Annotated in this window: 36 protein-coding genes and 1 tRNA gene; 9 read left to right on the top strand and 28 right to left on the bottom strand. The window is 60.7% G+C overall.

Annotated features, from left to right (window positions below; genetic code table 11):
• Positions 1-97 precede the first annotated feature (97 nt).
• Positions 98-1,684 (bottom strand): DNA methyltransferase, encoded by a 1,587-nt coding sequence (locus DRB17_RS17260; RefSeq protein WP_114583481.1) that lies wholly within the window; start codon positions 1,682-1,684, stop codon positions 98-100.
• A gap of 219 nt (positions 1,685-1,903) precedes the next feature.
• On the opposite strand from DRB17_RS17260, the gene DRB17_RS17255 reads away from it, so the two are divergent.
• Positions 1,904-1,978: transfer RNA gene (locus DRB17_RS17255), tRNA-Val, on the top strand.
• Between the two features lie 157 nt (positions 1,979-2,135).
• Here DRB17_RS17255 and DRB17_RS17250 read toward each other — a convergent pair.
• From DRB17_RS17250 to DRB17_RS17210, 9 genes are all read right to left on the bottom strand, one after another.
• Positions 2,136-3,011 carry an NAD(P)-dependent oxidoreductase gene (locus DRB17_RS17250; protein ID WP_241503880.1) on the bottom strand — a complete coding sequence of 292 codons (876 nt, stop codon included), beginning with the start codon at positions 3,009-3,011 and terminating at the stop codon, positions 2,136-2,138.
• Positions 3,012-3,145: 134 nt separating this feature from the next.
• The gene (locus DRB17_RS17245; RefSeq protein WP_338322703.1) at positions 3,146-4,231 is read right to left on the bottom strand and encodes an ABC transporter ATP-binding protein; all 1,086 of its coding nucleotides are present in this window, start codon (positions 4,229-4,231) and stop codon (positions 3,146-3,148) included.
• A gap of 257 nt (positions 4,232-4,488) precedes the next feature.
• Complete coding sequence (locus tag DRB17_RS17240) at positions 4,489-5,016, bottom strand: RidA family protein (RefSeq protein WP_206607930.1); 528 nt, start codon at positions 5,014-5,016, stop codon at positions 4,489-4,491.
• A gap of 158 nt (positions 5,017-5,174) precedes the next feature.
• A complete protein-coding gene (locus DRB17_RS17235; RefSeq protein ID WP_114583477.1) occupies positions 5,175-7,550 on the bottom strand; it encodes a xanthine dehydrogenase family protein molybdopterin-binding subunit in 2,376 nt (791 codons plus the stop codon).
• An 18-nt stretch (positions 7,551-7,568) separates the two neighbouring features.
• Positions 7,569-8,069: a (2Fe-2S)-binding protein gene (locus tag DRB17_RS17230; RefSeq protein ID WP_114583476.1), complete on the bottom strand. Its 501-nt coding sequence runs from the start codon at positions 8,067-8,069 to the stop codon at positions 7,569-7,571.
• Positions 8,066-8,959, bottom strand: coding sequence for an FAD binding domain-containing protein (locus DRB17_RS17225; protein ID WP_114583475.1), 894 nt, complete (start codon positions 8,957-8,959; stop codon positions 8,066-8,068). The genes DRB17_RS17230 and DRB17_RS17225 overlap by 4 nt, the downstream gene beginning before the upstream one ends.
• Before the next feature lie 47 nt (positions 8,960-9,006).
• Positions 9,007-9,909 (bottom strand): carbohydrate ABC transporter permease, encoded by a 903-nt coding sequence (locus DRB17_RS17220; protein WP_114583474.1) that lies wholly within the window; start codon positions 9,907-9,909, stop codon positions 9,007-9,009.
• Positions 9,899-10,840, bottom strand: a complete 942-nt coding sequence (locus tag DRB17_RS17215; RefSeq protein WP_114583473.1) for a carbohydrate ABC transporter permease — start codon at positions 10,838-10,840, stop codon at positions 9,899-9,901. The genes DRB17_RS17220 and DRB17_RS17215 overlap by 11 nt, the downstream gene beginning before the upstream one ends.
• A gap of 13 nt (positions 10,841-10,853) precedes the next feature.
• A complete protein-coding gene (locus DRB17_RS17210) occupies positions 10,854-12,188 on the bottom strand; it encodes an ABC transporter substrate-binding protein (protein WP_114583472.1) in 1,335 nt (444 codons plus the stop codon).
• A 225-nt stretch (positions 12,189-12,413) separates the two neighbouring features.
• On the opposite strand from DRB17_RS17210, the gene DRB17_RS17205 reads away from it, so the two are divergent.
• On the top strand, positions 12,414-13,001 hold the full coding sequence (locus tag DRB17_RS17205) for a helix-turn-helix domain-containing protein (RefSeq protein WP_147274942.1): 588 nt from the start codon (positions 12,414-12,416) through the stop codon (positions 12,999-13,001).
• Positions 13,002-13,906: 905 nt separating this feature from the next.
• Here DRB17_RS17205 and DRB17_RS17200 read toward each other — a convergent pair.
• From DRB17_RS17200 to DRB17_RS17155, 11 genes are all read right to left on the bottom strand, one after another.
• The gene (locus tag DRB17_RS17200) at positions 13,907-15,700 is read right to left on the bottom strand and encodes a TniQ family protein (RefSeq protein ID WP_114583470.1); all 1,794 of its coding nucleotides are present in this window, start codon (positions 15,698-15,700) and stop codon (positions 13,907-13,909) included.
• 11 nt (positions 15,701-15,711) lie between these two features.
• Positions 15,712-16,623 carry a TniB family NTP-binding protein gene (locus tag DRB17_RS17195; RefSeq protein WP_114583469.1) on the bottom strand — a complete coding sequence of 304 codons (912 nt, stop codon included), beginning with the start codon at positions 16,621-16,623 and terminating at the stop codon, positions 15,712-15,714.
• Positions 16,624-16,648: 25 nt separating this feature from the next.
• The gene (locus DRB17_RS17190) at positions 16,649-18,565 is read right to left on the bottom strand and encodes a Mu transposase C-terminal domain-containing protein (RefSeq protein WP_114583468.1); all 1,917 of its coding nucleotides are present in this window, start codon (positions 18,563-18,565) and stop codon (positions 16,649-16,651) included.
• Complete coding sequence (locus DRB17_RS17185) at positions 18,565-19,233, bottom strand: TnsA endonuclease N-terminal domain-containing protein (protein ID WP_161958878.1); 669 nt, start codon at positions 19,231-19,233, stop codon at positions 18,565-18,567. The genes DRB17_RS17190 and DRB17_RS17185 overlap by 1 nt, the downstream gene beginning before the upstream one ends.
• A gap of 308 nt (positions 19,234-19,541) precedes the next feature.
• Entirely contained in the window at positions 19,542-19,727 is a 186-nt protein-coding gene (locus DRB17_RS20020) for a hypothetical protein (RefSeq protein ID WP_147274941.1), read from the bottom strand.
• A gap of 440 nt (positions 19,728-20,167) precedes the next feature.
• Entirely contained in the window at positions 20,168-22,750 is a 2,583-nt protein-coding gene (locus DRB17_RS17180; protein WP_114583466.1) for a hypothetical protein, read from the bottom strand.
• The gene (locus DRB17_RS17175; RefSeq protein ID WP_114583465.1) at positions 22,747-24,339 is read right to left on the bottom strand and encodes a DUF2357 domain-containing protein; all 1,593 of its coding nucleotides are present in this window, start codon (positions 24,337-24,339) and stop codon (positions 22,747-22,749) included. Before DRB17_RS17175 ends, DRB17_RS17180 begins: the two co-directional genes overlap by 4 nt.
• A 9-nt stretch (positions 24,340-24,348) precedes the next feature.
• Positions 24,349-26,523: an McrB family protein gene (locus DRB17_RS17170; protein WP_114583464.1), complete on the bottom strand. Its 2,175-nt coding sequence runs from the start codon at positions 26,521-26,523 to the stop codon at positions 24,349-24,351.
• A 29-nt stretch (positions 26,524-26,552) separates the two neighbouring features.
• Positions 26,553-28,238, bottom strand: a complete 1,686-nt coding sequence (locus DRB17_RS17165) for a hypothetical protein (RefSeq protein WP_147274940.1) — start codon at positions 28,236-28,238, stop codon at positions 26,553-26,555.
• Positions 28,207-31,593 carry an AAA domain-containing protein gene (locus DRB17_RS17160; RefSeq protein ID WP_161958877.1) on the bottom strand — a complete coding sequence of 1,129 codons (3,387 nt, stop codon included), beginning with the start codon at positions 31,591-31,593 and terminating at the stop codon, positions 28,207-28,209. The genes DRB17_RS17165 and DRB17_RS17160 overlap by 32 nt, the downstream gene beginning before the upstream one ends.
• A gap of 624 nt (positions 31,594-32,217) precedes the next feature.
• A complete protein-coding gene (locus DRB17_RS17155; protein ID WP_114583461.1) occupies positions 32,218-32,946 on the bottom strand; it encodes an IS110 family RNA-guided transposase in 729 nt (242 codons plus the stop codon).
• Between the two features lie 134 nt (positions 32,947-33,080).
• On the opposite strand from DRB17_RS17155, the gene DRB17_RS17150 reads away from it, so the two are divergent.
• Entirely contained in the window at positions 33,081-34,253 is a 1,173-nt protein-coding gene (locus DRB17_RS17150) for a Fic family protein (RefSeq protein ID WP_114583460.1), read from the top strand.
• Positions 34,254-34,443: 190 nt separating this feature from the next.
• Here DRB17_RS17150 and DRB17_RS17145 read toward each other — a convergent pair whose 3' ends face one another.
• From DRB17_RS17145 to DRB17_RS20265, 4 genes are all read right to left on the bottom strand, one after another.
• Positions 34,444-34,974: a PIN domain-containing protein gene (locus DRB17_RS17145; RefSeq protein ID WP_114583459.1), complete on the bottom strand. Its 531-nt coding sequence runs from the start codon at positions 34,972-34,974 to the stop codon at positions 34,444-34,446.
• On the bottom strand, positions 34,974-35,225 hold the full coding sequence (locus DRB17_RS21015; protein WP_114583458.1) for a type II toxin-antitoxin system Phd/YefM family antitoxin: 252 nt from the start codon (positions 35,223-35,225) through the stop codon (positions 34,974-34,976). Before DRB17_RS21015 ends, DRB17_RS17145 begins: the two co-directional genes overlap by 1 nt.
• 324 nt (positions 35,226-35,549) lie before the next feature.
• Positions 35,550-35,864, bottom strand: a complete 315-nt coding sequence (locus DRB17_RS17135) for a hypothetical protein (protein ID WP_147274939.1) — start codon at positions 35,862-35,864, stop codon at positions 35,550-35,552.
• 11 nt (positions 35,865-35,875) lie between these two features.
• Positions 35,876-36,049: a hypothetical protein gene (locus DRB17_RS20265; RefSeq protein ID WP_153242382.1), complete on the bottom strand. Its 174-nt coding sequence runs from the start codon at positions 36,047-36,049 to the stop codon at positions 35,876-35,878.
• 437 nt (positions 36,050-36,486) lie between these two features.
• Here DRB17_RS20265 and DRB17_RS20885 point away from each other — a divergent pair, with 437 nt between their 5' ends.
• Positions 36,487-36,621 carry a hypothetical protein gene (locus DRB17_RS20885; RefSeq protein WP_277738582.1) on the top strand — a complete coding sequence of 45 codons (135 nt, stop codon included), beginning with the start codon at positions 36,487-36,489 and terminating at the stop codon, positions 36,619-36,621.
• Entirely contained in the window at positions 36,618-37,004 is a 387-nt protein-coding gene (locus DRB17_RS17130; RefSeq protein ID WP_114583456.1) for a hypothetical protein, read from the top strand. Before DRB17_RS20885 ends, DRB17_RS17130 begins: the two co-directional genes overlap by 4 nt.
• Here DRB17_RS17130 and DRB17_RS20260 read toward each other — a convergent pair.
• Positions 36,973-37,143 (bottom strand): hypothetical protein, encoded by a 171-nt coding sequence (locus DRB17_RS20260; protein WP_153242381.1) that lies wholly within the window; start codon positions 37,141-37,143, stop codon positions 36,973-36,975. The two genes, DRB17_RS17130 and DRB17_RS20260, sit on opposite strands and share 32 nt — an antisense overlap.
• A 544-nt stretch (positions 37,144-37,687) precedes the next feature.
• Positions 37,688-38,935 (bottom strand): uracil-DNA glycosylase family protein, encoded by a 1,248-nt coding sequence (locus DRB17_RS17125; protein ID WP_161958876.1) that lies wholly within the window; start codon positions 38,933-38,935, stop codon positions 37,688-37,690.
• Positions 38,936-39,455: 520 nt separating this feature from the next.
• Here DRB17_RS17125 and DRB17_RS17115 point away from each other — a divergent pair.
• The 4 genes from DRB17_RS17115 (at position 39,456) to DRB17_RS17105 (ending at position 45,826) form a co-directional block, all read left to right on the top strand.
• Positions 39,456-42,203 carry a type I restriction endonuclease subunit R gene (locus DRB17_RS17115; protein ID WP_114583453.1) on the top strand — a complete coding sequence of 916 codons (2,748 nt, stop codon included), beginning with the start codon at positions 39,456-39,458 and terminating at the stop codon, positions 42,201-42,203.
• Positions 42,200-43,681, top strand: coding sequence for a restriction endonuclease subunit S (locus DRB17_RS17110; protein ID WP_114583452.1), 1,482 nt, complete (start codon positions 42,200-42,202; stop codon positions 43,679-43,681). Before DRB17_RS17115 ends, DRB17_RS17110 begins: the two co-directional genes overlap by 4 nt.
• 129 nt (positions 43,682-43,810) lie before the next feature.
• Positions 43,811-44,284, top strand: a complete 474-nt coding sequence (locus DRB17_RS20015) for a hypothetical protein (RefSeq protein WP_147274938.1) — start codon at positions 43,811-43,813, stop codon at positions 44,282-44,284.
• Between the two features lie 54 nt (positions 44,285-44,338).
• Positions 44,339-45,826, top strand: coding sequence for a type I restriction-modification system subunit M (locus DRB17_RS17105; protein WP_114583451.1), 1,488 nt, complete (start codon positions 44,339-44,341; stop codon positions 45,824-45,826).
• Positions 45,827-45,835: 9 nt separating this feature from the next.
• On the opposite strand, the gene DRB17_RS17100 is transcribed toward DRB17_RS17105, so the two are convergent.
• A complete protein-coding gene (locus DRB17_RS17100) occupies positions 45,836-47,239 on the bottom strand; it encodes a hypothetical protein (RefSeq protein WP_147274937.1) in 1,404 nt (467 codons plus the stop codon).
• Positions 47,240-47,639: the final 400 nt, after the last annotated feature.

The following is a 47,639-nucleotide window of genomic DNA, read 5'->3' as shown; positions in this document are numbered from 1 at the left end:
TCCACCACCGCCGGGAATGCAACGCCCTCGATCCCAGCCCGCGCTCAGACATCGCCGCCCGAAAATCCAACGGTTGAGCGCGCCTCGGCCGGGTTTTTCAGCGTCCTGCTAAGTCTATGTTACCGGAAAGTCGATCACAGTAAACAGACCTGAGACGCGATACGTAGTCTTCGCCAAGGTAGGCTATCATTCTCTTGTTACCAAGGAACGGCGGGTTGCCGATGATCGCATCCGCCTCCGGCCACTTCGGCTCGCTACCGTCAGGCGCGAGGATCGCGTCTCGGCACTCGATGGTGTCGAGCGGCTTCAGCACTGGGCTCATGGACACGTTGAAGCCGTTCCGCCGCATCCACTGAATCTCACCGATCCAGATGGTCACCCGCGCGAGTTCGGCGGCGAACGGGTTCAGCTCAATGCCCTTCACCTGACGGGGGCCGACCGAGGGGAACTCGCGGTTTAGTCCGAAGGTCTCCGCGTCCAGCCCTGCCTTGTGTTCGAGGTCCTTCAGAGCCTGGAGAGATAGGTACAGGAAGTTCCCCGAGCCACAAGCCGGGTCCAACACTCGGACTTCCCGCAGCTCATCTAGAAACTCCCTGTATGCCTCCTCAGCGTCGTTCAGGAGCTTGGTGCGCTGGCCCTTGTTCTTCGCCTTTTCCGCCTTCTCGGTCAGCTCCCTGATCTTCTCCCGCGTCTTCTCCCACTGCTCCCGCCAAGGCCGGACTACGACAGGCTCCACCAGCATCATGATCTTGTCGCGGTCAGTGTAATGGGCGCCTAGCTGGCTACGCTTGTCCGGGTCCAGGCCGCGCTCGAACAGGGTGCCGAAGATGCTCGGATCGATCTCTGACCAGTCGCGCTTCGCGGCCTTCAGCGTCAGCTCGATCTCATCCTTGTGGAGCGGGATGGCCTCAGCGTCATCGAACAGGCTGCCGTTAAACCATGCCACCTTCTCGAAGCCGATGCGTCCACCGCCCTTCATGGCCTCGAAGAGATCGGACGCGAGCCGCTCGAACTCGCTGGGGTCTGCGAGCGCGTGTTCCAGCATCCGCCGGAACATCTCGTTGGGCAGCAGGTTCACGTCCTCCGCGAACATGCAGAAGACCAGCCGGTTGACGTAGTGGGCCACCTGCTGGGCTTCGTAGCCGCGCTGACGGAGCCGCTTGGCTAGCTCTGCGAACTCTGCCGCCGCTTCCTCGGTGAGCCCCTGCCGCGTTTGCGACGGACGGAGCTTCTCGGGGTCGGACAGGACCCACTTCAGCTTCTGCCGGACATTGGCGTCCCGTAGGTCCTCCAGCGCGAACTCATGGACCTTGGAGACGCTGTTGGTCCAGTTCGTGTGGACCCGGAAGCGTTCCATGTCGGAGACCACCAGGAGGGGCGGGTTCTCCAGCGCGAGGGCGTACTGCTGGAGCTGCGAGAAGGCTGCGGTCAGGTCCTTTCTCTTACCCTTGAACTCCCAGGCGAAGTGACCGCGCTTCCAAACATCTGCCCAGCCGTCGCTGCCGGTGGTCTTCGTGGCGCCGCGCTCGAAGCAGTACCAGGAGCCGTCAGGGTCGGCCTGAGCTGGTGTGGGCTCGTCCAGGAGCCGACAGAGGTCCACGAAGTACTCCTGGGCTGCCGACCGCTCCTTCAGCGAGGAGGCCTTCCACTTCGCGATGAACTCGTCTGGGGTGATCTCAGGCATGGTCCACGGATTCTGGTTGATTCCCCCTGCCCTTTAGCACGGCTAAGTACGCTGATGGTAGGCAAGCGAAGGCCGCTAAGGTGTGGTCTACGGTTCGGTCAGGCCTTCCAGGCGGTCACACTGTGGTCCCACCGCGCTGTGACCAGGGTTGCTAAAGCCGGTGTGCCCTGTATGCTGCCCCCACATAACCGCCTGAAACTGCCGGGTCTTTCGGGCCCGGGGCGCGTAGCTCAGCGGGAGAGCGCCTCGTTCACACCGAGGAGGTCCCTGGTTCAATCCCAGGCGCGCCCACCATCCGATCCGCCGAACGATGTGCAGGCTCTACTCCGAATACAGGCCGCCAGGGCTGTTGCTGCGGGTGCACATGCAATCCTCCGCAAAGTGTGGACTGAACCCTTGCGGCGGGAACGGATCGCGGCAACCCTTACACGTAGATGTGACGAGGCCCAACCTACGCATGAATCGCGTTATAGACGCGATAAAGTGCTTGGGTACCCTCTTCGCCAAAGCCGTCACTCACGAGCCGATCGTAAAGCGAACGGGCGAGTTCCAGACCGGGTAGATCGAGCCCCATGCGCGCAGCTTCTTCCAACGCGATCGTCATATCCTTGACGAAGTGATGGACGAAGAATCCCGGCGCGAAATCCTCGCGGATCATCTTCCGCCCCAGCCCATTGAGCAGGAAGCTCGATGCGGCGCCGGTGCCGATGACGTCGAGCACCACATCAGGGTCGAGCCCCGCCCTGCGTGCATAGGTGATGCTCTCCGCAACAGCGAGCATGGTCGAAGCGATCGCGATCTGATTGGCCATCTTGGTGTGCTGCCCCGCACCTGCGGCACCCATATGCGCGATATTGGCCCCCATCGTACGCAGCACAGGTGACGCCTGTTCGAATGCCATCCCGTCACCGCCCACCATGATCGCAAGCTTTGCTTCGCGCGCACCGACGTCGCCACCAGACACGGGCGCATCCAGCGCGGTCACCCCACGTTCCGAAGCGGCCTCGGCGATACGCTCCGCAAGCGCCGGGCTTGATGTCGTCATGTCAATGAGCACCGATCCGGGCCGGGCTTTGTCAAGAATTCCGCCGGCCTCGAAATAGACCGCCTCAACATCGGCGGGGTAGCCCACCATGGTGATGACGATGTCGCTGGCCGCCGCAACTGCGCCAGGGTTATCGTGCAAGACGGCGCCCCGCTCAACCAACGTCTTGGCCTTGGACCGGGTACGGTTGTATACATGAAGCTCATGGCCCGCGGCGAGGGTATGCCCCGCCATGTGCTGCCCCATGATCCCGAGCCCGATGAAACCGACTTTCGGCTGCACTCCGCTTCCGGACGACATAACACAATCCTTTCCGTCATCGAGGATATTCTGCCACGCAAGCATCGCTCAGTGGCGAAGGCGGCGGGCGGTCGATCGTCACTTCCGAATGGCGAGGCGGGACACCTCACCGCTCTCTAATTGATGCGCTGCCCATCAGTATTGAAAAGATGAACTTTATCCAGATCGGGCACCACGCTAACGGCATCGTCGTAGCCAAATGCAACACGATCGCGAAATGCCCCTATGATTTGTTGGCCGCCGACCTTGAGCACGATGTGCGTTTCCGAGCCGGTTGGCTCAATCAATTCGACCTTGGCGGAAACCCCATCATCAGAGAGCGCCAGATGCTCAGGGCGTATCCCATAAACTGCCGGCATGTCCTCCACAGGCAGATCCGCGTTCGCGACGGGCAGCATGACATCATCGAGAGTTCTAAATCCGGATCTCGTAAGCGTACCCTCAACGAAATTCATGGACGGAGATCCTATAAAACCAGCGACAAAGCGCGTCTTTGGGCTGTCGTAGAGTTCGAGAGGCGAGCCGATCTGTTCGATGACCCCAGAGCGCATAACCACAATCTTGTCCGCCATGGTCATGGCTTCGATCTGGTCATGGGTCACGTAAACTATCGTGCTGCCAAGCCGACGATGCAGGTCTTTAATCTCTGAGCGCATTTGAACGCGCAATTTCGCGTCAAGGTTAGACAAGGGCTCATCGAAGAGAAAAACCTTCGGGTCGCGAACAATTGCGCGCCCCATTGCGACTCTTTGCCGTTGTCCACCCGAAAGCTGCTTGGGATAACGATCAAGGAACTCCTGAAGACCGAGAATCTTGGCCGCCTCGTCGACCTTTTTGCTGATCTCCGTCTTGGACAGCCTCGCCAAGCGCAGAGAGAATTCCATGTTCTTGGCAACTGTCATATGAGGATATAGCGCATAGTTTTGGAAAACCATGGCAATATCTCGTTCCTTTGACGGAAGGTCATTTACGACTATATTGTCGATTGAAATATCCCCGGCATCTATACTTTCCAAACCAGCAATCATGCGCAACAGCGTGGATTTCCCACAGCCGGAAGGGCCGACCAGTATGACGAACTCTCCATCCTCGATTTCAACGGACAAGTCTTTCAGGGTTTCCACTCGGTTGTAATATTTCTTGACATTCCTAATCGAGACGCTCGCCATTTCTGCCACCTTCCATGCATCGACAAAATCCACAGGAGACTATATTCCCAGTTCCTGTGGTCGCGGGAATCGACTCATTAACCGTCAGTGCATTGTCCTCTACATCACAGAACAGCGCAGAACAGATAACCTGAGCTGAGAGTGGACACGCCCGGCTGGACTCCAACAGGATCGGTTGATACCAATCGAGCCCAGCACTGGTGGCTGCAGGCATTCGCTCAGGCTATCCTTCTTGTCCGCGGATACCGTCAGGCAGGGGCTGACGCGTCCATGCGATGAGATTGGACGACTTAATCCGGGATGCCAGCGATAACTTCGATCTCGACAATGTACCCTGGCGCCAGCTTGGCTACCTGGAAGGTTGACCGGGCCGGCTCTTTCCCTTTCGGGAAAAATTCCCGGTACACGACATTGAATTCGTCGAAGTCGTTACGGTCCATCAGGAAGCAGGTTGTCTTCAGCACCATATCCATTGACGTGCCCGAAGCTTCCAACACAGCTTTGATGTTCTCAAGCACCTTGCGCGTCTGCGGCTTGATGCCCCCCTCCACGGGCTCCCCCGTGGCCTCGTCCTGGGCCAGTTGACCCGATAGGAAGACCAGGTTTCCGAACTTGATGGCATGCGGATAAGGCAGGCCCCAATCGACGACCCCTTCCGCATTGATGACTGTACGCTGGTTAGAACTACTCATAGCCTGTCCTTTCTCTGCTTTCCATGGATGGGCCCGCAGGCGCGGAACCCCCTCGTACCCGACTGCAAGCACGACGCGCCTGCCGCCGTTGTCGAGTGACGGCGACAGTGGGCGACGCGCATCCATCGGGCAGAAATCGGCATGTCGGCGGCCAAACGGGGGCTACCCCGGGGTGGGCGACCGCATCTTCCGTCGAGCAAGGCTGAAAGTGCCGTAGCCTTCTAGCGACCTCTCAGCAGCACGGTGGACCCACACGTGCAAACCACCGCCCGATGACTGACCACTTACCCTGAACGGCTTGCCCGAAGGACGCCGAGCAGCCGGGACGGGGTGAACGGCAGTTGCTCCAACCGGCCGCCGCTGCGCGCCACTGCATCCTGCACCGCGAGCGCGACACTTGCGACAGCGCCCTGCACAGGTCCTTCGGCCATTCCTTTTATACCTTGGGGTGTGTTCGGGTTCGGCGTCTCAAGATGCTCGACCTCGATCATCGGTACGGTATCCATCGTCGGCATCAGGTAGTCCGCAAGGGTGGCACTCACGTTCATTCCCTGCTCGTCATAGCGGGTCTCTTCCAGCAACACCTGCCCTATCCCCATCGAGACGCCGCCATGGACCTGACCGTCCACGATCATCGGGTTGATCAGGGTTCCGGCGTCCTCGTGCACTCGGTACTTGACGATCGTGACCCCGCCGGTTTCGGCGTCGACCTCCACTTGGCACAGGTGCGTCGCATTGGAGAACGTCATGAACGGGGGGTCATAGGTCCGATGCGCCTCCAACCCAGGCAGCATGCCGTCAGGCAGGCTGGTCGGGTCGTTGTAGGCGATCCGCGCGATCTCGCGAACCGGAACCGACACCCCAACGTCACTTCGGGTGACGACCTCGTCGTTGACGATTTTCAGGCTCTCCGCCGGCCTCTGCAACAGGTGCGCCCCTATTCCGAGCACCTTCTCCCGCAGATCCATGGCCGCCAGGTAGGCCACCCCGTGCCCCGCGGCGGCACCACGCGAGCCTCTGCTCCCCATGCCATAGGGCGCGATGTACGTATCGCCGAGCCTGACGTCGACGTTCGCAGGACTGCTGCCGAGCGCATCTGCGACCACCTGCGCGAGCGACGTTTCGTAGCCTTGGCCCGTCCCCACGATACCGGCCGTCACGTTGATCGCTCCGGTCGGCTCCAGCTTGACGGTCGCAGCCTCGTGGCCGCTGCCGTCATCTCCGGACGCTTTGTACCAGGCAGAGCCGTAAGTGGTGGGCTCGACCACGCTCGCGATACCGACACCGATCAATCGGCCCTTCTCGGCGGCGTCCGCCTGCTCACGCCGGAAGGCATCGATATCGAACTTGGCCAGCGTCTCGTCGAACCCCTCACGCAGGGTCAGAGCCTCATACGGATAACCGGGCGCCGACTGGTAAGGCTGATCGTCGAGCGAGAGCATGTTCTTGCGGCGGAGTTCAAAAGGATCCAGGCCGAGTTCCTCGGCGACACGGTGCATCATGCCGTCCGATGCCCACGTCACGATTGCCATAGGCGCGCGTAGGGTGCCTGCAGGGCACTTGTTCGTTATCGCGACGTTGACCGTATACTCGTAGTTGTCGATCTTGTACGCCCCAAGCAGGAGCCAACCAATGACGTTGATGATGTAGCTTGGCGGGTAGAATGCGTAAGCGCCGAAATCCGCCCATAGATTTGCGCGTACCCCAAGGACGGTGCCGTCGTTGAGCACCGCAACCTCGACGGACACGGCGTCATCGCGGGCGTGGTTGGACGCGGTCAGGTTTTCCAGCCGGTCCTCCACCCACTTGATCGGCCGTTTCAGCCGCATCGCCATGGCCGCGACCGTGAACTCTTCGCGGAAGAGCGGCAGCTTCAGTCCGAATCCGCCGCCGACATCGGGGGATACGACCCTCACCTGGTTCTCGGAAAGGCCAAGCCGGTCGGCCAGCGTCGTTCGCAGGATGTGCGCGGTTTGCGCCGCGCCGTAATAGGTCAGTTCCTCTCGGCCTTCGTCCCACGTCGCGACGACCGAACGGGTCTCTATCGGCACATGCGTAAGGCGCTGCGAGCGGAACTCAGCCTTTACGACCCGGTCGGCGCGAGCAAAAGCCCCATCGATATCGCCATAGCGGTGCGTCTCACGTGTGTGCAGGTTGGACGGAATCTTTTCGTCCACCAGTGGCACGCCGGGGTCGGACGCATGATGCATATCGAGGACCGGCGGTAGGGCATCCCAGTCCACCTCGACCAGATCCACGCCATCCTCGGCGACGTAGCGATCCACGGCCACGACGCACGCCACCGGGTCACCGGCGAAGCGGGCCTTGTCCACCGGCAAGGCGTCCATCTCCATTGGCGCGGCGCCCTCCTGTTGGCAGACGAACGGAGAAGTGAACTCAGCCAGTTCACGGCCCGTGATCACCGCAACCACACCAGGCAATTTCAGCGCGGCTTCCGTGTCGATCGATCTTATCCTGGCATGGGCATGCGGGCTTCGCACGAATGCCGCGTGCAACATACCAGGCACCGAGATGTCGTCGGTGAAACGGCCCTTGCCGATGACGAACCGGCGGTCCTCCTTGCGGGGAAGCCTTTGCCCTATGAACGGCTGCTCCGCGACCGAAGCCGCCACGTCCGCGCTTTCTTCCGCTTTGCTCACAGCGCGCTCCCTTTCATCTCATGATTCGCTGAGTTCGGCGGCCGCCTGGCACACCGCGCGCACGATGTTTGTGTAGCCGGTGCAGCGGCAGAGCGTCCCGGAAAGGTGCTCGCGCACCTCATCTTCGCTGACTGGTCCCGCGCTCGGATCGCGCTCCTCGAGGTAGGCAATGGTGCTGATGATGAAGCCGGGCGTGCAGAAGCCACACTGCAGCGCGTGTTGCTCGTGGAAGGCGCGCTGCACCGGATGCAGGGATCCATCCGGGCCGGAAACCCCTTCGATGGTGGTGATCGCTCGGCCGTCCGCCTGCACTGCCAGCATAAGGCAGGACCGCGCCGGCCGCCCTTCGACCAACACTGTACAGGCCCCGCAGACCCCGTGCTCACAGCCCACGTGGGTGCCGGTCAGCGATAGGTCCTCGCGGAGAAAGTCGCAAAGCAGCTTTCGATCCGGCACTGAGGCGGTAATGGTTTCTCCATTTACCGTCACCTGAATTGTTCTGGGCTTGGGTGCGGTCATTGGGTTTCTCCTTGCTCCGTCGGCGCTGCCGCAGCCGCCCGCTGGCCGGCGAGCGTCAGGGTTCGCCGGATGAGGGCCCTTGCTATGTCGCGCCGGTCGTCCACTCCCGCGCGTCCGTCGTCCATTGGATCGAACTCCGCGGCGACCGCTTCGGCGATCCAGTTCGTCGTCCGCTCACCAACCGGTTCCCCGACCAGCTTTTCGGCCTCTGTAGAGCGGAATGGCCGATCCGACACCCCGCAAAGCCCGATCCGGGCGGACTCGTAACGGCCATCCTTGATGCCGACCACGGCCGCCACGCCGACGATGCAGAAATCGCCGTTCCGGCGTGAGAACTCGGCGAAAGCCGTTCCGGTGCCGGCGCTGAGTAGCGGGAAAGTTATGCGAGTGAGGATCTCATCTTCATCGAGCTCGGTCTGCAGGGCGGAATGGAAGAACTCTGCCGCCGGCACGCTTCGCTGGCCGCGCAGGCTCTGCGTCGTCATTTCCGCGTCGAGCACCACGGAAGCCAGCGGGAGTTCCGCGGTTGGGTCGGCAAGCGACAGGGAGCCGCCGATCGTTCCGCGCTCCCGGATCGGGATATGACCTATGTGTGCGGCTGCCTCGCTTAGCAAGGGCATCACTCGGCGGACAACCGGACTGGTCTCGATCGTGCGGTGCGTGGTCATCGGCCCGACGGCCAAATGGGACTCGGAAACATCCACACCGGTCAGACCCTCGATCCGTCGCAGATCGACCAGATGGTCGGGGCGGCTGACGCGTAGGCTCAACATCGGCATCAGACTTTGCCCACCGGCGGTCAACTCGACATCGCCATCGAGTTCCGCGAGCAATCGCATCGCTGACTCGAGGTCGGACGGATCGTGGTAGATGAAGGGCGCAGGTTTCATGGTGTGTCGTCTCCTCGCTTAACGCGACCGCCGGCGGTGCTCACCGGTCACTTTGTTGCTCCCTCGGCAAGTCCCCGGATCATGTACCGCCAGACGGGGATGATCACTAACAACGTCGGCAACACGCCGATCATGATCCCCGCACAGGTCAGCCCTAATGAAACGTCCGGGTTTACTGACACACTCGCCATCGAAACCGGCATTGTCCGAACGCTTTGATTGGTGGCGAGGAGTAGGCCGAAGAGGAATTCGCAATACGCCAGCATAAACGCGAACAACCCGGCGCCGACCACCGACGGCGCCGCGACCGGCACCACGATCCGAACGAGAATCTGCAGCGGGTTGAGACCGTCCAGTTGCGCCGCCTCCTCGATCGCGCGATCGATCTGGCGAAAAGCAACGCACAGGATCAGAATTATGAACGGCAAGGTCAGCCCGACATACATAATGACCAGTGATGTCAACGTGTTCGTCAGATTGAACTGCTGCATCAGCTCGTAGTAAGGAATAGCTACCGCGACCAACGGAATGAGGCGGGTGCCGAGGATGAAGTTGAGGGCCGCGGTCTTGCCCGGAATGCGCATCTTCACCAGCGCATATGCAGCCGGCGCCCCCAGCAATAAATTGAACAGCATCACCAGCAGCGCGACCACGGTGCTGTGCAGCATCGCCCTTGGCAGGAACCGGATCTCCTGGCTGACCATGCTCATCGTTCTTTGGCCGGCCTCGACTTCGTACTGCGAGGGCAGCTTGCCGGTCAGGATGTAGAGGTAGTTGTCGATATTGAATCCACTCGTGAACCAGCGGGCCGGCTGAGAGAGGATCGCTTTATCCGGCGTGATGCTGGCCAGCAACGTCACAAGAAACGGTGTCAGGACGAATGTCAGCAGGATGGCAAGCCACAGGTAGCGAGCCGCCGCCTCGACGCGTTGTTGCCCATTAATCGACATCACTGAGCGCACCCTTCGGCAGCATCCGCAGCAACCCCACGATGAATACGATCGAAACCAGGGCCATCATCGTGGCAAGGGCCGCACCTTGGCCGATGTTCAACTGGGTGAACGAGATCGACCATGTAAAGTAGCTGATAACGGATGTCGCCGTACCCGGGCCGCCGGCCGTCATTGTGTAGACGATATCGTAGGCGGTTAATCCCATAAGCGTGTTGTAGAGGGCGACAATGATCACCGCAGTGCGGATATACGGGAACGTCACATACCGAAACAGCTGCCAACTGTTTGCGCCGTCCAGACGAGCCGCCTCGTACTGTTCCTCTGGAATATTCTGAAGTGCGGCCAAGATCAGGATGATCGACAGCGGCAGCAACGACCACGTCTGCGCGATGCTTGCCGCGAGAAGCGCCAGACTGGGCTCACCCAACCAATAGACGTACTCGTCGATGACACCAATGGCATGCAATATCGTGTTAATCGCGCCGTAGTTATTGTTAAACATCCAGCGCCAGATGACACCGGCAATAACGCCCGGAACTGCCCAAGGAAGCAGAACCAAAGGCTTCACCAATGAACTGCCGCGGAATGAAGAGTTCAAGACTGACGCGGAAATGACAGCCATCAAAGTCGTCAATACCACAGTTATCGTGGTAAACTTCAGTGTGACCAACCACGCCGTAAAGAAGGCATTGCTTTCGATCACCGCAATATAGTTATCCAGACCGATAAATTTTGACGGAAGCAGCGGAGATGTCTGCTGGAAGCTAGAATATACTGCTCGCGAGAGCGGTACTATTGATAGCGCACCGATCACCAGCACCGCGGGCAGGAGCATCATCCCACCCCAGCGGCGTTCGTAGTCGACGCCGGAGCCGGCGCGCGAAACGCGCGCCGGCCGCCGGCGGGCATGGCCGAGTGACACACTCATACGACCCACCGTATTACTGATACCGCTCTTTCAGTTCTCGAGCCTTGTCGGCCGAGGCCTTCATCGACTCAGCCACAGTCGTCTCACCGGCGAAGATTTTGGACAGCTCCCGCAACATGAAGTCGCCCCAAATTCCGGTCCACTTCGCCTCGTTCTTGGTCTGGGCAAGCTTCTGCTGCTCTTTCAGCGTCTCAACATCCACCCAAGTAGAGAACGCGTCGATGACTTCGGGGTCGTCGAACAAGGGCAACACACCGAAGCCGAGCCCACGATTGATCGCCCACTTCTTCGGGATGGTGAAGGTACCGTCCGGGGCCCCGCCCATCGACTCGATGAAGTTGCCGGCCGCGGCGGTTACCGCGTCACCGCGGGCCTCGGCCATCGAGGTGATACTATAAAAGCGGACATAGCCCAGCGTCGCACGTGTGGAACCCGGCATCATTGCCAACTTGAACTGTCCGGCCAGGGGTTGGCCCGTGTTGTTCATGGCGGCAAGATTGTAGTTGTACATGCAGGTAAAAACGTGCTGGCCGCTGTTCATTGCCCTAACAGCGTCGTTCTCCGTCGGTGAGGTGGCCGCAAGGCCTTGCTCAATGGTATCGGCCATAAATTGCGCCTGTTGGAAGGCCGGGCTGTCCGGATCCTCAAAGATGGGATTCAGGTCAGCGTCAAAAACCTCACCGCCACGCGACATCGACATGGCTATGAATTCGTCCAGGCTGCTCGGATTGATCTGCGAGAACTCCCACAAGATCGGTCTACGCAAGCCCTTCCCCTGCATTGACACGGACATTTCCATCACTTCGTCCCAACTTGTCGGAGCACGGTCCACTCCGTACTCCTTCGCGACAGTCGGGTTCCAGATGAAGGAGGCAATATCCGCGTAGTAAGGCAACCCGTAAGGCTCACCATTATAAGTCATGCCGCTGAGAGCGTACGGAATGATCTTGTCGCGATATTTCTCGAAATCCAGATATTTTGAAATCGGTACGACCCAATCTGCCCCGACAAACTCGGCGAGCCAGGAACTGTTATTGTAAAGGACATCCGTCGGCGTATTCGTAGCCAGCCGCTGGACCATGGTCGCCTTGTAGTGGTCCCAAGGGTAGTCTTGCAGCGTCACCGTCATGCCCGGATTGGCTGCTTCCCACGCTCTGATGTTCGACTCCACCTCGTCGACCGCGTAGGTCCAGACGGCAAAATCCAGATTCACATCCGTGCTGGCCAAGGCGCGGGAGCCGTGACCACCATACGCAGCGAGTAGACCACCAGCCCCGAGCAGGCCCATGCTGTGCATAAATGCGCGCCGGGAGACACCCAGCGCAGTAAAAGAATTTTTTGTAGGCATTGCCAAAGCCCCTCCATTTCGACCGCGTGCGAACTAGGATGCGAGGGGGTGAACCTCCCTCAGTGGCCTTTTCAACGAAAATTCGCTGAAGCAATCTGCGTTGTGGCCATCTTCTTGAAGAAACCGTATGGACCCCGAATCGGGTTGTCAATATATTGCAGATGGATTCATTCAAATGCACCACGCCCTCTCGTATGGACGTTTGACCGGAAAGGCTCATCGGCTGTGACAGAACGAAGCTTTGGCCCATCAGGCAATAGTGACGATCTGATCAATGAGGTCGGATCGATCCTCTCCCGCGAACGCAAGCATCGCGGAATGACCATCGCGGAGCTCGCACGCAAAGCAGGCATTTCGAGCGGCCTGCTTAGCCAGCTCGAGCGCGGGAAGGGAAATCCCTCTATCGAGACACTTTCGCAGCTTTCGCGAACGCTAGCGATTCCTATCGGCACGTTTTTTGAAACGGTCAATGCGCCGTCCGGTGAGGTGATACACCCTCACACCCGGCGATGCTTGGTGCTCGCAGACAGCGGCATGACGTATCAGCTGCTCGTACCCGACCTGCAAGGCTCGCTCTCGATGCTCTACATCGAGCTACCGCCCGCCTTCTCGAACGCCGATGCGCCTTTCAGCCACCACGGCGAGGAGGTCGTATTCGTGCTATCCGGATCGATAGAGATTCATCTCGGCGATCGGAAAAGCCTGCTTGGCCCCGGAGACTCGATTCGATTCTCCTCGACGGTCGATCACTGGTATAAGACCTTCGACGAGCGCGTTGTGGTTATCACCGCCCAGACCCCGCCATCGTTCTGATGGCTATTGGGTAAATCATGCTTCATTCCACCTAACGGCCTCGCCCGTCAGTCTTTAAGTAGATCAAACTCTATCTGCCGGGCTCCGGTGTTCCGCCGCATTCAGACACGCTGGTGGATGCGTTCTGTGAGTAGCCCTTCGAACCGACCGGTTCAGAGGGCTTTGCAGTCATTTAAGGCATTTTCGGCGCGCCACGAGGCAAACTTCCGTGCCGTTGTCAGTCAGCCACTTGTTCACACGTCGGAAAATTCATTGCGATACGACTACGCAACCTTCCCACTTCAGGCAGGTTCTGCTCACCAGCATGCGGTTGCCGCATCCCGGGGAGCGGGGACCTTCGTAGCGGATGTCCATTGCGGTAGCTACGTATCTCCCGGCCAAGAGCCGCCCCAAAACAGATCATCCGACTCGTTCGCAACCCATCTGCCAGAAATCATCCCAGGGCCATTTTATGCCCCCGAATGGGCCAGCTTATGCCTGACCCGACACCGACAAAAGTGTCGGATCAGGCATAAGCTGGCCCAGCGCATTTTCTAAATTTCAATGACTTAGTATATAAAGATAACCCAAAATGTGGCCCACATATTAAAGCAAAAGATGGCCCAAACTCACAAACAAGGGTCAAAAACTGGCCCAAATTTACATATTCACATTTGCTCGTGTAGCGTGGCCTGCTTTTTAGCTTGCCGGCAAACAAACTATGCCGCTTGCGAAGGACAAACAAGCGGCAAGTTTCGACGCTCTCGGGGGGATCGCGGCACCACGTTGCCGCGGGTCTGCACTAACGTTCGATTAGCCGCAGCAAGCCCGGCTACGCTACTCCAAGTAGGCCGGCTCGCTATAGTGGGCTGTAAAATATGATGAGGATCAGATCAGCCGGCGCGGATGCGGCTCAGAACAATATTTCAGGATTCCGAGGGTAGAAAATCGGCTTTCACCGCTTCGCGGAACAGGACAGGATGCCGCCGTTGCCCCAGGTGAAACGCGATAGCGCGATCCACTTCCCAGCCATCCTGCAGGGCATCCGTCAACTCCGTCGAGCGACGCAACCCGAGTTCCCGTTGTGCGATGTACTTTGCACGAAACTTGGCAACCTCGTCCTCGGAAAACCGGGGCCGCCGACACGGACCGTGCTCGAATGCGATAATCCCCTTCAGCCGCCGCAACTCCATCAATTCATCCAGCCGTAGCCGCATCGCCTCTGCGGCTTCGTCCTTATACAACCCGCCAACGTGATCTTTGACAAACTGATCCAGGGCCGCTTCAACGTGTACGCGGCTGAAGAGATACCCGGGCAGTCCACTCCTCCCGGCAATCTTACCGGTGGCAGGGATCATGCCCGAATCGATCATTTCCAGCACCGCCTTCAGGGGCACGTCACGAGCAATTGCCTTCTTTTTAAGATCAACGAAAGAAATATCGAAGACACCTTCGCGGTGCTCCGCTGCCTGGGCGTCTAGCTGATCCAGAAGTCGCTCGACCTTGGTCCTATCGATGACGGCGTTATTCGGCTTGTCGCCGCCAAAATACCGGCTTTCCAGCAGTTGCTTGACCTGCCTCGGCGACAATCCCAGACGCTCTTTGAAGTGCCGCTTGTTAATGGAGTGGCCCATATCCTCCGCCAGCCGCTCCAGATCCGACTTCGCAAAGGCGGCGGCCTTCTTCTCCAGCCGGTAACGCGGAAAACAGCACCCTGGATCGTCGAGCACAGCCTCGAACTTCTCGGCCGAAATATCGAGAAATGCAACGGCTTCGGAGCGCGACAAGAATGTCTCAGCCGGAGCGAATGCGACGGGAATATGGAACCTTCGCGCCCTCAGGTATTCGGTCGTCGTCTCGGTGAGAAAATCCTTGGCCGCGCCCGCAGGAAGCTTCTTGAGCCCGGTGTAAAGCGGCCGGAAACGGCCGGCGAAACTGTCGCCGATGTGCGCAGTCCGGCGGGCGACCTGATCGAGAACGTCGAAATAACGCGTCGGCCAGTCATCCAGGAGCTCAACGGCCGAGGATAGAATCGCAGCCCGGTTGGGCCGGCGCAGCGTCGGGCCCTGCGATTTTTCGCCAGCCACGAACAGTTGCAGACGCGAAAGCACCACCAGCAGGTCGATCCATTCGCCAAGATCGCGGGAGCCCAGGTTCAAGGATTCGAAGCCTGTGGGCCTGCCACGGATCACGTTGAGCAGCAGCGAGCTTGTGCCCACCCTCGCGTGCGGAACCTCCACCGTTTCGGTGCGGCGAATGTCCGCGCCGCATCGGCACACCGTTGTGCGCGGCGTGGCCCACGAATACTTGTCCCCACAGGCGTGACACCGGGTGACCAATTCGACGCCGTGATCCGGACAGACGCCGAACGGCGTAAGTTCCCACCACCACCGGCGGATCGGTTCGTCCCGCAAGCAAGCCGGACAGACGCCAGCCTGCTGAACCGCGACCGCCTCCGCCGGGAGATCATGGCCGCGCACGAGGACCCGCTTACCCATCTTCCTGTACGTGCGATCGACCATCACCTCCGGGAATTGCCCAGTCTTCGCGGCGAGTTGCTCAGCTGCCGTCGGAGAAAACGCGAGGTTGGGTTGCCGACTGGACAAATCGGCCGTGATCCAGCCCGCGCTCTCACAGAAGTTGGCCTCGGCCACGCGCGCGACATAACCGGGCAAGCTTTCCTCGGCCTGCATGGCCGGACGAATCGCTAACTGCTGCATTGGACTCTCCTCTAAGCGGCCTTCTTCGTCGGGCCGCTGGGGCCGTCGCGCCGCACAAAGGGGTTGCGCTGCCCCATCATCGCCAAGCCGCTGGTGGCCCAGCTGTCAGCCAGACACTTGGCGTCGATGCAGGCGCGCCCTTGCCGGCCAGCGGTCATGATGGTCCGCTGAACCAGCGTGGCCACGCGGCCAATGAGGCCACCCGTGGCCTCATGAACAGTCGGGACCAGGTCCTGACGGTCGATCTCCAGCGGCAGATCCGCCTCGTCGAAAAACGTCTCCACCAGTTCGGCGAAGAATTCCCGTTGCTGCTTGGTCCGATATTCAAATGCCCCCATGCGCACGTAGTGCATGCCACGGCGCGCCAGCTGCTCATTCGTCGTCAGCAGGCTTTCCGACGTATCCAAACCGGCATAGACAAACGGACATACACCGGCGAGCAGCATGTCCTTGAGCCATTCGGCCGTCTGCCGGATCTTCTTGTTGTCGTTCTGCCGGCTATCGACCAGATGGTGCACTTCGTCGATGATCACCATCCGCGTGCCCAGCGCCTTCAAACGCTCGATGAGGCGCTCGGTCATGCGCTCCCGGGTGCCTTTCTCGGGCATCGGATCGCCCAGTTTGGCGAGCAACTTCCCTGGCAGTGCCTTGTCGCTAGCCTGCACCGGCGCCGTCAGGTAGACGATCGGGATGTGATCGCGTTCCTCGCTCCCATGCGCCTCCTGGCCCTCCTTGAAATGCTGTAGCGCCCAGGTCTTTCCGCTCCCCGAGGGACCGACGAGCATGGCGCACTTCGCCTCCGCGCCGACGGTACCGTAGGCCAGGACATCCTCGAGCGCATCCAGCGCCAAATTGACTTGATCGTACGACAGGCTCAGTTCGTCGATTTTGCGAATTCGGTCCCGGATAGTCGTCTCGTCCATCGTAACCTCCCTGAGCTGCAGCGACCTATTTCCGGCTCATGCGCCGCAGCCGCAATGGCTCGGCGTTGCTCGGGTCGCCGTCGTCAGGCGCAACACAGCCCGGCTGGAAATCGCGCTCTGCCCTCGCCACCAGCGGCTGCGGACTACGGGCCGCGCTGTCCCGGCTGGCCTTCCTCTTCCGGGCCTTCTTCGTCGCGGCACTCGCCTCCCGCCCGGCGGCCCGAATGTCGGCGTTCGCGCGGCGCGACATGTCCATCGCGATTTTCGCCGCCTCCCGGCTGGCCGCGTCCCGCTTCCGAGGTGCTTCGCTGGCGGCGGGCACCTCGACGTAGCGCTTGCGCCGCGGATGATAGACCCAGATCGACTCCGCCGATGCCGGGTTGACGTACACGTCGACGCTGCCGTCGAACTCCGGCCAGGTCAGGAGATCGGCCAGCTCCGGACTCTGGTAGCGCCGCTTGTCGAGGGAGATGCCCTGTCGCTGCAGCTTGCGCTGCTCGGTCCGTCCGCTGAAGGGCGTCAACTGCGCCGGATCATCCAGCATCCTGACCGGACTGTGCCGTGTCCCTTCCCGCCACCGCTGCAGCGGCGGCTCTCCAGTCACGGAGTGCGGGCGCACGCCGTAGACATCGATGAGCCAACGCTCGAACTTCTCCCGATATTCGCTGAACGTCAGACCAGCCGATGCCTGCGGGTCGTAATCGCCCTTCTCCTGGGGATTCGAGAAGGTGAAACCATCCAGGCCGGCGCAAAAGCTTGTCCGCACAGTGCCAAAGAAACGCTCGACGATGCCCTTGTGCTCCGGCGTATAGGCCGCGGCGTATTCCAGGCCCGAGCCGACCTGGTAGAGCGCATGCGCCAACGCCGAGGCGTGGAACTCGGCGCCGTTGTCGACGAAGACCGTTTCCGGCACGCCAAAGCAATCCCAGGTTTCCTGGGTCAGGATCACACCGTCCGCATCTACCAGCGCCGCCTTGGGCATCATGGCGTGACGCAAGCTGGCCATAACGCTCGCGAGACCGGTCGAAAACGAAAGGTGATATCCCAGCAGCATGCGGGAGTAGTAATCGATGGCGGCCGTCAGGATCGGACGTCTCAGGGGTTCCAGGGTCTCGTCATCCAAGACCCAGTTGTCCAGCACCTTGTGATCCATCTCGACGCGCTCGAGCGGTCGGGTGATCGACAACCCCTCACCCACTTGGGCGTACTTCTGCTTGGCCGCGCGCTTGCCGTGACGGCTCTTTTCCACTTCGTACATGTCGAGTTTCTCTGCGATCTTACAGAATGCTTGGTAACTCGGAATCGCGTGCTGAAGCTCTGTTGGAAGGCCCCGATTCAGCCTCTCGATCCGCTTCGGCAGGTGGCCGTAGGCCTGCGACAATGTCGGACAGGCGGCGACCTGGTACTCCTCATCGAGCACGGCTTCGATCGCCTTGACCACCTGCCCGGCAAAGCGGCAGTTGCGATTCCCCTTCCTGTAGTGGTGCGGCGCCACAGCCTTAAGCTTTCGCCCCTGCTTCTTGTACCGAGCAATCGCGCGGCGCAAAGTCCTCGCACTCGGCGGCCGCTGATCGCCGATCTCGCGTGCGACCCGTGCGATACTGGAGCGCAACAGGTCTTCGTTTCGATGGCTGGGCAGCTTCAATGCAGCCTCAATGTATACTCTCCGCGTGATCGCGAATTCCTGCTGATCGTGCGAGAGTTGGGAGAACGGGATGTCCGGAACATCCGAATGCGGTACGTCGCCGTAAGCATCCTCCACCCGGAACTTCAGATCCCCGCTGCGAAAGTGCTCCGCCAGTTCCTTGTCAGAGAGTACCGCCGAAACTCCCGTCTCGACGCAGGTGAAGACGATTTCCTGGGTTTTGGTGCGCCGGACGAAGCGGAGCAGCTGGCCATGGAGGAGAATCTGCTCGCCAGGCTCAAACTTGATGCGGCTCATCACACCCCTCCCGTTGCGTCAGCGTGGAACAGGGTGTCGCCATGCAGCGGCGCGTCGATGTCGAAGAACACTTCGCCGGCAAGGCACATGGCGTAGAGGGCCCTGCGGCGGCGATCCTTGGTCTCGGCGAGATCAGAGAGGCAGGCTCGTCCTGCCGCGATGCTGGCGAGAATACCCTCGCGGAGATCCGGATCGATGCACAGGGCAGCGAAGCTCAGCAGTTCTACCGCATTCGCCAGTCGCGCCCCGCTGCGGACCTCGTTCTCGGTGAACACCGCGTAGTCGCAGGTCCGCTCCGAAGCGGCCAACGCGGCCGCCGCGAACAGCGCCTGATAGGCTGGCTGCTGCGCGCGCTTGGCGAGCTTCACCTCGGACAGCGTGAGGCCATCGCGACGCGTCACCAGGAAGTCCGGGAAATGGACGCAGACCCTGTCGTCGAGCTCGACCTCGAGACGCAAAGGCTGCGCCGCGACATACTGGACGGTTCGGTCAATCTCGCAAGTCCGCAGGAAGTCCAGCTCAAGCCGCGACTCCCATGGAATCATGGCACCGGCTTTCCGGGACCGAAACCAGCCGGTCGTGCGCTTATTGCGACGGGAGATAACCCTACGGACGCCGGTGCGCTTGACGTCCTTGAGATGGGGAATACGCCGATCGGGCGTCAGCATGGCACAATCCCTCATACCTGAACGCGTGTCGTTGACGCGGAACAGCAGCCTGTCCCGCGCTGGGCGCAACGAACGCCATGGGTATGAGGAGATTCCGGTGTGCCACGAGCCGTGCCCTAGCGAATAACAATCAGTGCTGGCAACCACTTGGGGGCCAAGGACTCAGCCGTCAAGAAATTTCGGCACGCATGCCCGACTGCCTCTATTTATGCTATTGATATATCGGTAAAAAATTTCGGATGCAGCAGGGCAAATCCGGATCCGCAAGCACGGCATGTGAGGTGGCACCGCGGGTTTTCCTGACAATGCTACTCATTCCAGCGAAATTGGGTAGCATTGTCAGGAGAACCGCAGCCGCCCCTTTCAAAACCGGCAATCAACATCGGCAAAACGTCCAATGATATCCTCGTAGGAATCGGTTCTAACGACGTTTTTTTCGGCTTACCAGACCGGCAAAAATAGCCACGTGAACGCCGCTCGATCGCGTCGTTCATCGCATTCGCCCGCTGCATGAGCCTGCGCCGCCGCCGCCGGACTCGTGACGGTCGCTGCGGCGGGCCATTTGTCCACAGCTGTTCCACCACACTGTGTCACGCGGCATGTCGCTCAAAACGCTCGCCACACCGGCAAAGTCTGTCGCCCCTTGACGATGGCCGGCCGCCCAAGCGCCATCTGGTGTATACTGCCAGTTGCGTATCGGGGAACGATTCGGCTCGACTCAAGACCAGCCCCGGTGGCCACAAGGCACGGCCTGGCGGATTGGACGGCTCTGTCACACGAACACACTTTGCTTGGCCTTATGGGCACGCATGGCGCTTCGCACCGACAGATTTTCAATGAGTTACGACAAGGTCCGAGCCAGTAACAGTGTCGAAATCCAGTGAACCAGAGTTTCCCGTAACAACGCCATCGACGGAACTGCCCGCGTTGAGCATTAATCCAAATCTTCGATCAACTGGATGATATTGGGGTTGCCGCCTTCCATCCGGATAAAGCCCAGCAATTCCTCGACGATGCCATGGTGACGCTCCAGGCGGCGCGCGGCCGCGTGGTAGTGGTGTGCGGTTTGCCTATTCCTTTCCCGGCGGACTTTCGCCTCAAACGCTCGACGGAACCCATCAATCCGTTCCTTTGCCGTCTCCAAATGACCTATTACGCCCGCAGCCAGGGTGTTCGGGCCAGGAACCAGGAAGTCGGGTCGGACGCTCCTATAGCGTAGCAGGACCGCCAGCATTAGCAGGCCGTACTTGAACAGTTTCTTGTAGGCATCATCGCGTGGTTTCTTGTTTTCGGCCACGTACAGGCGGTCAGCTTCCATCATGAAGGCAAGGGCCTGTTCATGCGTCAGACAGCCGGCCGCGTGTGATCGGCGCCCCAGGGTCATCCCCAACGCGGCAAAGTGGCGATCGTTTAGGTGCCCTGTCCGATTCAGCCGGTCTTGGACGAATCCGAAGAAACGTTTCAGGTCGTCTTCACGCCGCAAGCTGCGTCCAAGGCCCTCGACGATCAGCTTGTGATGCAGTTGGAATGCCTCCCTCTGTTCCATGCAACCTAGCAAGAACCGGACCACGCCATTCGGACACCGGGTTTGGCACCAGGTTGCGAACATCACGATATCCCGAACGAGGTCTTGATTGTCGACTGTAGCAGGCTTGCTGGTGATGTCGCCGAGATCGCGTTCGGCTTTTCGCAAAGCCGCGTCCAGCGCTGCTTCGGCGCCCTCCGGTACCGGAAAACCCGGCAGGCTCTCGGGGAGACGGCCATCCGCGTCGACGAAGGGATAGGCGGCGAAGTCGTCGTAAGCGAAACCGATCTCCGATGCGATATGGCGTGGCGATTGACGGCGCGGGACCGTCTGGGCGAGATCGCTCAGCGCCCGCCGCGCTTCGGCGACGATCTGGCCTTCCCTGAAAAGGTCGCTACCGGCGTAACAATCCAAAAGGGCCTTGAGGTTCCGACGCGGGTGATCGGGGTGCCAATGCACCGGATGCGCCGGCACCACCTGCACGTCGGGATATCCATCTGGGCCCACGTCTCCAGCTTCGTCAAGCACCTCCTTACGCGTCTTCTCGATCGTTTCCATGCTATTCCAGTCCAGCACGAGCGCGGCGTCCCGGAACGGTTCGTAAGTCTCGGAGGAAATCTCAACGCGAGCGAAGCCCTGACCCGGCGTCTGCCGCACGGTGACGTCGATACGATGCTGCAGGTCGGGGGTTTCCGGAAGCTCATGCACAGCCTTGCGCGGCCAGTCGAAGTCCTCCTTGATCAGGTAGAAAGTCAACTGACTGGCGCCCGAGTTGATCGCGAAGTCCGCTTCTGCACGGCCGACATACTGGCGTCCGCCCTGCACCTCCGCGCCATGTGGAATAAGGTCCACGAAGTCCTGCCGCCCGTCGACAAGCGCATTGATTTCCAGTTGCGGAAGGAAATCGAAATAGGGTGGATCGCCAGCCGACAGTCGCCGGCCGGCTTCCCGGCAGCCGCGGGCGGCGGTTGCCGGGTCCGCTATGCGTAAACGCGGGTCGTCGCCCGCGATCCCGAACGCCGCCAGGACATGCCAGCGCCACGCCGTGTTCTCGACGAATGGGCCATCGAGCAGCACCACTTCCGCGTCACGAACACGCTCAAGCGCCTCAGTTTCGGGCTTAGGCAATTCCGGCAGCGCAATCTCGGGCAACTCCGTGGGCAGCGATCTCCAACTCCTGTTATCCAGGCGGACAACCTCTTCGGCGCCGACGCGTCCCATCGCCTGCCGCCATGGCCCCATCATCCGCTCGACCACCTTTTCCTTGGCGAGGCCGATTTTCCTGGAGAGCTGCTCGGCATAAAGATCGACAACCGCCTTGCCGGCATAGGGGCCGGACAACGCAAACCCGCGCCGCCGGCGCTCAGGTGCCCAGAGCAACGCGCGACGGCCGGGACGACGCAGCAGCCGGGCATCGGCGACTTGCACGCTGTCTCCCATCAAGGAAATGGTCGCAATCGGAATGCCGTCCCACAGCTTATCTTCCAGGCCTTCGGCGCCGGCTTCGAGCCAACCGAGCATCGTCGCGATCGGCCGCCATAAAAGGCTGACACGCAGCGGTCCGGCACCGCGCAGGGCCTCCAGATAGGCTTGCTGTTGAGCTTCATCGAAGATCTGCGTGTCCGGCACCGCGACCACGGCCTCGTCGGCATCCGGCGCAAGGGCGCCGAAAAGGGCGCGGAACTCGTTCTCGTGCTCGCCCCCCCGCGCGCATTGCCGGCCCTGCGCGATTGCCAGGAGATCGCGGACCGGCTTGCGCCGGTCGTGATGACCAAGATGCTCCCCCCAGCCGGGGCCGCGGCCATGAGGGGCCAGCGCAGTTTGCGGGCCGCCGACAAACTCACCGCTTTCAAGAAGATGGATGACTGCGCCGTTGATGCCGCCATCGTTGACACTGGCTGCGGCCGAAACGTCCGCGCCCCGTTCCCGCAAGCCATCCAGAGCCGCCCAGTCCCAATACCCGTTCAGATCCACCCCGGCGCGCACCGTCATGCCAGGACCTCGACCAGATCGGCGATTGACCCGGCAATCAGGCTCAGGCCATTGGCGAGCTGGCCCTGCCCGGGCCCAAACGCGATTGCCGCCGCATGCGGTGTCTCTTCGATAGCCGCCGGCGCGTCCGGGCCAACCAATGATTGCAGCACGATCCCGGCACGCACGGGGAGTTTCTGGTGGCGGCTGATGTCGATGGTTTGCTGCACCGATTCGCCGAGCGATGCGAGGTCTGGCGGGTTGCGGAACGCATGGGCCGTCCAAATCGGAAGGTAGTGCAACGCCTCTCCATTGAGCCTGCCGATGCGCAGCCAGATCTGGGCACCGAACTCCCGCACCTTCGGCGCGAGATCCGGGGCGGCGCCATCCAGCACTTCGATGGCGAGGTGGTTGTCGCGATCGAGCACGATGGCAAGCGGATCGTCGTGAACGAGCCAGCGCCCGAGCCGGTGCTCCACTCCGTACTTGAGCGGCGAGGCCGCGATCAGTCCGCGCGCGCCGGCGTTGTAGACCGCAACGACGACAGCAACCTTGCAGAACTCGCTCCAGGCATGATGCTGCCATTGCCAGAGATCGTCCTCGGTTCGCCCATGCTGGACCATCTCCTGCCGGGCTTTCCACACGCAGCGATAGCGCCTGTCCTGTTGCAGCACGAAGTTCGGCTGAACGTGCGCCGGCGGCGAGGTAACCCCGCTTTCAACCGCATCCGCCGCCAGGCGCCGGCACTCCTGGCCATAGCTACGGACCAGTCTGGTGCGCTCGGTCTCCCGCGTCCGGGTTCGGTCGCGGAGGTAGTCGCGGGAAGCCGCATGCGTTCGCTCCAGCAAATCCCGGAATACACGGTTTTCAAGGGTGTTCGGGTTCTCGTGGCGCGCCAGGGCCAGAATTCGCTGCCGCCCCCCGGCGCGTTCAGGGATGTTGTTGCCGGGTTGCTGCGACAGCCATTCCATGCAGCGCGTGTCGAGTTCCTGGACACGATTGAGTGGCAGCAATTCCCGCCGGCGGTTCAGGAGCCGACGCGGACGCTCGGCGATATCCGGCCACAGCCGACGGTATTCGCGCGCGTGCCGCACGAGGATATCCATCTCGGGATCGCGAGGTGCCGCTGGGGCCCGCCACCGCTCGGAGACTTCCCGCCACAAGTCCTCGCATTCGCGCAGCGCGTCGTCGATGTCGGCCATGCGCCCCACGATGCGGCGCAGAAACGCCATCCAGTCAGCACCGTCGTCCGGGCGCCCCTCTTCCATCTCGGAGCGTCCCGGTCGGGGCTTGGAGACCGCATTGGCCCATTGGAGCGACGCCGGCGATTCCCAGCTTGGATGGCGTATCTGCTGGACCGCGTTGGCCTTGAGCGGCACGGGAAGCAACCAAAGTGTTTGCTTTTCCTGCAAGCGTGTCTGGAAGCTTGCGAGACGCTCGGCGCCGTGGGCGTGGCCGTCGACCTGGATCGGCTTGTCATCGGAACAGAAGGCAACCGGCATCGCCGTCAAAGCGACGTCATGGCGCTGTCCGGGAACCAAGTCCACGCGGTCCCGGGAAACCCCCAGCAACGCCCACGGCGAAAGGAGCAGGGTAACTTCGGCCGGCACCGTTCGAGCCTACCGGGCGTCGCGCGCGAAGCCGCGCCAGTTGAATATGCCGAGCGCTTCTGAACGTTGAATGGCCTCATGGATCGCCGTGGCCAATTCGTCATCGTGCAGCTCTTCGCGAACAATTCCGACAAGGGCCTGCAAGTCCCGGCTGGACCCGTCGACAGGAACACCGCTCAGCTTCGGCAGGATGCGCTGTTCCACCTGGTCGGCCAGCGCGGTTTCCACGCTTTGCCGATCCCCCGAACCGGGGTAGTTCGCGGCATAGTGAAGCATGGATTGACTCATGCGGTGGCCGAACGGACGCTCCATGCCATCCATGGCGTCGTTAATGTCCTGAATGACGTGCTTGGCCAGATCGTGGCTTGGCTTCGGCAAGTCCGATTGACGTCGCATCCAGCTCTTCAGCCAGCGGTCCTTGGGCAGATAGCCGGTGGCGGCATGGGCATCGGTCGGTGTCGGCAGGTCTTCCCGCAGATTATGAGGCCGCGGAAAACGCATCACGTTCGCCCGGTCAAGCACCTTGTCCGACAGCGTCAGAGTGGATTCGTCCTCGTTCATGGTACCGCAGAACAGCACGTTTTGGCCGGGGTAGACCTTATACGGACGCTTGTCCTCATGGCTGACGTCGATCTCGATCTCGGCGGGCCGCCGTTCTCCGTCCGGGGCTTCCGAGGCGTTTAACGGACGCCCTTCCAGCCGGCTCAGGAATTCGGCGAAGTAGTACTCGACGCGTGCCAGGTTCATCTCATCCAGCAGCACCATCAACATGCGGTCCTTGAAGGGTTCGCTTTCCTCCTTCCAGTTGTACGGATCCAGATGCACCAAGGCGCGCGCAAGATCGGTCGCCTTATAGCGCTGCTCGATATAGTTGAAAAAGCCAAAGAGGTCCTGCGGACTGTCCCAGCGCGGCTGCACCGGGATCTTCAGGAAATGAATGCCCATCGCGTCCGCATAGCGCCGCGGTAGCTGGCTCTTGCCGGTGCCGCTGATGCCCGCAAGCACGGTCATGGGCGAGATCACGGCGGTCTTGAGGCTGGTGTGGAAGGCGTAGACCGTGCGGCGAGGGAACTCCAGGCCGGACTGGCGCAACGAACGCATGACACGGTCAAGCGCGTTCTGTTCCTTCTCCACCTCCAACTGATCTTCCCAGCGATCGGCGCGGCCTTCTTCATCTCCCCTGTATGCAAGACAGCTTGGAGGACGGCGCAAGTCGCCGAGGACATGCTCTATGGAAGGCATGGCGTTCGGACCGCCGCCAGCCTGCGTGGCTCCCGCCGGAACCTCTTGCGATCGTTCCTCGATGACCTGCTCCAACTGGGCAAGCTTGGCCTCGAGGTGCGAGCGGCGGCTGTCCTTTTCGTCGAGATCGTTTCGCAGGTCCTGACGCTGAGCCTTCAGATCGCGCAGTTCCTCCCGAACCTCGTCGGCGACTTTCCGGTCGCCCTCAAGGCGGCCGATCTCCTCGCGCGCGGCGGCAATCTGGTGCTCCAGCGTCGCCAGTTGCTCCTTGAACCCGGCCTCTTGCTGGAGCAGCCGATCCAGCTCGGTGCGTTTCGCATCCGCCTCGGCCCGTGCCTCCGCCACTGCATGGCGGGCCTCGTCCGCCTCCTGTATAAGCCCCTCTATCCGGCCACGCCAGGAACCCTCTTCGTCCTCAAGCTCCTGTCTGCGCCGCTCCACGGCTTCAGCCGCCGACTCGGCCTCGGCTCTTTTCGTCTCGGCGGACTCCGCGGCCGCTTCGGCCTGCTCGCGCCTGCCTTGCACATCTTCGAGCTCGGACCTGGCTTCCCGCAGTTCGCCCTCCTTGGCGCCAAGGTCTTCGACCGCGTTGCGGTACTCCTCACGAAATTTTTCGATCTCCTGGCGCTGTTCGCCCAGGCTTTCGTATTCCGCCTTGGTGGATTCGACGAGGGAGCGCCAGTAGCTTTCTTCCGCTTCGGCATGATCGCGCTCGGAGAGTTTCGCCGCTCGCTCACGGTTCTGCCGCTCTAGCTCTGAAGCGTATCCTTCGCGTGCGCCGATCTCTCCTTCCAGGTTGTAAAAGCGGACTGCATCCGGGAGCCTGAGCCGTTCCGACAGGAACCATCCCCCCATGAAGAGCGATCCAACAATCACCACGACGAGGGCGACCGCGAACACGGCAAGTAAGGCGATATTGCTGTCGAAGCCAAGAAAGGTCATTGCAATCACTCGTGCAAATCGGAGGAACGCTACTGTGCACCCGAGGTCTCGGAGCCGGCTTCACCGCCCGCGTCCGAACCTCTTTCATCGGCGGCCTGCGAAGCCGGAACCGCGTCCACGGCCGCGTCGTCTTGCGTACTGTCCATCCTCTCCGACGCCCCGTTCAATTTTCCATGTTGCCGGCGAAGTGTGCTCAGCTCGGCGAGGATGGTGTCCTTGTCTTCCCGTAAGCCTTGGAGTTGGCCTTTCAGTCGGTCGACTTCGAACTGCAGCTCGTTGCGCGTGGCATCCAAGCCACTGCGGATCCCGCGAAGCGCGGACAGCGCACCTTCGGTCTCCTCGAGTTTGCTGTTAGCGGTTTCCAACTCATCCTCGACCTCTTTGCGGTTCCGGGTCAGGGACGCAATATCTTGCTGAAGCGCTCGGCGTCGCTTCTCCAGGCTGGCAACGGTGCCCCGAAGCTCGTCGGCCCGCGCCTCTTCTTCCGCCACAACGGCCTTCAGCTTGTCCTGACGGGCCCGCATTTTCACGACAGTGTCCTGCAGAACTTTCGTACGGGCGCGGGTTTGCTCCAGCTCCTGTCGAGCGGCATTCAGCTTCCCTCGCGTTTCAGCCAAATTGTCTTGAGTTGAGGCAAGGTCTTCGCGTTGGCTCTCAAGCTCCGCAATCCCGGCGCGCAGGGTACTCTCGCGCGCCTCCAGCTCCGCCACCTGTTGGTCGAGCCTGTCCCGGCTTTTGCGAAGTTCACGAGCCCTGATCCGTGCTTGCTGCGCTTTCGCTCGTTCTTCCTCAAGTTCCTTGCGAATGCCCTCGTGTTCCGTCCGCGCTGCCTTGGCGTCTGCCACTTGCCGCTGAAGCGTGTCGTGGCGCGCATTCAATTCAGCCGTCCTTGCGCGAGCCTCGTCCAGCTCGCTGCGGGCTGTTTCAAGTTCGCCTTCAAGCGCGCTAAGCTCTTGTCGAGCGGACTGGAACTGCGCTTTGGCGTCGGCGGCCTGCTGTTGCAGCCGTTCCCGCGTATCGCGAAAGGATTGGGCATCGCGCTCAAGGCCGTCGATCTTCGCCTGAAGCGACGCCTGCTGCTCATTCAATTGCGCGATATCTTGTTCCAGGGACTGCTTTGACGCCCTACGATCCGCCAGCGCTGCTCGTTGCTCCTCCAAACGGCTGGTGATCGATTGCAGCTTGCCGCTGGCGTCCTGTTCGTCTTGGGATAAACGCTGAACCTGGTCATTCAGCCCATCGCGCTGTTCGCGCAGATCGGCGAGTTCAACGCCAAGCTTTTCGCGACGACCCTCAAGTTGCTGGACGGTCCGCTGGAGCCGATCGACCTCTGCTTGTGCCGCCTCGGCCTTGGACAGCGTTTCTTTTGCGACCTGGACCTGCGACTCAAGGGTGTCTCGCCGCTGTTCAAGATCAGGCACGGTCTGTTGAAGGTCCTGCCTCTTCTCCTCCAGGTTCGCGATCTCCCCCTGAAGATCGTTGGTCCGTTTGGTACGCCGATCGATTTCCCGGGACAATTGCGCCAACTGACGCTCCTGCGCGCGAATATCGAACTCATTCGACAGCATGGAACCGACGAGCCCGATCAGGGCGAACAGTCCCACGAGGCCAAGAACGCACAGCACGGCGAAAAGCCTCTTGCCCGAGCCACGCTGCGAAGCCTTGCGCAAGCGTTCAGCGTAGTCAGGCTCGGTATTCGGCGTTGATTCGTTCAACGCACCCCTCCATGTCCTCGCGCAGTTCGTAGACCCAGAAACGCAGGACCTTCCAACCCAACCCCCGTAGTTGGTGGTCCCGCCATAGGTCCGATGACAGATGCTGGCCGTCGTAGTCCTGGTGGTAGGCGACCCCGTCCACCTCGATGTCGAGATAGACGCTGGGTTTCCTTGTGTCGTCTATCAAGGCGAGATCGAGAAACCGGCCCCCGCTCGGGTATTGCGGGATCGGATTGAGGCCATTCTCGACGAGGGCATCGTAAAGTCGCCGCTCCCAGATGCTGTCGAAGGCATCGTCGTACCGGCCAGGCCCACGCTGCTCATTCCGTTCCGTCTTTCTGGCGAGCTTCTCGATGTGCGGGATACCGGAAGTCTTCGCGTACCCGTGATCGCCGAACACGTGACAAACAGCGCGCGCCCGGCTAACCGACACGTTCAGAAGCCGGCGTTCCTGCTGTATGAAATAGCGCGCACCCGGCGGCATATCCCGGGACAGGCAAAGCGAGAAAAGGATCACATCGCGCTCGTCGCCCTGAAATCGGGTTGTCGTAAAGACCCGAAGATTGTGGCGCTTCATCTGGTCGCCGGAAAACGCCTTACCGAGCTCGCGATTGATGATTTCCGCCTGGTAGCGAAAGAAGGTCACCACCCCGATGGTTCCCTTGTAACCGCCTTCGATCAACCGCCGCACCTCCTCCAGAATGGCGGTGGCTTCACGCTCACTCGCGGCCGATCCCCCGGAACGTCCATCGCCTCGCTTCTTCACGGGCCCCTGGACATCGGTCCAGTTCAGGCCGGCATCGCCATGCGCGGGGATGCGCAGCCGCGTGACGTCCGTCAGGGCGGTCAGTTTTCGCCCGTAAAAAGCTTCGTTGATGTAGTCGGCGATTTCCGGATGACAGCGGAAGTGCTCGGTCAGCAGGAACTGGCGGGCGACCCCGGCGCTATTGGCGAAAGCGAAAAAATCCGTGACACTCTGAGCATATCGGCCAATGCCCTCGCGCAGCAGATTCCAGCGCTTCAGAAGCTGCTGCTCCTCGTGCGCCGGGATCTTGGAGATCATCGTAAGCTGGTTCGGGTCGCCGACGACAACGGCTGCCTTCGCGCGATAGAGAAGTGGCAACGCCGACGCGATGTCGACCTGGGATGCCTCGTCGAAGATCACATAGTCGAACACCCCCGCATGCAGGGGAATCCGGCTGCTCGCCGAGAGCGTCGTGACGGCCCAAAGCGGCATGTGGGCCAGCACGGCGCTCATTGCCGTTTCCGAAAGCTCGGAACTTCGACCGCCCGAGATCTGCTGGTCCCCGGCTATCGCTGTCAGCTCTTCGCGCTCGGCCTGGCTTACCGACCGCAAGCGTTCCGCCAGTCTTGGCACGTACTCTACGGACTTGCGGGTGACCTGCTGGGTCAGTTCCACCGGCGTTTCGCTCTCGCTTTCAAGCGCCCGCCGCCTTTCCTTCACATCGGTCTCTGCTCGTTCCAGTTCGACCCCGGCCTTGTCGAGGTTCTTCTCCAGGTCTCGGATGCGTCGCCCGTGCCCAATCTCCGGCGCGCCCGCAAAACCCAGCCGGGCGATTACGACGTCCAGGCATTTGCGCAGCCAATCGACGGGGAGCGACACGATCCGGGACCAAAACGGGCGCCTTTGTCGTCTTGATAATTTGGCCCCGTCAGTGCCGGCAGCGACGACGGAGGACAGGGCCTCTTGACCGGCCGCCGCGCGCTCCTCCCGCAGTTTCCGCTGGATGGTCTCAATCTCGTCGAGGGCGCGGGCCACGCGATCGCTGGCGCGGGCCAGCGCTTGCCACTCGTGGAGCAGCACCCAGCGCCGCTCGTCAATCTCGCGCAACTGGTCATACGCACGCCACGCGGCGCGCTGCTCGCCGGCCGCACCGCTGGTCTGGAGGGCAGTGACTGCCTGGGCAAACGAGAACCCACCACCGGATTCCTGGGAACTCGCCCGCGTCAATAGCGGCGTTTCCCCGGTCACGTCGTCGAGCCGTTCCTGCACCGCATCCAGTGCTTTGTGATTGCGGCTGGCGAACAGGACAGACTTCCCGGCAGCCGCAGCGCTCACCATGATGGAGGCAATGATCTGGGATTTGCCGGTTCCGGGCGGGCCCGTGATCACGGTCAGCGGCCCCTCCAGCGCGCCGCGCGAAGCGGCCAGCTGGGTCTCGCTCAGTTCAAGCGGATGTATCAGCGGAAGCCGCTCGAAGGTCATGGGCCGGGCGCCGAACAGAGCGCCCAGCGCGGTACCCTCGAAGTCGTTCGGCTCAAGCTTCAGAAGTCGATTGTATTCACCGGTTGCGCCGCGCGTGTATGGCCCTTCCGCGTCGGCGATCAGCGTCATGACGTTATAGATACCCGGGACCGGGTTTCCGTCGAGATGGCCGTCGAGAACCGTAGGATCCAATGCAGAGCGGATCTGCCGTCGCATGGCCGAGGCCAAGCGTTGCGAGAACCTATGAAAGTCCACGAAATCAGGTGCCCCGATCTCATCGTCTGCTTCGACTCGATCCTCGGCATCCTCCCAGTACAGCCAGCTCTGTAATCTCTCTGGCGTCCAGTTGTAGTGGCGCGCACCCCGCAGCCAGTCCTGGTTGATCCCGGGCTGTGCCGGCGGCAGGTACAACTCCAAATGGTCGTCGGTGAAACGGAAACCGCAGCGCTGCAGACCAACGGGACGAAGGAACGGCGATTCATCCTGGCCACGTTGGCCGACAGCCACGTTCGGATAGCCCAGGAGCAACTTGCGTCCACCACGCTTCGCAATGCTTTCTTCAAGCTCGGCCGGCAGGACCGATCGGGCAATCCTCAGCGTCGAACCGCTTTCCCGTGTCGGCCACCAGCTTCCATAGGGACGCAAGAGGGCAAAGGTGACGCCATGCTTCTCCGTCGGCAGCGCATTCTGTCGCGGCTCGTCGCCCGCACGCAGCGCCTCCTGGTAATAAGGCAACAGCTTCGTCAGCAAGGTGGTATCGGCGTTCAGATCGCCCTCCGGCAAGCTGGCCTCCGATCCGCCAGCCGGGCCTTCCGCCGCTGTCACGGGCAGCGCTTCCAAGCGCGTCCCAAGGCCTAGGGGGTCATCCGTGGCCCCGTTGCCATGACGGTTGATGCCAGCATTGCGCCGAAGCTCCACGGCATGGCGCGCACGCCACTTCCGGTCGCGCCCGACGCTCGCGAACCCCTCTTTGTGCAACTCTTGGAGGGTCGCAATAATGTCTTCCTTGCCGGCCGGGTTACCGCCCTTATTGATGAGGCTTCGCAGACGCTCAACAGTAAGACCGGCTGCATTTAGCTCTAACAACCGGCGGATATGCCTACCCACCGTGGTGTCTTCGACCGACATATAACAATAATACTCCCGCCATACGCGCATCGATCTGCGCGCTTGTCCTAGATAGTCTGGCTTTGACTTCTGCTATAAGGAGAAAAACAGATTGCACCCCCAAGCCACGCCATCCACCCCCTATTCGTCCCTCCCGGTCGTCCCTGTGTCAGGGCCTAAGACCGAGCATGCTGACGCGAACATTGGATATTAGTGTGACTCGTCCACGGGGATCAATGAAGAGACTTCTACAACCTTTGGAGCGGCTTTCATTTCCGCCGCTGCCTGGACTGGCCCCCGTTTCGATGTGGTGGACGTATATGGACCCCGCCCGATTGCAACGGCATCACCGGCTCCATTCCAACGTCACAACTGCTGACGTATATCCGGCTTCCTGATGGAGCGTGTCCTGGTATAGCTGCGAGCCTCGATGGGTTTTCGCCCGCTTCCGCCTCAAAGTCCCCGGGACATTTGCCGAAGCAAAGCCGGTCCACACATCAGGTTCTGGAAGCAGCAGGAGTGACCGTTGAAACCATCTCCGGCCAATGCGCTGCAATTTTCAGGCGAATTATTAATCTTTTGTTGTCTCTACACGGTTTCGAGCGATCCCATCGGCACATACGGCGTGTGGTGAACGAGCATGCTCTACACGATCCCCGCGTTCTTGTTGGCCAGCGCGACCGCGGCGACGTTCGGATCTCGGCGGTCTCTGAGCTTGTTCTGCCATAGGCTTTGCGGATCCTGCTTGCGGCCCGCCCGCGAGAGCGCTACCCGGGCACCTTGGATCAGCAAGGTGCGCAGATAGCAGTCGCCGCGCTTGCTGATGCCCATCAAGCGTGTGCGGCCTCCGGTCGATTGTTGTTTGGGTACCAGGCCCAGCCAGCCGGCGAAACAACGGTCGTTCTTGAAGCAGTTTCTGTCCCCCATCGCCGCGACCAGTTCCGTTGCCGTGATCGGACCTATGCCTTCGATCCGGTCGATCCGCTGGCACGTCTCGCTGTTGTGGAAGATCGCGCGAATCTTGCGGTCGCAGATCCCAATGCGACCATCAAGAGCGGCCGGTTCGCTGGGCATGTCGTTGATGAGTTCGCGCAGCCGGGGATTGATCTCCTCGTCGGAAAGTCCTGCCATATCGGCGAACTTGCGCCGCAACCGCGTCAGGCTTTTCGCAAAAACGATGCCGTGCTCCGACAGAACTCCTCGGATCTGGTTGGCCAGGCCAACGCGCTCCGCCACCAAGCGGCTGCCAACGCCGTGGACGGCTTGAATGATCAGCTGATCCCTGGATTTCGGCGGCACAAAGCGCATCGTCGGACGTCCGACCGCTTCGCAGATCGCCTCGGCATCGTTTTTATCGCTTTTGTTCGTCTTCACATAACCCTGGCAGGGGCGTTCGGCAAAGGCTTCCTCGACATCAGACGGAACGTTTCGTTAGGATCGCGGCAAAGAAAGGATTTCGGGTTATCCTTTCGTTGTCAGGATGCCAGGGAAAGGATCCTTTCTCAACCATGCCAGAAAAACAGGAGCCCGCGCGCCTCGGGCAAAAGGTGACCATCTCAACGGCCGGGGAGACGGCGGAAGCGTTCGTGCCCCCGCGCCTGCCGCCGATTCCGGCCGTGCGGATGGATGGGCTCTATCGGCGGCTCGAGAACGCGAACCGCGCGCTTGGACAGCTCGACGGGGTCACATCAATCCTCCCCGACACCCCGCTGTTCCTCTACATGTACGTTCGGAAAGAGGCGGTGCTCTCGTCGCAAATCGAGGGTACGCAGTCATCGCTCTCCGATCTCCTGCTGTTCGAAAGCGAGGAGGCGCCCGGTGTGCCGCTCGATGACGTGCAGGAGGTATCGAACTACGTCGCTGCTATGAACCATGGCCTTGCCCGGATCCGGGAGGGCTTTCCGATCTCGCTCCGGCTCATCCGCGAGATCCACGACATCCTCTTGTCGAAAGGCCGGGGGAACACCAAACAGCCTGGCGAGTTCCGACGTTCACAGAACTGGATCGGCGGCACGCGCCCCGGAAACGCGTTGTTCGTGCCGCCGCCTCCCGAGCAAGTCCTCGATCTCATGTCGGACCTCGAGGCGTTCATCCACGCCGACACGCCCGAAATGCCGACCCTGATCAAGGCCGGCCTCGTGCATGTCCAGTTCGAGACGATCCACCCGTTCCTCGACGGCAATGGGCGGTTGGGGCGGCTCCTGATCACCTTCCTGCTCTGCACGCAGGGGATCCTGAAAGAGCCGATCCTTTACCTCAGTCTCTATTTCAAGACGCACCGCCAACAGTACTACGACCTCCTTCAGCAGGTCCGGGAGCGCGGCGACTGGGAGACATGGCTGGAGTTCTTCCTCGACGGCATCGCCGAGACCTCCCTGCAGGCATCTGAGGCGGCGCGCGAGATCCTCGCGCTTTTCGAAACCGACCGGCACCGGATCGAGAACCTCGGCCGCCCGGCAGCATCTGCCCTTCGCGTGCACCAGCTGCTCCAGCAGAAGCCGATCATCGGTATCCCTGCAGCGGCGCAACAGCTGAGCATTTCACCTCCGACGATCGCGAAGTCGATCCAGCACCTGGAGGACCTCGGGATCGTGCGTGAAGTCACCGGGAAGCAGCGTGGGCGGATGTTCGTGTATGGCAATTACCTGAGCATTCTCAGCCGAGGGACCGAGCCGCTTTGAATTGGACGTATTGGTTTCGCCCTTGAGCTCGGCTTCGACGTTGAACCGCCGGCCGAGGCAGCGCTCGGCAACGCTTTGGCCCGCTCGGGCGATTTGAGAACCGTCAGGCGCGCGTACGAGCGGGCAATCGCCGTATCGGCCCGGCAGATCGCCCGAGTCCGGCTCCAAGGACGCCCGCAGCGTTCAACGATCACTTGACCTTCCGCTTCGGCAGTTCGTCGACGGGCAAGATCACGAGCGGATCGTGCCACTTCGCGCCCATCGGCCTGAAATCCTTGACGTTTTGGGTTAGCACGGTGAAGCCATTGATCGCCGCCGTTGCAGCAATGCATGCATCCTCGAAGCCTGTTTTTATCACGCGCTGCTTTTCCTTCTTGTTCAACGGCAGGACGTCTCCGGCAGCAGCACGCTTCTTTTCGGCCATCTGCGCCAGCCTCGCTATGGCCATGAACTCACCCGTAAGACATGCCGTCTGCAGGTCCACGCCCAGGATGCGGTCCGCATACACGAGCAGAACCTCGGACAACCAATCCTTGAGCATCCGGGCCCGGCGGGTGGCGCCCTTAACCTCCAGATTTCTTATGCCGGCTTTTACTTCAGCTATTGTGACAACGCTGATGAAAATATCTTTAGCGTGATCACTGATCCATTGAGTCAGATCGGGCAGACCCGGTTTTGTTGGTGAGATTTGGGAGAGGATATTCGTGTCGATGAGGTACATCAGTCGAATAGGTTTCTCTTGAAGACCCTCGCTTCCTCCCTTTGCGGCAAGTCATCCGGCTGCAAAGGCGATGACGCCAGTGGGTCACCAAGTTTCGAAACCTCCTCCTTCAAGTAGCTCCAATCTTGCTCTGAGAGTATAACGACAGACCCTTTGCCTCTGCACCTGATCTTTTGGGGAGCCCCCAACAACACAGCACGTAAAAGCGCGCCAAAATGGCGCCGTGCGTCACTCGAATTCCAGGTTTCCATCGTTCACTCCACCGAAACGAATTCAGAATTCTTCGTAACCTACAGATTTAGCTTGCATTCTCTCGATTATTTTTCGGAATCCACATAAAATTCTCTCAGAAAATCTGCTCGGAATCCTTTCTAGAATTCCAATCTTTGGCCCGTGACCAAGTCCATGAAGCGGGTGATGCACGCAGTCCGCCTCTCAAACTCCCGCATTCGAAGGTCTTCCGTATCTCTGCCCGGACGGGGATCCGATGCCCCGGCTGATCGTCGATAGGCACCAGTCTACTGTTACGAGAGGAGCCGTGGTAGCAACCCTGACATACCCGCTTGTCTTCCATACTAACAACGCTCGGCACCGGTCTGCCGCTCCCGCGAATCCATTGCTAGATGGGGTAACGGGCCGGCGCGGGCCGGCCGTAGCGCCTTGTCGCAGGCCTGCTGGACAGGCTGGCGCAGTCCGTCTTGCTCGATCCCTGCGGGAACGAATTGCTGGGCGAGATCACCGCGGCGCTCGTTGTCCCAGCCGTCCAGCTTCGCCACCGGCCGGTCCTCGTCGACGGTCCAGTGATGATAGGCGCGCCGCTCGCAGATCTCGGCAAGGGCGGCGACCTTGGCGTCGGCGACCTCCTGCTGTACCGTCCTCGGAGCAACCATCCAGTCGGCGCTCAAGGCAACGCCCGCGCTTCAAGTCCCGCCCGCGGCACGCCGCCCCAGGGCAGCGCGGCGTCGACTTGCGGCACGCCGAGCGGCGCCGCCTCGTTGGCAGCGACGCCTGGCTGTTCGATGGTCCGGATCCGACGGCGCAGCTCCGCCAGCACGTTCGCCCGCTCGCTCTGCAACGCGGCCTCCCTAAATATTCTATTATTGTTCTTATGTGAGGAAAAGAGTCAGCGGGCGGTGTCGGGGACGGAGCTTGAAGCGCGGACAGCTTGGCGTTGCCTGCCATGCTCTCCAAATTGCCGATCGCCCAGGCCCTGGTTACCGTACGCTTTCTGCGCATGTGCCCGGCGTGCCGACGCAGATGTAACTACAATGAGCTTGCTTCACGGATTGTGTTCCAAGCCAATATTCTGACGATATGTTGGCTGACGGACGGCGTATGCAGCCGCGACACGACGCCGCCGCCATGAACCTGTAACCCGGCGAAGCTTTCCGCGGTTGTCGTCCCTGTGCTCTATGCCCTCAAATGGGCCGGCTCCCGCCTGATCTGAGAGCCGAGGGCAAATACAGGAGCTGGAAGCCGACCGCCCGGATGAAGCCCGAGGAGGTGCTCCAGATGCGGTGCCGGAGCCTGGGCGTCGCCCGCAATGTCTGTGAAACTGGCATCGGCAAGTTGTCCGTCTACCGCATCCTCGACGAGCGCGGTGACCGGAGCGAGCTGGCGAATGGACAGACCGAGGAAGCGGAATGATCGAATTCAATATCCGCCGTCCGGGCAACGATCCCCCTGACACCCTCGCCGCGCTCCGCGACGAGGCGCGGCGCCTGCAACAGGACGGCACGTGCGATGATCCGGCGTTCGTCGCCGAGCAACTGCGGCAAGCCGCCGAGGAGTTGGAAGAGCGGTTCGTGCGGCTCCTGAAGGACGACTTGGAGGCGGCGTTGGACGGAAGGCCTGACCGCCCCCGGTCGCGGCACCTGTTGCGCCGCAGCCCGAGCCTGCTCGAGCGCACGAAGTGGCGAATGCCCGAGATCGCGCGATGGGGCATGAACCGCACCGGAGCAGACCGGGAAAAGGCCGAGACGACGCTCGACAAGCTTCTCATGCCGGACGAGGGAGATACGAGATCATGACGCGCACCGGCTTGGGCGCGTTGTGGCCGCGATAGCCCTTGTCGACGCAGGCGCGCCGGATCTCGACGCCGGTGAGCGCCTGGGTTGCCTCGATGACGCCGCCCAGGATATGGTCGTCGTGGACTCCCTTGCTCCTCAAACGCTCAGATGTCCACGGAACCGGGTCAAGTCCAAGTCCACACAACGACCAGAGGCCCGACACCGGTGTCGGGCTTTTCGAAGGCCAGGATCCAGACGGACAGGCTGACGAGGGCTTTAGAAGAACACAACAACATGCCTGAGGTCGCCGCCTTGGCGCGTGCATGATCTGCGGCACAAGGTGTGCACCGGGATGGCACGACAGGGGATCTCAGATGAAGTTGCATAACGGGTGCTGAACGGCGTTTTGACGTGCTGGAGTTCCACACTGCTGGTTTTGGAATGGAGAGGACGTGCGGATATCGTCCATCAGCTACACGTACTACTACGAGATTCTCGGCTGGGTGGCTGTCGGCGGAAAAGGTAACTGGTACACCGAAGTCAATCCAAGCCATTGGAAGACGTTTTAGTGTAGAGATACCAAATTCTATAAATATGACTTTGCGGAAAAATCTATTTATATTTAAGTAATGTTGGGAGCTTTTTCTTACTTATAGTGAGCCTGTCTCGCTAGTAAAATCAGAAATTGCCCAAGGACATTTCGGTCATGCTGGAGGAGTGACACGCATCCACCCCCGATCTTCGCACCATGCGACCTCAAGAGTTATTCGTCGCAGACTTTGCGATTGGCTGATCGCAACATGCTCAAGCACCTCGTCGACGGAAGCATTATGGCCAAGTTGCTGGATGATCTGTTGTAGCCCATCTCGATCTGCGAACTCGCGAAGGCGCCCTTGGCGGTAGAGCTGCACCACCTCGTCAGCTGCCTCTTTGAGTTCCCGTAACGTGCGCCCCTCATAAAGCGCCGCAAAGGCATAGCCCGCGAACGACTTACGCAGCGTTCCATCTTGCGCGCGCGGATTGTTCTTTGGATAGGGAAAAGCGGTGTCCGTCATGTGATACGTGTAATCGAGCCTGACTTCCGCCCATCTCTTGTTTTCGGGTCCGTCTCGGTACCTTTTCCCCGACATTTGTTCGCTCCGACCCGCTTGCGACTGAACGCGCCCCCGCTTACGCCGGCTCGACCTCGTTGCTGGCGATCTTGCAGCAATGATCTTCTGTGATGGCGCAGAGCGCTGCTTGATAGAACCGAAGGTGCCAGCGTCAAAGCCGAGCCGGGATAACGCGGCCCTGACTTCGGCCTCGCGATCTTCATTAGACAACGCCCGAGACGGATGAGACAGGAAAGCAACGGGCGCTTTTAACTTCGGAACGCGAGGTTCCAACATCTCCTGAACCTTCCGGCCAAGTGCAAGAACGCAAACAGGCCTCCAAAGGGCGATTTCCTGTTCCAGCCAACACGATCCATGTTCGATGAGTGGCTCGTTCGGCCATTCAAAATTATTCCCGTGCTGTACGGTACTTTGCTTGCAGAGATTGGTGAATACGGCGTGCTGAAAAATTTCTTCTTGAGGACAGTTCAAAAACCAAGAAATAATCTTAGGGAGATTCCGGAAAAACGGCTTTGGCGCTGTTTCGAGCAACGACCGGAAGAAGCTCAAATTCCACGCCACGCGTTCGGCGGGCGGCAATCTTGCCAGTTTGATCTCTTCCGGCGCCGGGGTGCCCGGATTGACAGCCAAGGCCATCACCACCGGCTGCTCGCCCGGAAGCGCTTCGGTATAGAAGCCTCGCTGGGCATAGTACAACTGCCTTGAGCGGTTCAGAGGGTCTGGATACCAGCCAAGAAGTCCATTCCCGACCGCCCCGCACCGCGCCGCCATCAATTTGCCGTAGAGATCGACAAATCGCTGGTCCTGGAGGGAGCGTTCGTGAGCTTGAGGCCGGGTCATCGCTAGCGCTCCTGATTCTGGTAACCCTTGGCAATCCGTGGGAAGCCGATGCATCCGCCAACCTACCTGGTCGACGACTATCGCGCTCTTATCGGCATCAACCGGCTTGCACCACTTGCTGATATCGTGCCTCGGATAGCCCATCCCACGTTTCGGGCAGACCCGATTGTACAACAGCTTCGGGTTGTATATCCTTGCCCGCAAGAATGAAAAGGGCTTACGCCATGAGGGTTACTGCCTGGTCGAATGGCAGAAACGGTTATGGGGTGCGGGTGGGCGCAAGGAGTCGCGACGAACACTTCGATCCCGCTTGGGACCACATCTTTGTTGAAATCGACGGCGCCGAGTTCCGTTTCTCAATAACACCGAGCTTCTGGCGAAAGTGCCCTGAATTCCGGGGCCGGGTCCTCCGAGATCTCTTTTACCGCCAGGGGCTGGCGCCTTGGCCCAAGGACGCCCCGCCCGTTTTCGATCTCATTCCGCTCGGCGGCGGACGGTTTCGCCTGGAGCTCGACGCATCTTGACGCCCGCCGGCCCGGAAGACGCAGCGCGCGCGGAGATCGACCGCCTCTTGGCGGCGGCCGGCTGGGTCGTTCAGGACTACCCCCACTATGATCGCCACGCGGCCGCCGGCGTGGCCGTGCGCGAGTTCCAGCTTCCGGCCGGACCCTCGGACTACCTGCTGTTCGTCGACGGCAAGGCCGCCGGCGTCATCGAGGCGAAGCGGGAAGGCACGACGCTCTCCGGCGTCGAGGAGCAGTCCGAGGGCTACGCCGCGCAACTGCCCGACAACCTGGCCAAGCACGCCGATCCGCTGCCCTTCACCTACGAGAGCACCGGCGTCGAGACCTTCTTCAGCGATGGCCGCGAGCAGGACCCGCGGGCCCGTCGCGTCTTCGCTTTCCATAGGCCAGAGACGCTGCGCGCCTGGCTGGCCGAAGGAAAGGCGCTGTCCCAGCGCGTCGCGGAGATTCCACCGCTGGAGCGCACCGGCCTGCGCGACTGCCAGTTCGACGCCATTGATGGGCTGGAGCGCTCGCTTGCCCGGGGTGATACCCGTGCCCTCATCCAGATGGCGACGGGCGCCGGCAAGACCTTTACGGCGGTGACCTTTGCCTATCGCCTGATCAAGTTCGCCCGGGCCAAACGGATCCTGTTCCTGGTCGACCGGCGCGCGCTTGGCAAGCAGACGCTGACGGAGTTCTCGAAGTACGTCACACCAGACGACGGGCGCGTCTTCACCTCGCTCTACAACGTCCAGCACCTGCAAACAAACCGCTTCGACAGGGACGCCAAGGTCGTCATCACGACGATCCAGCGCCTCTACGCCATGCTGCGCGACGAGGAGCTGGACCCGGAAAACGAGGAGGAATCGGACTTCGAAAGGGGCGGCCCGGTGACGGCGCGCACCGTGTCGTACAATCCCGAAATCCCGATCGAGAGCTTCGACTTCATCGTCACCGACGAGTGCCACCGCTCGATCTACAACCTCTGGCGCCAGGTTCTGGAGTACTTCGATGCCCGCCTGATCGGCCTGACCGCCACGCCCTCGCGCCAGACGCTGGGCTTCTTCCGGCAGAATCTCGTCACCGAATATCCCTACGAACGCTCGGTCGCCGACGGCGTCAACGTCGGCTTCGACATCTACAAGCTGCGCACGCAGGTCGGCACGCAGGGCGCGACCGTCGAGGCTGGGTGGCAGGTCGCCTATATGGACCGCCGCACGCGCATGCTGCGATGGGAGCAATTGGACGAGGACCTTGAGTACCAAGCGTCCCAACTCGACCGCTCGGTGGTCACCCACGACCAGATCCGCACCGTGCTGACGGCCTATCGCAACAAGCTCAGGGAGGAGCTCTTTCCGGACCGCACTTGGGTCCCGAAGACACTGATCTTCGCGAAGGACGACAACCACGCCGAAAACATCGTCCGCCACGCCCGCGAGGTCTTCGGCAAGGGCAACGACTTCGTCAAGAAGATCACGTATCGCACCAGCGGAGAGAAGCCCGAGGGCCTGATCACCTCGTTCCGCAACGACCCCTATCCGCGCATCGCGGTGACGGTCGATATGATCTCCACCGGCACCGATATCCGGCCGATCGAGGTCGTGATCTTCATGCGCGACGTCCGCTCGGAGATCTACTTCGAGCAGATGAAGGGCCGCGGCGCCCGCACCATCAGCGACACCGACCTGCGCCAGGTGACGCCCGATGCCCACGCGAAGACGCGCTTCCTGCTGATCGACGCGGTCGGCGTGAGCGACAGCCGCAAGAGCGACAACCAGCCGCTGGAACGCCGGCGTAGTGTGTCCTTCCAGCGGCTGCTGCAGGACGTGGCGGCCGGCAACCCTTCGGAGGACACGCTGAGCAGCCTGGCCGGACGCCTGTCACGCCTCGACCGCGAGGTCTCCGACGAGGATCGCGCGCGGATCAAGGACGCCTCGGGCGGCGAGGACTTGCGCCATCTGTCCAACCATCTGCTCGACGCCATCGACCCCGATACGATCGAGACCCGGACCAGGGAGGCGCACGGGCCCACCTACAGCGACCAGGAGCACGCCGCCGTCGCCGAAGACTTGCGCGAGCGCGCCAGCCGACCGTTCGCCAAAGCGGAGCTGCGCGAGGCCGTCATGCGTGCCCGCCAGCGCGCTGACCTGGTGATCGACGAGGTGACGCAGGACGTCGTCACCGAGGCGGGCTTCGATCTGGAGCGGGCTCAGGAAACCACCCAGCGCTTCAAGCAGTTCATCGAGGACAACAAGGCCAATCTCACCGCCCTGCAGATCCTCTACGAACGCCCTTACGGCCAGCGCCACCTGACCTACGACGCAGTCCGGGAGCTGGCCGACAAGCTGCGCCAGCCGCCCTACAACTTGAACCCCGCGCACGTCTGGCAGGCGTTCCGGCGCCTGGACGAGTCGCGCGTGCGCGGCGCCGGGCCGGAGACGCTGCTGACCAACATCGTCTCGCTGGTCTGGTACGCGATGGGCGAGGCCGAGGAGCTGGAGCCCTTCCCCGAAATCGCCGAGCGCCGCTTCCAGGCCTGGCTGCAGCGCCAGCGCGACGCTGGCCGCGACTTCAGCGCCGAGCAGCTCGAATGGCTGACCGCGATCAAAGACCACCTCGCCGCCAACGCCGAGATCAGCCGCGAGGACTTCAAGGAACATCCCGACTTCACTGACCGCGGCGGCCTCGTTAAGGTCCGCCAGGTGTTCGGCAACGAGCTGGACCCGATTCTCGAGGACCTTCAGGAAAGTCTGGTGGCATGAGCGACCGCACGGGGGAGGCGCTGGCGCAGGAGTTGCCGGCGGGGTGGGCACGAGCGACAATCGGTGAGTTGGTTCAACCGCGTAAAGAGAAAGTCACCCCAAGCCAGTCACCTAGCCTACCGTTCATCGGGATGGAGGATGTCGAGAGCCACTCGATGCGCCTTCTCGCAACCCGGTCATTCGGTGCAATGAGGAGTGCGGCTAGCCGGTTTTATCCAGGTGACATCCTTTACGGCCGCCTCCGGCCGTATTTGAACAAGGTCGTCAGTCCGAACTTCGAGGGAGTATGCTCCGCCGAATTCATCGTGCTTCCGACGCCGGCTGGCTTGGATCCTAGATTTGTCGGCCTTCGGCTGAACGCGCCAGACTTCGTACACTTTGCTTCGCACAAAGTCGGCGGCGATCGCCCTCGTATCGATTTCAATGAGTTCCAAGAATTCCCGATCAATTTGCCACCCCTATCCGAACAACGCCGCATCGTCGAGAAGATCCAGGCGCTGCTGAGTGACATCGCGAACGGCGTCGAGAGCCTGGACGCGGTCGACCGCAAGCTCGCCAGTTATCGGCAGTCACTTCTGCATGCGGCTTTCACAGGCGAAATGACACGGGGATGGCGGTCAGCTTCTGGAGAGGATGACGGTGCCGCAGCCGAGAGATCTAAACTTATATCCACGAAACCTAAGTGTCCGGTGCGCCCGAATTTGGAGCGTGTTCAGTTAGATATCCCCAAAAATTGGGTGTGGATTTCTCCTGACGAGATTTCCAATTCCTCAAGAAATGCAATTACCATCGGGCCATTTGGAAGCAGCCTGAAGGTATCTGACTACCGGGCGGAAGGCGTTCCATTGATATTTGTACGTCATATAAGAACCGGGTTGTTCTCATCTCAGAACCCGAAATATATTTCTCCGGATAAGGCATTAGAGCTCAAGTCACATACGGTCCGGTCGGGAGATATACTGGTGACCAAAATGGGTGACCCTCCTGGTGACGCCTGCCTTTACCCACAAGACCTGGGAGAAGCTATTATAACGGCAGACTGTATCAAAATAACTCCGGACCTTGAAATTGAGGATACTGATTTTTTTGTGCATGCAATTCATTCTTCTGTTGTGAAGTCACAAATTCGAAAGATTACAACTGGCGTGGCCCAACAAAAAGTGAGTTTAGAGCGATTTAAGAGCATTGCTCTGCCGTTTCCCCCTGTAACGGAGCGGCGTGAAATCTCCCGGCGGCTACGTGCTGCATTCGATGGACTAGAGGTGATTGAGAGAGACATCACGGGTGGAAGGGAGCGAGCCAATTCCCTCCGCCGGTCCATCCTGAATTCCGCCTTCTCCGGCCGTCTCGTCGCGCAGGACCCGGACGACGAACCGGCCTCGGAGCTGCTGGCCCGTATTCACGCGGAGCGAGATCGGGGTCCCCGGACGTCCAGCCGGCGTGGGCGGCCGCGTAAAACTGAGGTCGCGACGGAGTAGATCAGTCTTGCAATCATGTGTTTAGTCCTTGAAGGGAATGTTGAAATGTAATTACAGCTTGAGAATTATGTATATCTAAATCCTGCCTCAGTGCAGTTGTCTGTTAGTCCGTTTTAGGGGTTCGTAGGAATGGGCGATAAATCTTTCGATGTGATCGCTGAAGAATACGTCGAATATATAAGAGGGTATTCCGAAGAATTTTTCAAGATAATGACCCAGGTCAATCCGGATGTGAAATCCAAGAGCCGAGCGAATACTATATCCCAGTATGCTTGGGAAAAACTTTATCGTTTTTCAAGCCGACTGCGGGAAAACGATCACGCGAATGGGCGTAGGTTCCTAACTGACAGTTGCGGGACATTGTACTTTTACAATTCCCAACAAAAAAAATATGCGAGCATTCGGGATATATGCGATAAAATACAACATCAAAACTTGCAAGGCGATTTTGATTTGAGTAACGGAAAACATGAATTAATTTTGACTGGATACAACCAGAAGGGAGATAAGTGGGAGCTGCGCTTTGACGTAAAAGAGTTCTTGGATAAATCCATCATGGCAGCCCGTGCAATATACAGTAATTCGAATAACAGCCTATTCTAGTGGAGGTATTGTGGCGCTTTTCGGTTTTAATATTGTGACAAAGAGTGTGGGCACATGAAGGACGCGCGCGAGCTGGCGCAGAAGGTCTGGAGCTACGCCAATGTCCTCTACGACGACGGCGTCGGGGTGGCCGACTACGTCGAGCAGATCACCTGCCTCCTATTCCTTAAGATGGATGAGGAGCGAGCGGAGAACATGAATGAGCCTTCGCTCGTCCCCGAGGGCTACCGCTGGGGCGATTTGAAGGGAAAGAGCGGGCCGGAACTGGAGCAGCAGTACCGTCACACGCTGGAGGCGCTGGCGACGCAGCCGGGCCTGCTGGGCACGATTTACCGCAAGGCGCAGAACAAGATCCAGGACCCGGCGAAGCTGCGCCGCCTGGTCTCGCTGATTGACGCCGAGACCTGGATCGGCCTGCCGGTCGATGTTAAGGGCAACATCTACGAGGACCTGCTGGAACGCACGGCCAGCGAAAGCAAAACTGGCGCCGGCCAGTACTTCACGCCGCGGCCTCTGATCGACGCCATCGTGGAGGTCATGCAGCCTGGGATCGGCGAGAGTGTGCACGATCCGGCCTGCGGCACCGGCGGCTTCCTGATCGCCGCCTACGAGCACATGCGCAAGGGCGAGAAGGACCGCACGCGCCTGCGCAGGCTTCGCCGCGAGACCTTCACCGGACGCGACATCACCGACGGCGTGGTGCGCCTGTGCGCCATGAACCTTTACCTGCACGGTATCGGCGGCGAAGAGGAGGCTCCTGTCGCCCAGGGCGATTCCCTGATCGATGACGACGGGCGTCGCTACGACAAGGTCCTGACCAACCCGCCGTTCGGCAAGAAGAGCAGCTATACCTTCGTCGGCGCCGACGGCGCGGCGGGTCGGGAGGCAATGACTTATGAGCGCCAGGACTTCATCGCGACCACCAGCAACAAGCAGCTCAACTTCCTGCAGCACATCACGACGATTCTTGCGGAGAACGGCTCCGCCGCGGTCGTGCTGCCCGACAACGTGCTCTTCGAGGGCGGCGCGGGCGAGCGCATCCGCCGCAAGCTGCTGGAGCGCTTCGACTTCCACACCCTGCTGCGTCTGCCCACCGGCATATTCTACAAGCCGGGCGTGAAGGCGAACGTGCTGTTCTTCGACAAGAAGCCGGCCGCGGAGACGCCCTGGACCAAGCACCTCTGGATCTATGACCTGCGCACCAACCAGCACTTCACGCTGAAGGAGCGCCCGTTGGAGCGCCACCATCTCGACGACTTCGTCGCCTGCTTCAAACCGGGCCGGCGTGCCGAACGCGAGGAGAGCGAGCGCTTCCGGTGCTTCAGCTATGACGAGCTCGTGGCGCGGGACAAGGCGAACCTCGACATCTTCTGGCTCAAGGACGAGAGCCTGGAGGACGCGGACAGTCTGCCCGCGCCGGAGGTCCTGGCCGCCGAGATCGTGGAGAACCTGGAGGCTGCGCTGGAGCAGTTCCGAAGCGTGGCCGAGGAGCTGTCGGGCGGCGGGGAGAAGGAAACGCCGGAGAAGGACGCGGCAGAGTAGGCGATACTTTTATATTCTAACTTTCTCCTGAACGGCAATCATCGACGCAGGACCCACGACAGCGCCGGCAGGCGACACCTGGATGCCCGGGTCTGCGACATCCTGGACGGCCGTGGCTCTGGCCTCTCCGATGCGGTCTTTAATCCGCTGCGGCAGAAAGGTGCCTGAACGCCAGCCACGTTCGAGCGGATTTCGCAATGTCTCGACCGCCTGGCCGACGAAAAGAAAGTGTTCGCCGAGCGCGGGCGTTCGCCGGATCGCGGCCACCAGATCCCGGACATCGGGGGCCGGCACGAAACCTTTCGCCCCGATCAAAGTGCCCAAGAACTTCACATCCTGCAGGGGGCCGTTGGCCAGGCGGACCGCATGCCGGAAGCGTGGCGTGTATTCTTCCCTATATACGAGTGAAGCCGTTAAGGCCGATGCATAGGTTTCGGCAAGCTCATCGATACGTGTTTCAAGTAAACATATCTGCCTTTTGGTAATTTTTACGTATTCCATACGCGCAGTTTCTTCGCTCGGCAATTCATCTTGGCTTGTCAGGCCAAGATCTGCAGTCCTTTCATCCAGCCTTTGCATATAAGCCTCGAGCATGGACCGAATTGCCTCTTTTGAAGGGGTCGTCCGGAGCCTCGGCTGTAAGCGCCCAGCGATATCTTGGAAACCCAGGCCGTTGAGGAAATTCGACATGTGAGCGGCCGCAATCTGCGGCCCGACATCCCGATACACCTCTGGTTGCACGGATTCGCCAAGCGTGTCGGGATCCAACACCCGCATTCTTGGTTCGAGAGCGTTCCTTTCGTTGGCCCAGCGGAAAAGAACTGCAAAACCCTTGACCCGCAGGGCGTCTTTGCGCCTCGCCGCGTCCGGGTCATCGGTGCGATAGACAAGCGTATTTCGGAGTTGGGCGTTGGCCTTGCGTAGCGTTTGGGTGTTAAGGCCGTCCTTGAAATTGAGTTGTCGACGGAGTCCCTTGGCCTCTCCGAGGGCAATGTCTGCGTCGTTGTTCGCGTCCTCCGTCTTGCTGCATAACCAGTCGGCCATGTCCCCGCCTTCAGAGGGGCGGATAACATAGAGATTGTCGGCGATCCGCTCGACATCCCGGCTGATTGGGGAAAAATAGCGGTACCCTTTGCCCTCAAGATACGCTCGCGCGAAGAAGCGCGCGAAAATGTTGGAGAACGCCCCCCGCACCTCTCGTCCGTGACCCGGACCACCCTCCAGCCAGCGCAGGTCTGGACCTCCAGTTACAAGGTGGCTTATCAACGACCCGATAACGGGAGATGAAGGTGCCTGTTCAAGCAACTCCCGAAGCCCAGCCGCCCCCACTGCACTAATATCAAAATCGTACTGATCACGATCATATGAACCATTTTCATAATCGATTCGATATTCAACCTTTCTATTTGTCAAAATTTGCTCCTCTGCCAGGGTGGTATACCGACGTTTCTGTGATTTTTTCTGGATGGAACTTCATAAAGGTAGCCTTGATATAGTTTTGGGTCGCCCCGATCATACCCCTCTCGGTAATCTTATCAGTTCGAATAAGTTAAGCTATCCGATCGCATAGATGCAACCAAAGGCTGATGTAATATGAAATGTGCCGCCTTTAATTACTGGCAGGCGACACTGGCCCAGACAGGTAGCCGGCGGACGCGTCCAGGAAACGGTGCTGAAGAGGAAGCAGATAAGGCAAGTAAGCCTAGCAGGACGCTGAAAAACCCGGCCGAGGCGCGCTCAACCGTTGGATTTTCGGGCGGCGATGTCTGAGCGCGGGCTGGGATCGAGGGCGTTGCATTCCCGGCGGTGGTGG

It is taken from the genome of Ferruginivarius sediminum (genome assembly GCF_003344765.1).
GTDB classification, from domain to species: domain Bacteria; phylum Pseudomonadota; class Alphaproteobacteria; order Kiloniellales; family Rhodovibrionaceae; genus Ferruginivarius; species Ferruginivarius sediminum.
Note: the sequence above shows the minus strand (reverse complement) of the source record. Positions and strands in the feature narration are given on the sequence as shown.

Bases quoted from the DNA above. Each gene is read 5' to 3' on its own strand.
- DRB17_RS17260 (WP_114583481.1), bottom strand. From the start codon at position 1,684: ATGCCTGAGATCACCCCAGACGAGTTCATCGCGAAGTGGAAGGCCTCC.
- DRB17_RS17240 (WP_206607930.1), bottom strand. From the start codon at position 5,016: ATGGATGCGCGTCGCCCACTGTCGCCGTCACTCGACAACGGCGGCAGG.
- DRB17_RS17230 (WP_114583476.1), bottom strand. From the start codon at position 8,069: ATGACCGCACCCAAGCCCAGAACAATTCAGGTGACGGTAAATGGAGAA.
- DRB17_RS17225 (WP_114583475.1), bottom strand. From the start codon at position 8,959: ATGAAACCTGCGCCCTTCATCTACCACGATCCGTCCGACCTCGAGTCA.
- DRB17_RS17220 (WP_114583474.1), bottom strand. From the start codon at position 9,909: ATGTCGATTAATGGGCAACAACGCGTCGAGGCGGCGGCTCGCTACCTG.
- DRB17_RS17215 (WP_114583473.1), bottom strand. From the start codon at position 10,840: ATGAGTGTGTCACTCGGCCATGCCCGCCGGCGGCCGGCGCGCGTTTCG.
- DRB17_RS17210 (WP_114583472.1), bottom strand. From the start codon at position 12,188: ATGCCTACAAAAAATTCTTTTACTGCGCTGGGTGTCTCCCGGCGCGCA.
- DRB17_RS17200 (WP_114583470.1), bottom strand. From the start codon at position 15,700: ATGCAGCAGTTAGCGATTCGTCCGGCCATGCAGGCCGAGGAAAGCTTG.
- DRB17_RS17195 (WP_114583469.1), bottom strand. From the start codon at position 16,623: ATGGACGAGACGACTATCCGGGACCGAATTCGCAAAATCGACGAACTG.
- DRB17_RS17190 (WP_114583468.1), bottom strand. From the start codon at position 18,565: ATGAGCCGCATCAAGTTTGAGCCTGGCGAGCAGATTCTCCTCCATGGC.
- DRB17_RS17185 (WP_161958878.1), bottom strand. From the start codon at position 19,233: ATGCTGACGCCCGATCGGCGTATTCCCCATCTCAAGGACGTCAAGCGC.
- DRB17_RS20020 (WP_147274941.1), bottom strand. From the start codon at position 19,727: ATGAACGACGCGATCGAGCGGCGTTCACGTGGCTATTTTTGCCGGTCT.
- DRB17_RS17180 (WP_114583466.1), bottom strand. From the start codon at position 22,750: ATGACGGTGCGCGCCGGGGTGGATCTGAACGGGTATTGGGACTGGGCG.
- DRB17_RS17170 (WP_114583464.1), bottom strand. From the start codon at position 26,523: ATGACCTTTCTTGGCTTCGACAGCAATATCGCCTTACTTGCCGTGTTC.
- DRB17_RS17160 (WP_161958877.1), bottom strand. From the start codon at position 31,593: ATGTCGGTCGAAGACACCACGGTGGGTAGGCATATCCGCCGGTTGTTA.
- DRB17_RS17150 (WP_114583460.1), top strand. From the start codon at position 33,081: ATGCCAGAAAAACAGGAGCCCGCGCGCCTCGGGCAAAAGGTGACCATC.
- DRB17_RS17145 (WP_114583459.1), bottom strand. From the start codon at position 34,974: ATGTACCTCATCGACACGAATATCCTCTCCCAAATCTCACCAACAAAA.
- DRB17_RS21015 (WP_114583458.1), bottom strand. From the start codon at position 35,225: ATGGAAACCTGGAATTCGAGTGACGCACGGCGCCATTTTGGCGCGCTT.
- DRB17_RS17135 (WP_147274939.1), bottom strand. From the start codon at position 35,864: ATGGTTGCTCCGAGGACGGTACAGCAGGAGGTCGCCGACGCCAAGGTC.
- DRB17_RS20885 (WP_277738582.1), top strand. From the start codon at position 36,487: ATGCGGTGCCGGAGCCTGGGCGTCGCCCGCAATGTCTGTGAAACTGGC.
- DRB17_RS17130 (WP_114583456.1), top strand. From the start codon at position 36,618: ATGATCGAATTCAATATCCGCCGTCCGGGCAACGATCCCCCTGACACC.
- DRB17_RS17125 (WP_161958876.1), bottom strand. From the start codon at position 38,935: ATGACCCGGCCTCAAGCTCACGAACGCTCCCTCCAGGACCAGCGATTT.
- DRB17_RS17110 (WP_114583452.1), top strand. From the start codon at position 42,200: ATGAGCGACCGCACGGGGGAGGCGCTGGCGCAGGAGTTGCCGGCGGGG.
- DRB17_RS20015 (WP_147274938.1), top strand. From the start codon at position 43,811: ATGGGCGATAAATCTTTCGATGTGATCGCTGAAGAATACGTCGAATAT.
- DRB17_RS17105 (WP_114583451.1), top strand. From the start codon at position 44,339: ATGAAGGACGCGCGCGAGCTGGCGCAGAAGGTCTGGAGCTACGCCAAT.